This is a genomic window from Nocardia yamanashiensis NBRC 100130 (assembly GCF_001613325.1).
In the GTDB taxonomy this organism is placed as follows: domain Bacteria; phylum Actinomycetota; class Actinomycetes; order Mycobacteriales; family Mycobacteriaceae; genus Nocardia; species Nocardia yamanashiensis.
This window is the reverse complement of sequence record NZ_BDCD01000032.1, coordinates 57,672-115,342: the sequence shown is the minus strand read 5'-3', so window position 1 is coordinate 115,342 and position 57,671 is coordinate 57,672. Positions and strand designations below refer to the sequence as shown.

Here is a 57,671-nt window from a genome sequence, read left to right as displayed (position 1 = left end):
CCGCCACCGCTGAAAGCCCCGCACCGGGAAACCGGTGCGGGGCTTTTTCTTTCGCGTCCGCGCTAGCGGTGGATTCGGGCGCGATCACCACCGCGGGGGTTCGGGGACGAAGCCCCGAGACCTACTTTGCTTGGAAAAGCACCGGCCCCCAACCGGATTCGGTTGGGGGCCGGTGTCGTTCAGGTGGTGCGTCAGCCCACGGAGGCCGGCTCCTTGGCCAGCTCCACCGGCTTCTGCTGCAGCTCACGCAGCTTCGAGCCCTCGACGTCGATATCGGGCAGGATGCGATCCAGCCACTTCGGCATCCACCACGCCCACTTGCCCATCAGGACCAGCAGGGACGGGATGAGCACCATGCGCACGATGAAGGCGTCGAACAGCACGCCCGCGGCGAGCGCGAAACCGAAGGACTTGGCGGTGGCGTCGGTCTCCAGGATGAAGGAACCGAACACCGAGATCATGATGATCGCCGCCGAGACCACGACGCGGGCCCCGTGGTGGTAGCCGCTGATCATGGCTTCCTTGGGGGACTTGCCGTGCACGAACTCCTCGCGCATGCGGGTCACCAGGAAGACCTGGTAGTCCATGGCGAGACCGAACACCAAGCCGATCAACATGATCGGCAGGAAGCTGACCAGCGGATGCGGATCCTCGATCAGGCCGAGCGCGCCGTCCTGGAAGATCAGCACCGTCGCGCCGAAGGTGGCCGCCATGGACAGCAGGAAGCCGAGCGCGGCGGTCAGCGGGACCAGGATCGAGCGGAACACCAGGATCAGCAGGATGAATGCCGCGCCGGCGACCAGCGCCAGGTACGGAACGATCTTGCTGAGCAGCACGTGGTCGACGTCCGCGTAGATGGCCGTCGTACCGGTGATGCCGTAGGCCATGCCCGGGTACTCGGACGCCAGCGAGCTCTCGGCGCTGCGCGCCTCGCTCACCAGGTCCTTGGTCTCCTGGTTGTTCGGGCCCTTCTTCGGCACGGCATTGAGCATCGCGCCGGCCTTGTCCTGGCTGAACTCGGGCGCGGTCACGTAGTCCATGTCGGAGTAGGACTCGAGCTTCTTGCGCAACGCGTCCGCGGCGGCTTCCCGCTTCTCGGGAGCGACGTCGGCCAGATCGGCCACGACCATGAGCACGCCGTTGCTGCCCTCACCGAAGCCCTCGGTGCGGACCTCGTACGCCTTCCGGATGGTGGTCGTCTTCGGCAGGCTGTCATCGCCCGGCAGGCCCAGCTGCAGACCCGCGGCGGGCGCGGCCAGCGCACCCAGCAGGATCACGCTGAGCAGCAGGGTGATGGCGGGGGCCTTGGCGATCACGCGGGCGAAGCGGGTGCCGTTGGTGACGTGGCTGTCGTCCGACGGGTCGTACTGGGCGACCAGCGGCAGCTTCGGCTTGAACAGGAAGCGGCCGACCGCGCCCATCAGCGCCGGCATCAGGGTGATGGCGGTGAGCACCGCGAACGCGGCCGCGATGGCGCCGCCGAGGCCCATGAAGGTCATGAACTCGACGCCGACCACGCTCAGGCCGCCGAGGGCGATGATGACGGTCAGACCCGCGAACACCACCGCGGAGCCAGCGGTGCCGAGCGCGACGCCCGCGGCTTCCTCCGGCGAATCCTGCACGGCCAGTTCGGATTTGTAGCGGGACACGATGAACAGCGCGTAGTCGATGGACAGCGCGATGCCGATCATGGACGCCAGGAAGGTGGTGAAGCTCGGGACCTCGATCACCGAGGTGCCGACGAAGATCAGCGAAGTGGCCGCGCCGAGGCCGATGATCGCGGTGAGGATCGGGACGAAGGAGGCGACGATCGCGCCGAAGGCGACCATCATGACCACCAGCGCCACCGCCATGCCGATCATCTCGGACTTGCCGCCGGGCTGCTGCTGCTCCATCGCGATGGAACCGCTCATCTCCACGGTCAGGCCGTTGTCGCGGGCGGTCTGCGCCACGTCGTAGGCGGCCTTGCGGTCGTCGGCGGTGACATCGCTGAACTTGGCGATATTGAACGGCACATTGAGCACCGCCACCGTGCCCGGTTCGGTCTTGTTCAAGACGTTCAGCGGTGCGCCGGTGCACTTGGAGACGTCCGGGTTCGCGGTGAGGCAGCCCATCTTGTCGGCCGCCTCGACCGGATTCATCAGCGGCTTCTCGTGATTCACGATGCCGAGCTGACCCAGCTTGCCGATCAGCGCGTTGATCTCGTCGACGTTCTTCTTGTCGGTGAGCTTCTCGCCGGCCGGAGCCTGGATGACGTAGGTGCCGGTCACGGCCTCGAACTTGAAAGCCTCGGAGGCACCGGGGAAGTGCTTGTCGAGGATCTCGTTGGCACGGGCGGACGGCAGTTCGGGCATGCTGAAGTCATTGCTCATCGGCTCCTTCAGCTGCGCGCCCACGCCGCCGAGCAGCAGGAACAGCAGAAGCCAGACGGGTAAGACGATCCATTTGCGGCGGAAGGCGAATTTGCCCCACCGGTAGAGGTATACGGACACGAGGGGTTCTCCTGGCGCTGGTTTGGGCTTGCTGGTGCAGGTCGGGCAGCGCATAGGCAGCTCTACCGCGGGAACCGTACGAACCCCCGCCTCCACGAAAATTCTGCCTACCGTGCGGTAGGTAGACTACCGAGTGGCAAAGCGGAGGAACAACCTCGATTTTAGTGGTGTTGCTCGCTGCGGGAAGCGTGGTGAGAGGATGAACGAATGGCCGCCCCAGTTGGTTCCGTGAGCATCGTCGCAGGTCGGAGCACCAAAGACGCGATTCGTGACGCCGCCATCCGATTATTCGCCGCAAAAGGCTTCGATCAGACCAGCTTGCGGGAGGTCGCGGATGCGGTGGGAATCACAAAAGCCTCGCTGTATTACCACTACGCGTCCAAAGTCGACTTGCTCATAGCGATCATCGAACCGATCTTCCAGGACCAGCGCGCGCTGGTGGACAGCCTGGACGGCCTCGAGCATTCCCCCGAGCGGGTCCGCGAGGTGATGACCGCGAATCTCCACTCCACACTGCGGTACCGCGACACCGGCGTGCTGTGCATGCGCGACACGGTGGCCATCGTCAACGCGCTCGGCGACCGCTATCCGGACATCATCGAACTGCATCACCGCATGTGCGACTGGGTGGCCGGACCCGACGCCGACCCCGCGACCCGGCTGCGCGCGGCCGCGGCCATGCAGGTGCTGGGCACCGCCATGCTCTCCCAGGAGATCGCCCCGGAGACCGATATCGAGTTCATCGAGAAGGTACTGCTGGACTCGGCGCTGGGCGTGCTCTATCCGGCGGGATAACCGGGCGAAAAGGGCCGTGGGTGGCGCGATAAGGTTTGCCTTCGCCGTCCAGGAGATCAGGAGTTCCCCGTGCACATCACCGCGAAGGTCGATTACGCGGTGCGCACCCTCGTGGAAATCGCTAAAGCGCAACCGGATTCGGTGAAAGCCGACTCCATCGTCATCGCGCAGGACATCCCGCCGAAGGTGCTCGAAGCGGTGGTCGCGGATCTGCGGCGTGGCGGATTGGTCACCAGCCGCCGCGGCCCGGATGGCGGATACCGGCTCGCCGCGCCCGCCGCGGACATCAGCATCGCCGATGTGATCCGCGCGGTGGAGGGCCCGCTGGCCTCGGTGCGCGGGCAGCGGCCGGAGGATGTCAGCTATGCCGGTGCGGCCGAGCCGTTGCAGCGGGTGTGGATCGGGCTGCGGGTGAACATCCGCTCGGTCCTGGAACGGGTGACCATCGCCGATATCGCGCACGATCTGCTGCCGTCCTTCCTGGACGAGCTGCTGCACGATCCGGACGCGTGGACCCGCCGCCCGCGGCTGGCCGGGGGCGAAGCGGCCACCGAGTGGCGTGATCTCGATCAGCCGGATATTTGAGTAATAGCCCCCTTGGCAGTGATGTGACGTGGGGCACTGGATCCGGCGCCGCCGGAAACCTCGCCGCGCTGCCGAGCGGTCAGGGGTAGCCTGCGAACATCATGTTGATCAGACTTCTCCGCAGCTTCCTCGCGCCCTACCGAAAGCAGCTGGTGGGCGTGGTCGTGCTTCAGCTGATCTCGGTCATGGCCATGCTCTACCTGCCGAGCTTGAACGCCGACATCATCGACGACGGCGTCACCAAGGGCGATATCGGCGCCATCTGGAGCATCGGCGGGCTCATGCTCGCGGTGACCGCCGTGCAGATCGTGGCGCAGGGCGCGTCGGTGTACCTGGGCGCGCAGGCCGCCATGGGCGCCGGGCGCGATATGCGCGCCGCGCTGCTGCACCAGGTCGGCGGCTTCTCCGCCCGCGAAGTGGGCACCTTCGGCGCGCCGTCGCTGATCACCCGCAATTCCAATGACGTGCAACAGGTTCAGCTGCTCACCCTGATGAGCGCGACCATTCTGGTGATGGCCCCCATCATGTGCGTGGGCGGCATCATCATGGCGCTGCGCGAGAGCCTGGAACTGTCCTGGCTGCTGCTCATCGCGGTACCCGCGCTGGGCCTGACCATGGCCTTCATCATCACCCGCATGGTGCCGGGCTTCCGGCGCATGCAGGAACGCATCGACGCGGTGAATCGCGTGCTGCGCGAACAGATCACGGGCATCCGCGTGGTGCGCGCCTTCGTCCGGGAGCGGCAGGAGGCCTGGCGTTTCGGCGGGGCCAACACCGATCTCACCGAGGCCTCGCTCTACGTCGGCCGGTACATGGCGCTGATGTTCCCGTCGGTCATGCTCATCTCGAACGTCACCGCCGTCGGCGTCATCTGGTTCGGCGGGCACGCGGTCGACGAGGGCACCATGCAGATCGGCGCGCTCACCGCCATGCTGGCCTACATCATGCAGATCCTGATGGCGGTCATGATGGCCTCCTTCCTGGCCATGATGGCCCCGCGCGCCGCGGTCTCGGCCGAGCGCATCGGCGCCGTGCTGGACACCGACTCCTCGGTGGAGCCGCCCCGGCTGCCGCAGCCGTTCAAGGGCGATCCGGGCACCGTCGATTTCCAGTTCGCCGAGTTCAAGTTCCCGGGCGCGGAGAAGCCGGTGCTCAGCGCCATCCGCTTCGCGGTGCGGCCGGGCACCACCACCGCCATCGTGGGCGCGACCGGCGCGGGCAAGACCACGCTGGTCAATCTGATCCCGCGGCTCATCGACGTCACCGACGGCGCGGTGTACGTGGGCGGCACCGATGTGCGGCACATCGACCTGGAGCTGCTGCGCAATCAGATCGGCCTGGTGCCGCAGAAGGCGTACCTGTTCTCCGGCACCATCGCCTCCAATCTGCGGTACGGCAAGCCCGACGCCACCGACGAGGAACTGTGGCACGCCCTGGAGGTCGCGCAGGCCGCGGACTTCGTGCGCGAGATGCCGCAGGGCCTGGAAACCCCGGTGGCGCAAGGCGGTACGACGGTCTCCGGCGGTCAGCGCCAGCGCCTGGCCATCGCCCGCGCCCTGGTGCGCAAGCCGCGCATCTACCTGTTCGACGACTGCTTCTCCGCGCTCGACGTGGCCACCGACTTCCGGGTCCGGGACGCGCTGAAGCCGGAGACCCGGAACGCGGCGGTAATCATTGTGGCGCAGCGCATCTCGACCATTCGCGATGCCGACCAGATCGTGGTGCTGGAGGACGGCGTGATGGCCGGCATCGGCACCCACGAGCAATTGATCAGGGACACACCGGAATACCGCGAGATCGTGGAATCCCAGCTCAGCGCGGAGGAGGTTCGATGAGGCCCGGCGCTCCCGCCCCCGGCGCGCCGGACGCGAAGGCCAAATCCTTCGGACCGTCGCTGAAGCGAGTGCTCCGCCGGCTCGCCCCCGAACGCTTCTATCTGGCCATCGTTTTCGTGCTCGCGGTGTCGTCCGTGGTGCTCAACACCCTGGGGCCGCAGATCCTGGGCAAGGCCACCAACCTGATCTTCGACGGCGTGGTCGGCAAGCAGCTGCCGCCGGGCATGACCAAGGACCAGGCGGTCGAGCAGATCCGCCAGGCCGACGGCAATTTCGCCGACATGCTCGCCAGCATGGACGTGATTCCCGGTGTGGGCGTGGACTTCACGGCCGTGGGCCGGGTGCTGGCCATCGTGCTGGCGCTCTACATCGGCTCCTCGGTGTTCGGCTTCCTCGAGGCGTATCTGCTCAATATCGTCATCAACCGGACGGTGCGGCGGCTGCGCAACGAGATCGAGGAGAAGATCCACCGCCTGCCGCTGAGCTACTTCGACTCGCAGGCACGCGGCGACGTGCTCTCCCGCGTCACCAATGACGTCGACAATGTGGCACAGACGTTGTCGCAGACCATGAGTCAGCTCATCATCTCGGCGCTGTCGGTGATCGGCATCCTGATCATGATGTTCTGGATCTCGCCGCTGCTGGCGCTGATCGCACTGCTCACCGTGCCGCTGGCGATCGTCGCCACCGCCCTGATCGCCAAGCGCTCCAAACCGCACTTCGTGGATCAGTGGAAGCTGACCGGCGAGGTCAACTCGCAGGTCGAGGAGGCCTTCACCGGCCACGAGGTGATCAGCGCCTTCGGCCGCGTGCGCGAGGTCGGCGAGAAGTTCGACGACACCAACGCCAAGCTCTACGAGGCGTCGTTCAAATCGCAGTTCATCTCCGGCCTGATCATGCCCGCCATCATGTTCCTCGGGAACCTGAACTACGTGCTGATCGCCGTGGTCGGCGGCCTGCGGGTGGCCTCGGGCAATCTGTCGCTGGGCGAGGTGCAGGCGTTCATCCAGTACTCGCGCGGGTTCACCCAGCCGCTCACCCAGATCGGCTCGATGATCAACCTGCTGCAGTCGGGCGTGGCCTCGGCCGAGCGCATCTTCGAGATCCTCGATGCCGAGGAGCAGATCCCGGATCCCGAGGTCGAGGATTCGCGGCCGGTGGATCGCGGGCGGGTGGCCTTCGAGGGCGTGTCGTTCCGGTACGAGCCGGAGACCCCGGTCATCGAGGACCTGTCGCTGGTCGCCGAACCCGGGCACGTGGTGGCCATCGTCGGGCCGACGGGTGCGGGCAAGACCACGCTGGTGAACCTGCTCATGCGGTTCTACGAGGTGGACGCGGGCGCCATCACCATCGACGGCGTGGACATCACCCGCATCACCCGTGATCACCTGCGCTCGCGCATGGGCATGGTGCTGCAGGACACCTGGCTGTTCGGCGGGACCATCCGGGAGAACATCGCCTACGGCAATCCGAACGCCTCCGAGGACGAGATCCTGGCCGCCGCCCGCGCCGCCTACGTGGACCGGTTCGTGCACGCGCTGCCGCACGGGTACGAGACCGTCATCGACGAGGAGGGCTCGGGCGTCAGCGCCGGCGAGAAGCAGCTCATCACCATCGCGCGCGCGTTCCTGGCCAAGCCGTCCATCCTGATCCTGGACGAGGCGACCAGCTCGGTCGACACCCGCACCGAATTGCTGGTGCAGCAGGCCATGGCGGCGCTGCGCCGGGATCGCACGAGTTTCGTGATCGCGCACCGGCTTTCGACGATTCGCGATGCCGACACCATTGTCGTGATGGAAAAGGGCAAGATCGTCGAGCAGGGCACGCACGAGCGGCTGTTGCAGGCGCGGGGCGCGTACTACCGCCTCTACCAGGCGCAGTTCTCGGCGGCTATCACCAATGGTGAGGGCGAGAATGTGGACGACCCTGATCCGGATGTGGTCTCTTTGGGGAAATGACCGATCTCCGCCCGGCCCGTAATGGGCCGGGCGGAGTTGTGCTGGTGGGGACGATTAGCATCGCGGGGTGTCTGATTCCGCGTTCTCGTTCAAGGTCGGTACCCGGCTGGAAGGCCGCCACGGTCGAACGGGAGTGATCAGCACCCCGCACGGAGATATCGCGACCCCGGCATTCATCCCGGTCGGCACCAAGGCGACCGTGAAGGCGGTGCTGCCGGAGACCATGAAGGAACTGGGCTCGCAGGCGCTGCTCGCGAATGCCTACCACCTGTATCTCCAGCCCGGTCCCGACATCGTGGACGAGGGCGGCGGCCTGGCCGAGTTCATGAACTGGCACGGCCCCACCTTCACCGACAGCGGCGGCTTCCAGGTCATGTCGCTGGGCGTCGGCTTCAAGAAGGTGCTCGCCATGGAGGCCGTCGGCGTGCAGAACGACGACGTGATCGCCAAGGGCAAGGAGCGCCTCGCGCACGTCGACGACGACGGCGTCACCTTCCGCTCGCACCTGGACGGTTCGAAGCATCGCTTCACCCCCGAGGTGTCGATGGGCATCCAGCATCAGCTCGGCGCGGACATCATGTTCGCCTTCGACGAGCTGACGACCCTGATGAATACCCGTGGCTACCAAGAGGAATCGCTGGAACGCACCCGATTGTGGGCCAAGCGCTGCCTGGACGAGCACGAGCGGCTGACCGCGGCCCGCTCGCACCGCCCCTATCAGGCGCTGTTCGGCGTCATCCAGGGCGCGCAGTACGAAGACCTGCGCCGCAAGGCATGTCGCGATCTGGAGGCGTTGCGCGGCGACGGCGGAACGGGTTTCGACGGCTATGGCATCGGCGGCGCGCTGGAGAAGCACAATCTGGGCACCATCGTCGGCTGGTGCTGTGACGAACTGCCGGAGGCCAAGCCGCGGCACATGCTCGGAATCAGCGAGCCCGAGGACATTTTCGTGGCCGTGGAGAACGGCGCGGACACCTTCGACTGCGTGAATCCGTCCCGGGTGGCGCGAAATGCCGCGCTGTACACCGACGAAGGCCGGTTCAATATCAATACAGCCCGTTTCAAGCGGGATTTCACGCCCATCGATTCCACGTGCGACTGCTACACCTGCGCGCATTACACCCGCGCGTATATCCATCACCTGTTCAAGGCGAAGGAGATGCTGGCGTCCACGCTGTGCACGATTCACAACGAGCGCTTCACCGTGCGCCTGGTGGATCGCATTCGCGAGAGCATCGACGGCGGGTATTTCGACGATTACAAGACCGAGTACCTGGCGGGCTGGCAGGGCCGGATCAAGGTGCCCAGCAAGTGAATTGAGTAAGGGGCGGGGCAAACTGCCCCGCCCCCTTTTTTTCGTCCGGGGTCCCCTCAGCTCTCCAGCGCCGGCTTCTCCAGCGGCTGATAGCTGGGTTCGTGCTTCTTGAGGAACGCGATCACCCGGTAGGTGATGGGCAGCACGATCACCTCGGCCAGGGTCTTCCACAGGAAGCCCACGATCACGTAGTTGATGAACGAGCCCCACGAGTCGATGCCGATGGCCGTCGCCGCGATGGAGCAGAAGATCAGCGTGTCGCCGAACTCGCCGACCACGGTGGAGCCGATCAACCGCGCCCAGAGGTGCTTCTCCTTGGTCTTCTCCTTGATGGCGACCAGCGCGGCCGAGTTCAGCATCTCGCCGACGAAGTACCCGGCCAGACCGGCGGCTACCAGCTGCGGCGTGGTGCCGAGCACGCTGCGGAAGGCTTCCTGGTTCTCGTAGAAACTCGCGGCGGGCAGATGCACCGCGATGTAGAACGCCCCGACCATCACCAGCAGGATGGCGAAGCCCATATAGATGGCCCGCCGGGCGGACTTGAACCCGTACACCTCGCTGAGCACGTCGCCGATGATGTAGGCGAGCGGGAAGAGGAACCAGGCGCCGTCGGTGGTGATCGGGAGGATCTCGATCGGCCCCAGCTTCAGCGACTGGTCGGCGAAGAACTGAACGCCCTTGGTGGCGCAGATGTTCGAAATGATCAGAACTGCCGTGAACAGTGCCACGACCGGTGTGTAATAACCCCCCGCTGCCTTCGCGAATGCCGCGTGTTCGGAAGCGGGGCGTCCAGTGCCGGCGGTGTCCGCCGGAAGTAATGCATCACTCACGAAGTGAACAGGATACCGGTCGACCTGCCTGGTGGAATAGGCTGGGCGGATGACGAATCCCGGAGATTCCGACGAGTGGTGGAAGCAGTACGGCGGGGAGGGAGTTTCGCCGGACGCGCAGTCCTCCGGATCGGCTCCGCAGCAATCGGCGCCGCCACCGCCCGGTTACTCCTCGGCGCCCAATCTCTCGAAGCAGCCGGAGACGCCGTCGGCTTCGCCCTACCCGAGTTATCCACCGCCGCAGCAGAATTCGGCGCCCTCCTATCCGCAGCCGACCCCCGGCGCGTATCAGTCGGGAGCGAACCCGTACCCGCAGCCCGCGGCCGGGGCCTATCAGTCGGGCCCGAATCCGTACCCGCAGACGCCGGGGTACGGGCAGCAGCAGCCGTACGGCCAGCAGCCGGGTTATCAGCCGTACGGGTACGCGCAGCCGGCCGGGCTGGGCACCAACGGCCTGGCCATCGCCTCGATGATCCTGTCCATCTGCGGTCTGCTGATGTGCATGTTCGTGGTGCTGTCACTGGCGGGCCTGATCATGGGCGTGGTGGCGCTGAACCAGATCAAGCAGAGCGGGCAGCAGGGCCGGGGCATGGCGCTGGCCGGTATCTGGGTGGGCGCGGGCGGTGTCGCCCTCGCGGCGATCTACTGGATCTTCATCATCGTCGCGGCCATGAGCGGTTCGACGTAGGCCGTCGCGGAACGAAATCGGGCGCGCATCCGGATCCGGATGCGCGCCCGAGGTTTTCGGTGCGTGCGAATTACGCGGTCTTGATGACCTGGGTGCCGCCCGCGAACTTGTCGTGCCAGCCCTGCTTGTTCGGGTCCTGGCTGATGCTGACACCGGCCCAGATCGCCAGGCCGAACTCGACGATACCGCCCAGGTAGGGCACCACGCCGGCGGCGATGAAGATATTGCGCTTGAGCGAGGTGACCGGGTCGAGGGTGCCGCCGCCGGGTGCCAGCACCTTCAGCTTGAGGATCTGCTTGCCGAAGGTCGCGCCCTGGGCCACCTCCATGCCGACGAAGTAGCCGAGCATGATGAGACCGGTCGCGATGGTCCACAACACGCTGAGGCTGTTCGGCAGCACGAAGCCGATGATCGCCGTCGGAATGCCGACGATGAAACCGTCGATGATGCGCGCCGCCAAGCGGATCCACACGTCACCCGGCTGCGCACCGCCGTTGAAACCCTGCTGACCGGGGAACGGCTGGTACGGGTTCTGCTGGCCGTACGGGTCGGGCTGCTGGCCGTAAGGCTGCTGACCGTAGGGCTGCTGCTGCCCGTAGCCCGGCTGCTGGTTGTACGGATCGGACTGCTGCCCGAACCCGCCCTGCTGACCGTAAGGCTGCTGCGGCTGCTGGCCGTAGCCCGGCTGCTGCTGCCCGTACCCCGGCTGCTGACCGTAGGGATCGGACGGCTGCTGACCATAGGGCTGCTGACCGTAAGGCTGCTGCTGACCGAAGCCCGGCTGCTGACCGTACGGATCGGACTGCTGGCCGTAAGGCTGCTGACCGTAGGGCTGGCCACCGCCCTGCGGATACTGGTTGGGGTCATACCCACCGCTTGTCATTGTGTTCGCCGTCCTCGTCGAAAGTCTCGGGGGTCTGGTCGAGTGCGTACGTTACGGACACGCACTGGGTTGCAACAAGCCGTTCGGATCCAGCGTCCATGGTTCTCGCGGCAGCGTTTCCGGCCGGAATTGTTCCAGTATCTGCGGAATCGTGGTTGCGCCGGAATAACCCAGCGATTCGGCGAGCCGGGTCAGCACCTGCGCCGGGGTCTCGCCGAGCGCCAGCCGATCGCGCAGGGTGACCGCGCCGTCGCGTTTGGCGAGTCGCTGACCGGCGGTATTGAGTACCAGCGGGACATGGGCGTACTGCGGAACGGGCAGGTCGAGCAGGGTGGCCAGATACGCCTGCCGGGGTGTGGACGGCAGTAGATCGTCACCGCGAACCACCTGGTCGATGCCCTGATCGGCATCGTCGACCACCACCGCCAGGTTGTATGCCGGGGTGCCGTCGCCGCGCCGCAGCACCAGATCGTCGACCGCTCCACGATGGTCGCCGAGCAGTTCGTCGTGGATCTCGAATTCGGTGACGTCCGTGCGCAGGCGCAGTGCGGCCGGGCGTCCTGCGGCGCGTCGCCGGGTTTGCTCGGCCGCGCTGAGATCGCGGCAGGTGCCCGGGTACGCGCCCATGGGTCCGTGCGGCGCGGTGACGGCCTGCTGGATTTCCTTGCGGGTACAGAAACATTCGTAGGTGCGCCCGGCCGCGGTCAAGCGCTCGATGGCCGCTTCGTAGAGCGGCAGCCGTTCGGTCTGCCGCACCACGGGCGGATCCCAGTCCAGCCCGAGCGTCGCCAGGTCTTCCAGTTGCCGCGCCTCCGCGCCCGCTTTGACCCGATCCAGATCCTCGATCCGCATCAGGAAGCCGCGGCCGGTGGAGCGCGCGAACAGCCACGCCAGCAGCGCGGTGCGCAGATTGCCGAGATGCAGATCTCCGGATGGGCTCGGCGCGAATCGTCCGTATCCCGTCACGCTGGCCATCGTAGGCGCACCTTCGTTCGCATCCTTCGCACCGCGGCTACTCGTTCGCACTCTTGCGGGCGCACACAGCCGGTGCGAATCGGCAGTGGAACTGCGAACTCAGTGAACCCGCAGGCGTGGGCGCAGTTCCGCCTCCGAAATGGGCTTTTGCTCCGCCAGGGCGGTGAGAAGCGTTTCGGCACAGGCGATCAGCCCGGGGGAGTCGATGTCGTAGGGCGCGGGCCCGAACGCCCGCAGCCGTCCGGCGGCGCGCTCCAGCAGCGTTCGAGCACCCTTCGGATTCCCCCGTTGAATGTGGGTGAGGCCAACGGCGAACTGTGCGAGCCCCTGCCACAGCATCCGCTCGGCGAATGGGCCGTTCTTCCAGGCCGCCTCCAGCACCTCATGGGCATTGAAGGCCAGGCCGTCGTCGAGCAGGCGCTGGGCGTAGTCCAGGGTCGCTTCGGGCGGTAACTCCAGATCGTCCGGAATGCGTGGCACCCCCGGGCTGCCGAATGGGAGGGGTCGCCCAAAACGGTCACGAGGTCGGGCATTCCGGGCACGCCCGGTCTCGTCTCGATCCCGTCCGGTCTCCTCCGGCTCGCGCTCGGTCATGGCTTCCATGATCCCGGACGTAACGGTCAGCGGTCGCCCGCCCGGTCCGCTCCGGCCGCCGATCCCGGGCCGGCAACAAAATTGCTACTTCGGACAATTGTTTTGCGCGTGCTGCGGCTATTTCTGTGCAAATAATTTGCTGGCTAACCTTGCCGCTTATTTGCTGATTGAAAACGAAAGAATGCGATCTCCTATTGGAGAACCCTGCTAGTGTTTAGCGCGGGAACGGCCATCGGGGGTGCATTCCCATCGTGAAGTGCAGAGAGCGGGTTGTACGGGGCGTTTGCGCGCAACCCGGGGCGTACGTGGGATTCGCCGATCTCCTCGGATCCCAGTGTCACCAAGATCGATGCCAGCAAGATCCTGAGCTTGACGCAGAAAAGGAGCTAGTACCGTGAAGGTGGATTACACCGGCGCCGTGTGGCGTAAGAGCAAACATAGCGGCCCTAATGGCAACTGCGTAGAGGTCGCATTCCTCGGAGACGGCAACGTGGCGGTTCGCGATACGAAGGACCATGGTCACGGCCCGATCCTGGCGTTCACTCCAGGCGAGTGGGACGCATTCCTGTCGGGTGTCTCCGACGGGGAGTTCAGGCGCGCCTGAACCGGGAAACCTGGGCCCCGAGTCGGTGTGGACTCGGGGCTTTTCGCTGCGCGGTGAAAGTGCCTGTCAGTGCTGCCCGTTGCCCTCTTGGGCGCGGCGCAGCACCGCCAATTGCTTGTGCTCCTCGGCGGTTTCGGTGGCCCGGTGCTGTTCCCGCTCGGCCGGCGGGTCGGCCCGGAAGAAGCTGCCGGTGCCCGGCCGCCCGGCCAGGCCCAGCTCGTTGAGCTTCTTCGGGACCCGGGCGCCCTGATATTCCAGGGGAATCGGATGCCCGTGCGCGTCGACGGGTCCGAGCGGCTGATGGATCTCGATGTACTCGCCGTGCGGCAGCCGCCGGATCACCCCGGTCTCGATGCCGTGTTCGAGCACCGCGCGGTCGCTGCGCTGCAAGCCCAGGCAGATGCGGTACGCGATGAAATAGGCCAGCGGCGGGAGCAGCAGCAATGCGATGCGGAAGGCCCAGGTGGTCGCGTTCAGCGAGATGTCGAAGGTGAAGGCGATGATGTCGTTGACGCAGGCCAGGGTGAGGACCAGGTAGAACGCCAGCGACATGAAGCCGATCGCGGTGCGCACCGGCACATCTCGCGGTCGCTGCAGCAGATTGTGCCGCGCGCGATCCCCGGTCAGCCGCTTCTCGATCCACGGGTAAGCGATGAGCGCCACGAAGATGAGCGGCATGGCCAGCGCCACCGAGAACGCGCCCGGCACGGTGTGCCCGAAGATATAGAGCTCCCAGGCGGGGAACAGCCGCAGGAAACCGTCGGTCCACATCAGGTAGAAGTCGGGCTGGGTGCCGGCCGAGACCTGGGATGGGTTGTAGGGACCCAGATTCCAGATCGGATTGATCTGCAGCAGGCCGCCCATGATGGCCAGCACGCCCAGCGTGAAGGCGAAGAAAGCGCCCTGGTCCAGCGAGAACACCGGCACGATGCGGGTGCCGATGACGTTCTTCTCGGTGCGCCCGGGACCCGGATACTGGGTGTGCTTCTGGTACCAGACCAGCGCGATGTGCGCGGCGATGAGCGCCAGCATGATGCCCGGGAAGAGCAGCACGTGCGCGATATAGAGGCGCGGCACGATGATGGTGCCGGGGAAGTCGCCGCCGAACATGAGCCAGTGCAGCCAGGTCCCGATCACCGGCGAGCCCATGGTGATGCCGGCGAAGGCGGCCCGCAGCCCGGTGCCCGAGAGCAGATCGTCGGGCAGCGAATAGCCGAAGAAGCCCTCGAACATGGCGATGATCAGCAGGATCGAGCCGATCACCCAGTTGGCCTCGCGGGGTTTGCGGAACGCGCCGGTGAAGAAGACACGGCACAGGTGCACGATCATGGAGGCGCTGAAAAGCAGTGCGGCCCAATGATGTACCTGCCGGACGAAGAGCCCGCCGCGGACGTCGAAGGAGATCTGCAGCGCGGTCTCGTAGGCGCGCGACATGGTGACGCCGCGCAACGGCTGATAGGACCCGTTGTAGGTCACTTCGGTCATGGACGGGTCGAAGAACAAGGTCAGATACACGCCGGACAGCAGCAGGATGATGAAGCTGTAGAGCGCGATTTCGCCGAGCAGGAACGACCAGTGCGTCGGAAAGACTTTATTGATGGATCTTTTGAGGAATGCGGCGGCTTGATACCGCTGGTCCGCCTCATCGGCCTGCGCCGCCAGTCGACCAGCGGTGCGATTACGAGTTGCCATAGCGGTCACCCGCCCCCGGTGAAGAGTGGTAAGGCTTCTACTACACACGGTAGCACCCGGACCGGTTGCGTTGTACGGGCTTTCGCTAGGCTCGGCCGGTGAATTCCCTGACGGCCCGCGACGCCACCATGTACTGGCTGTCCGCCCGCACCCGGAACGATTTGTTCCTGCTGTACGGTTTCGCCGACGCCGGGCAGCCGACCGACCGGCTTCGTGTGGCGATTGCAAACCGAGTCACTGGTATTCCGGATTTGCTGACACGCGTGCTGGAAACTCCTGCAAATATTGCGTATCCCATTTGGGTGCATTGCGAATTCATTGCCGAGCAGTTCGCCGAACATGAACTGGCGGAACCGACGTGGGACCAGCTCACCGCCGCGGTGGAGAGATTGCTGGCCACCGGACTCCGCGCCGAGCAACGGGCATGGCGGCTGCACATCTTCCGCAACATCACGGGCGCACCGGGATTCGCTCCGGACGAGCCCGCGTTGATAGCGATCCTTCAGCTCTCGCACGCCCTCGCCGACGGTCGTCGCGCCGCCACGCTCGCCCGCGTGCTCTTCTCCGAAACCCCCGCTCCGTCATCACGCCGGAATGACAGGGGACGCGGGTGGGACAGGTGGAGTGCTGCTGTCCGTGAACTGCCGCGCCTGCCGATTCGTATGGCGCGCACAGTCATTCGCGGTATCGAAGCCGCCCGCGCGCAACGTGAACTGGCCGAACTGACCGCGTCCGGCGCGATTCCACCCCCGCCGCCCGCTGTTCTCCCTAACCTCCTCAACGGCGACGGCACCATCCCAACCGGTCACTCCATACGAATGCTGGTGCGCGAAGCGAACGACCTCCGCCTCCCCGGCCACACCGTGACCGTCGCGGCCCTGACCGCCATCTCACTGGCTCTCGAGCGCTACCTCACCCAGCGCGGCGAACCGAGCGAAGCCCTCCGCGCCCAAGTCCCCATGGCGGTAGCCACCCCCGGCGGCCCCCGTAACAGCTACCACGACCTCTCGGTCGACCTCTGCATCACCGAACCCGACCCGCACGCCCGCGCCGCCGCCATCGCCGCCGATCTCACCCTGCGCGCCGCCCGCGCGAAACACCCCCTGCAGGAAGCACAATCCCGCGTCACCGAGACCCTCCCCGCCCCGATCCTGCATCGTGACGTGACCCATCTCCCGATCGAGGCGCTGCCCGAACGAGTTTCCGCCCACACCGTCGTCTCCAGCGTCCACCGCGGCCCGGCCGATCTGACCTTCGGCGGCGGCCCGGTCCGCTGCACCGCGGGCTTCCCGGCCATCGGCTCGGTCATGCACCTGACCCACGGCATTCACGGACTCGGCGACACCGTCACCCTGTCCCTGCACGCCGATCCCGCGGTCGTCCCCGATCTGGACGCCTACGCGGCCCTGCTGGACGCGGCGCTGACCGAAGTCGTGAACCTGGCGAAGCACCCCTGAAATACCGAAAACCCCGGCCGGACTGAGTCCGGCCGGGGCTTTCGTGAGCGGAGGATAGGGGATTTGAACCCCTGAGGGCTGTTAACCCAACCCGCGTTCCAGGCGAGCGCCATAGGCCACTAGGCGAATCCTCCGTGGAGCAATATACCGGCTGACCCCCTGCGGAACGCAAATCAGGTAGTCGGAGGCTATTTCTTCTTGAGTGCGGTGAGCGCCTTCTGGAGTTGTTCCTTGGCGACCGCGGCCATCTCTTCCTTGCTGATGGATTCGCCGGGCCCGCGATCCAGATCGATCTTGATCTTCACCGAGACATTGCTGTCGGTGGCGGCCGCCGTGTACTCCTGCACGGTGAACGACGAGTAATCGCTGGTCTCGGTGTGCCAGTACCCCTGCGAGCCGATACCGGTGAGATCGCCGGAGGCGCGCCCGGAACCGGTGGTGCCGGTGTCCATCTGCTTCCAGCTGTCGTAGGTCGGCCCGCCGTAGGCGCTGGTGAAGCCGACATCGAGGGTGATTTCGGCCTCATTGTCGTGGTACTTGCTGCTGCCGGACTTGCTGGTGTACGACGCCTTGCAATTCATCGACCCGCCGCTGTAATCGGTCGGCTTGGTCTCGGTGTGGGTCGGGCTGCCCTTGGAGGTGGACGACCACTTGGTGACCGCCGAGGCATCGATCAGGCTGCAGGCATTGGTGATATTGGCCATGGAGTAATTGCCGTCCATGTTCTTCTTGTCGCTGCCCAGCGGCGAGATCGGGCTGGAGTCGTCGGTGGCGACCGCGATCACCCCGATGCCGATGCCGACCAGCACCACCAGGCCGATGACGCCGCCCACGATCCACCCGGTCTTGCTGCCGCCGCCGGACGAGGGCGGGGGCGGCGCGTAGCCGTAACCGCCTGCGGGCTGGGCGAATTGCTGCGGCTGCGGCTGGATCGGCTGCGCGGGCGGGAACGGCTGTCCGCCCAGCGGCTGCCCGGCCGCGTACTGGCCGCCGGTGAAGGCGGGCTGCGGAATGGCTTGCGCGGGTGGGGTGTAACCCGGTCCGCCCGCACCGTAGTTCAGCATGGTCGGGTCGGCGGGCGGCTGGCCGCCGTAGTTGAGCATGGTCGGATCGGGCTGGGCCGGCTGCGCGCCGTAGTTGAGCATGGTCGGATCCACACCGGTCACCGGCTGGCCGGGATCGGTGCCGGCGGGCGGGGTGGCCCACCACTGCGCCGTCTCCTGCGCTTTCGCCGGGTCGTGCGGCTCGCCCGGTCCTGGATTGGAGCTAGTCACGTACGGTTTCCCCTCCGGTACTGAGCGGGTCGCCCCGCATGTCGGACCGATCGTAACGACCCGGGGCGGCGGGAGTCTCGGTGAGCCGCTACACTGGCCGACGGATCCAGCGCGGCGCGCATCCTGTGAACTCCCCCAGGGCCGGAAGGCAGCAAGGGTCAACGGGCTCTGCCGGGTGCGCTGGGTCCCCTTTATTTTCCGGGCAGGGGATGTCCGTATATAGCTCCCGATTCGGTCGAGCCCCCTAGTAACGTGGTCGGTTGGATTCGCGTTCTACTCGCGGACCACACAAAAATTCCCGCCCTTGGAAAGGCTGTGCAGATGCCCCGGCAGACGCAACTCGGTTTGATGAGCCATGCGGAACTCGTGACGGAACACGAGACGCAGACCGCGAACTACGCGAAGCTCAAGACCGAGAAGCTCACCCTGGACATCACGCGCGGAAAACCCGCGCCGGAACAACTCGACCTCTCCAATGCCCTGCTGACCCTGCCGGGCGAGGGCGACTACAAGGATGCGAACGGCACCGACGTGCGCAATTACGGCGGCCTGCACGGGCTCCCGGAACTGCGCGCCATCTTCGGCGAACTGCTCGGCATCCCGGTGTCGAACCTGCTGGCCGGCAACAATGCCAGCCTGGAGCTGATGCACGACGTGATCGTGTACTCCATGCTGCACGGCAATGCCGACTCCGAGCGGCGCTGGGCCGATGAGCCGGTGCTCAAATTCCTGTGTCCCGCCCCGGGTTACGACCGGCATTTCGCGATCACCGAATCGCTGGGCATCGAGATGATCGCCATCCCCATGCTGGGCGACGGCCCCGATGTGCACGCCATCGCCGAATTGGTGGCCGCCGATCCGAGCATCAAGGGCCTGTGGGCGGTGCCGAACTATTCCAACCCGACCGGCGTCACCTTCTCCGAAGCCGTGACCCGCGAATTGGTTTCGATGCCGACCGCCGCGCCCGATTTCCGGCTGTTCTGGGACAACGCCTACGCGGTGCACCCGCTCACCGAGACCGCCGATCCGGTGCTGGATGTGCTGGGCCTGGCCGCCGCGGCCGGAAACCCCAATCGCGCTTACGTTTTCGCCTCCACCTCCAAGATCACTTTCGCGGGCGCGGGCGTCAGCTTCTTCGGTTCCTCCACCGCCAACCTGGAGTGGTACCTGAAGCACGCCGGCAAGAAGAGCATCGGCCCGGACAAACTGAACCAGCTGCGCCACGTGCGTTTCTTCGGCGACGCCGAGGGCGTGCGCACGCACATGCAGAAGCACCGCGCCATCCTGGAGCCGAAATTCCAGCTGGTGCTGCGCATTCTGGAGGATCGCCTGGGCGCGTCGAAGGTTGCGTCCTGGACCGAGCCCAAGGGCGGGTACTTCATCAGCCTGGACGTCCTGGAGGGCACTGCGTCGAAGGTGGTCGCACTGGCCAAGGACGCGGGCATCGCGCTGACCCCCGCGGGTTCGTCCTACCCGTACGGAAAAGACCCGGAGGACAAGAACATTCGCATCGCGCCCAGCTTCCCGTCCGAGGCGGAACTGGAGAAGGCGATGGACGGCCTGGCGACCTGCGTCCTGCTCGCCGCCAGTGAGAAGCTCATGAGCATGTAACAGGCGAAAAGCGAACGGGGCGTGCACCTTTCGGTGCGCGCCCCGTTTCCGTTCGGTCAGTTCGGCTTGTGCGCGAGCACCGCGAAAATGGTCACCGACAGGTGGATGTCACCGCTGGCCGCACCGGCCTCCAGGTCCGCCAGCAGCTGATCGCGCTGCTTCTGGGTGATGGATCCGCGCGCCACCGACATATCCGCGATGCGGGCGACCAGCGCTCCCGCGCCCGCGCTGCCATCCTGGATCAGCGCGTGCGAGCCGATATCGTCCACGACCAGGCCGGCCTTGGTGAGCAGCCCGGACAGCTGCCGTCCCGCGAAGGGATTGGTGGTGCGGGAGATCATGGTCTCCACCACCTCGTGCACCACGTGCCGGTCGCCCGGATGCACGATGGCCGTGCCCCAGTCGGCGTCCATCACGACCACGCGGCCGCCGGGCTTGAGCACCCGGCTGATCTCGCCGATCGCCCGGGCGGGCGAGGTCAGATGCTGCAGCACCCGCTCCACCAGCACGCCGTCGTAACTGTCACTGGCCAGCGGCAGCCCGTAGGCGTCGCCGGACACGAACTTGGCCGTCGATCCGGCTTGCGCCGCACGGCGTTCGGCCGCGTGCAGCAGGTGCTCGTCGGGTTCCACGCCGAGCGCGGTGCCGGTGGGACCGACCGCCTCGGCGAAGACCATCACCTCGGATCCGGTCCCGGAGCCGATATCGAGGGCGCTCTCCCCGGCCCGCAGCGCGAGCGCTTCGTGCGCCCACGTTCGCAATCGGCGGATTCCCGGTAGCGCGGCTTGCAGATCATGCACATCGACCAGTTGATCCTGGCCCTCGCGGTCGAAACGGTCCGGTCGCAGTCCGGACCCGGCGCCGGTTTGCGGCGCGGTTCGTACTGAAGAATTTGCCATGGTGTCGGGCATACCAGCCACCCTAGTCGTGACCCGTGTCACCGCAACGCGGGATGGATGGGATGATCGATCCATGGTGAGCCGCAAACTGTGTATTGCGCAGGAATCCGCCGCTGACGAACTGCTTTCCGCCGACGATTTCGCCCTTTTGGTGGGTATGGCACTGGATCAGCAGTTTCCGATGGAACACGCCTTCCGGGGTCCGCAGAAGATCGCCGATCGGATGGGCGGGTTCGATATCCGCAAGATCGCCGACGCCGATCCGGCGGAATTCGAGGAACTGGCCGCCACGCCCCCGGCCATCCACCGTTACGGCCGTTCGATGGGCCGCCGGGTGCAGGAACTGGCGCGGTTCATTATCGAGAACTACGACGGAAACACCGCGGGACTGTGGACGAACGGTGATCCCGACGGCAAGGAAGTCCTGAAACGGTTGAAGGCGCTGCCGGGATTCGGCGATCAGAAGGCGCGAATCTTTCTGGCGCTCTTGGGTAAACAGGATGGACTAGCGGCGCCGGGCTGGCGGGAAGCGGCGGGTGCGTACGGCGAACCGGATTCCCGGCGTTCGGTCGCGGATGTGACCGATGCCGAATCCCTGACCCAGGTGCGGGAATTCAAGAAGCAGGCGAAGGCCGCCGCCAAGCAGAAGTAGCGCCCGTCCGGACCCGATCGAATCAAGGTGGTTCTAACCCTTCGATAAACGCTTCGATTGCCTGATGCTTGCCGCGTTCGATTTGCAGCAGCACCAGCGGGAAGCAGTACCAAATGAAGATGAGGAAATTCGCCGGGATCGCGGCACTGTTGGTCACGGCGATCGGGGTGACCGCCGGCGCGACCGGCACCGCGGGCGCGGCCCCGGCCGCGACCGACAACGGCGTCGTCAACTACGCCGCCACCCAGTCCGAGAACGGCCAGGTGGTCATTCGGACCGATGCCGGTTCGCTGGTCAACGAGGACGGCGTCTTCAAGATCAAGGCCGCCAATGGCGCGACCATCGCGGGCACCGAGCTGAAGTTCCGGGTGGACGACTTCGAGTTCCCGATCGCCGCCGAGATCTCCGGCCGCACCGCCACCCTGACCCCGTCCTTCGACGAGGCGCACGCCGTGTACAAGCCGGTCGCGCTGCCTTACGAGAACCAGGCGCCGTGGAAGACCGAATACGACCGTGAGGTCGCGGCCTGGACCCGGTTGACCCAGACCATCACCCTGGGCGCCACCATCGGCACCCTGGCCGGTGGCATCGGCGGCGCGGCCCTGGGCTGCATCGCGGGCGCCGCGCTCGGCGTGGCCGCCACCGGTGCGCTGCTGACTCTGTTCGGCCTCGGCCCGATCGGCGGTTGCATCGCCGGTGCGGCGGCCGTCGGCTTCCTCGGTACGGTCGCGGGTCAGATTTTCGTGACCGCGCCGGTCGCGATTGCCGCTGCGGTGCAGTACTTCACGACCATCAACCAGCCGTTCACCGCGCCCGCCAAGTAATTCCGGCACGGTAATCACAGCTGTGCCCGAAGGTGCCGGAGGAAGTGTTAACCCGCACGGCACCTTCGGGTAAGCACTCGTTCGTATCTCCTCGATTTGATCTCCACGTTCCCCCTGCGGACCGCCTGATGAGGAAATACCGACAAATGCTTTCGAAGAAATTCGCTGCCACCGCGGCGCTCGTGATCGCCGCCCTGGGCGTTACCGCGGGCTCCGCCGGCGCCGCTCCTGCCGCGCAGGACAACGGCGTCATCAACTACGCCGCCACCACCAACCCGGAGACCGGCGTCATGGTCATCCGGACCGACGGCGACATGGTCGTCGAGGACGGCACCTTCAAGATCAAGGCTGCCAATGGCACCACCGTGGCCGACACCGATCTGAAGTTCCGCGTCGACGACTTCGAGTTCCCGATCGCGGCCGAGATCGCCGGCAACGCGGCCACCCTGACCCCGCAGCTCGACGAGCAGCACGCGGTCTACAAGCCGGTCAACCTGCCGTTCGAGAACCAGGCCCCGTTCAAGTCGGACTACGACCGTGAGCAGGCCGCCTGGAAGCGCATGGTGGACACCATCTCCATGGGCGCCTCCATCGCCACCCTGACCGGCGGCATCGGCGGCGCGGCCCTCGGCTGTGTCGCGGGCGCCGTGCTCGGCGTCGTCGCCACCGGCGCGCTGGCCACGCTGTTCGGTCTCGGCCCGCTGGGCGGTTGCATCGCCGGCGCCGCCGCGGTCGGCTTCCTGGGCACCCTGGCCGGTCAGATCTTCATCACCGCCCCGGTCGCGATCGGCGCGGCGTACAACTACTTCGTGACCATCAACCAGCCGTCCCTGCAGAAGTAAGTTTCTCCACAGCCTTTTCGGCGGGACACAGCCCCCGTCCGGCATTGCCGGGCGGGGGCGCTCGCGTTTCTTCCGATCCGGGTGAGCCCAAACCTGTTGCCGCCCACCCCATCCTGCTGAACTGGGGTGATGGGCGAGCTGACCTCGATTCACGGCGCCGAAGCCGCACTCACACCGGTCGACGGCGCGGATCTGCGCCGCACCTTCGCGCACTTCCCCAGCGGGGTGGTGGCGGTCTGCGCCCGCATCGGCGGCATACCGCACGGGCTGGTGGTGAGCACCTTCACCCCGGTATCGCTGGATCCGCCGCTGGTTTCCATCTGCATCCAGTACACCTCCGAGACCTGGCCGCGGCTGGAACAGGCCAGCCGGCTCGGGCTCAGCCTGCTCGGCTCCGGGCAGGAAGCGGCGGCGCGGGCGCTGAGCTCGCGGAACGGCGACCGGTTCCGGGATCTCGAACTGCGCACCGGGAACGGCAATGCGGCGTTCCTGTCCGGGGCGACGGCGTGGCTGGAGACCTCGGTGCACGCGCAGGTGCCGGCCGGTGATCACGCCGTGGTGCTGCTGCGGGTGCACCGGCTGACCACGCATCCCGATTCCGAGCCGCTGGTATTTCATCGCAGTGGCTTTCGCGCGCTGGAAAATCCGGAGCCGCGGGAGATCCGGGAAGCGACCGCCTGAGCCGCGTTCAGTGCGCGGCGGTGAGATCGCGGAAGGACGCGAGTTCGCGGCGTGAGGTGATGCCGAGTTTCGGATACGCGTTCGACAGGTGATAACCCACCGTGCGGGGGCTCAGGAACAGGCGTGCGGCAATGTCCTTGTTGGACAGGCCTTCCGCCGCCAATTGCACGCTTTGCAATTCCTGCGGCGTCAATTTGGTGAGCACATCGGCGGCCGGTGCGGCCGTGCGGGTTTCGCCGGTGGCGCGCAGTTCCGCGCGGGCGCGTTCGGCCCACGGGCGGGCATCGAGATGTTCGAATGATTCCATGGCCGCGCGCAAATGCCGGCGGGCGTCGGCACGGCGCTGTTCGCGGCGCAGCCATTCGCCGTAGAGGAGTTCGGTGCGGGCGCGCTCGAAGGTGTATTCCGCTGTTCCGTAATGGAGTTCGAGAGCGGCCCGGAAATGCTGCTCGGCGGGAGCGCCGGTGGTGTCCGGTCCGGTGCCGGACAGCCACCAGCCGGGGGCGTCGCCGTCGGCGAGCAGTGCGTGGCAGCGATGCGCGACGGCCAGCGCCCACGGATGACGGGCCCGCTCGGCCCAGGCCGTGTAACTGTCCAGCGCGGGCCGGGCGTCGGCGGTGCGGCCGATGCGATGCGCGGCCTCGACGAGATCCGGCAGGCTGGCGGTCGCGCCGTGGCGGTTGGCGCTCGCCAGCATGGTCAGATACCGGTCGAACGCCGCTTCGGGACGGCCCAGCCCGAGCTCCAGCAGCCCCAGCGCGGCGTCGGCGTGCACGCTGGCGGGCGCGATGCCGTGCGCCAGCGGTGCGGAAGTCAGTTCACGGCAGGCGGTTTCATCACCCCGCAAGGCTGCCAGGTGGGCCAGGGCGGCGGCATATCTGTCGTGCAGGTTGCGCTGTCCGATGTCGTCGGCCAGTCGCAGCCCCTCCGTCGCGGCGGCCTCGGCTAAGGCGAGATTGCCGAGCAGGATCTCGATGCGCGCCCGCAGCCAGAGCGTCAGGGCCAGCACCCCGAGCGCGCCGTCCCGGCGGCAGTCGTCCTCCAGCGCCGCGGCCAGCTCACGGGCCGCGTGCTGATCACCCAGCAGCAGTTGCCAATGCACGACCTGCGCACGTTCGCGCAGCCGATCCGGGCTGAGCCCCGCGAGCAGTTCACGCACCGCCGCCGCACCGCGATCCTGGCTTCCCGGTTCCAGATTCAGCGCGTCCAGCAAATCCACGAGCGCCGCGATACGTTCCCCACGCGGCAGCCCCAACTGCTCCGTCAATGCCGCCGCCCGCCGCACGGCAACCAGATCACCTGCGGTCCAAGCTGATTCAGCGGCCTGGAACAGCAGCAGGCTCGCCGTCTCCGGCTCCGTTCCGGCCGTGGCCACCGCCGCCGAGGTGAGCGACCGATACGCGGTCCGCGGCCGATCCTGATCCCGCTCGATCGTGGCCCGCAGCGAAACCAGTCGCGCGAACAGCCCGCTCTCGGCCGGCAGCCCGAACGCCGCCGGATCGGATCCGGTCGCGAACGCCGCCGAGGACGCATCCGCCCCACCCGATACCCGCCCGGGAGCCGCCTGCGCGGAATCCGAGTGCGCCTGCTCGTACTCCTGCGGCAACGCCGCGATAGCCGATTCCACCAGTGCCGCAGCGCGATCCAGATCCCCGGCATCGGCGGCCGCCTGCGCCGCCGCCCCCGCCCGCCTGCTTCTATCCGCCGCCGCCGGACTCAACGCCGCCGCCCGCTCATAAGCCGCGGAGGTCTCCCGCAACCCGCCACGTCCTCGCGCGCACACCGCGGCCTGCTCCAGCGCGACCGCAGCTGCCTCGTCCGCCCCGGTGGCCGCCGCGGCCAAATGCCAAGCGCGCCGGTCATCACAAGTATCAGCGAACGCCCCCGCCAGCGCCCGATGCGCCGCCCGCCGCTCCGCCGCACTCGCCCCCTGATAAGCTGCGGCGCGAATCAACGGATGCCGGAACGAAATCCGATCCCCCTCCAACCGCAACAACCCAGCCTGCTCCGCCACCAATTCCGCCGCCCCGGCAGCACCGCTCGTCGAAGACTCCGCCCGGCCACTCGACGCTCCGGCGTCCCCTTCCACCAAGCGCGCGTGCGCTCCCTCAGACGTTTCCGCGTGCTTTTGGCGGGGATCTTCCTGGTGCGGTGCGGTTCCGGCCAAAAGCATGCCGGAATGACGGGTAGTGGTGGCGTCCGTGCTCTCCGGCAGGTCGTGAGTGAGAGAGGCTGCGGCGGTGCGGATTATGGCGGCTTCGCCGCTGCTGTCGGCGGCCGCGACCAGCAGGAGGTCGCGGACCGCCGGGGTGAGGGTGGCGATCTGGTCGGTGAAGGCGCGCTGGATGCGGGTGGGGGTGGGGGAGTGGTGGTGCGGGGATTCGTAGATGTCGCCGGGGCGCTGGAGGGTGGGGAGTACTTGGAGGGCGAGGGGATTGCCGTGGGATTCGTGCACGGTCCAGCGGGCGGTGGCGGGGGAGAGGCCGGGGTGGTGGGCGGTGAGCAAGGCATCGGCGTCCGCGCCGGTCAGGCCGCCGAGGGCGAGCTCGTGGGCGTTCAGCTGCTGAAGTTCGGGCAGGTGGTCGTCACGCACGGCGAAGATCAGTGCTATCGGCTCGGCGTCCAGGCGGCGGGCGGCGAAGAGCAGGGCGTCGAGCGAGGCGCGATCCAGCCATTGGGCGTCGTCGATCAGGCAGAGCAGGGGCCGGGATTCGGCCAGGTCGGCGAGCAGGGTGAGGGTGGCCGCACCCACCAGGAACGGATTGCCCACGCCCGCACCGGAATCCAGCGCCGCCCGCAAGGCGTCGGCTTGGGCGGCGGGCAGCGCGTCGAGCTCGCGCCGCGCCTTGCCGAACAGCAGATGCAGTCCCGCGTACGGCAGCGTGGATTCCGCTTCCGTGCCGGTCGCCCGAAGGACCCGGAACCTCGTCGCGCCTTCTGCAATGTGATCGATGAGGGCGGACTTTCCGATGCCGGCCTCGCCGCGCAGTACGGCGATGCCCGCACGGCCGGTGGTCGCGCGGGTGAGCAGATCGTCGAGGGCGGCGATCTCCGCGGTGCGACCGTAGAACACGTGAATCCACCTTACTGGACGGCTGACCGGGGATTTTAGGGAGACGAAGGCGTCGGCCACCTCCGCACCACGCCCGCTACCGGCCCGGCAAACCAGGTAATTCGACAGAGGCGACCGCACCCCGCCCGTCCATAACGTCAATCCCCATGAACGCCACACTCGCTCCGGCCCGGCCCACCACCGGGTCCACCCCGGCCTTGGCCGCCACCGCGACGGTGGTGATCCTGGCGTCGATCATGACCGTGCTCGACACCACCATCATCAATGTCGCCCTCGAACACCTCACCGGCGCTTTCGACGCCCCGCTCGCCACGATCGCCTGGGTCGCCACCGGTTACACCCTGGCCTTGGCCACCGTCATTCCGGTAACGGCCTGGGCCATGGGCAGATTCGGTACGAAGCGCCTCTACCTGACCGCCATCGCCCTGTTCGCCACCGGTTCCGTGCTGGCGGGGCTGGCCTGGAACGCGGAGTCGCTCATCGCCTTCCGCGTGGTGCAGGGGCTGGGTGGCGGCATGATCATGCCGGTCGGTATGGCCATCATGATGCGGGCCTCGGATCCGTCCCGGCTGGGCCGCACCATGGCCATCATGGGCATCCCGGTTCTGATCGGGCCGCTGGCCGGTCCGGTGCTGGGCGGCTGGCTGGTGGATCACGCCTCGTGGCGCTGGATCTTCTTCATCAACCTTCCGATCGCCGCGGTCGCCCTGTTCGGCGCGTACCGGGTGCTGCGCACCGACGCCCCGCAGCCGAGCCGCGCCCTGGACGTCCCCGGCCTGCTCATGCTCTCGCCCGGCCTGGCCGCCCTCATCTACGGCGTGGCCACCGGCGGTGAGCGCGCCGACTTCACCGCCCCGGCCACCCTGCTGCCCACCCTCGCGGGCCTCGTCCTGATCGCCGGCTTCGTGGTCCGCGCGCTGCGCTCCGACCATCCCCTCATCGACCCGGCCCTGTTCGCGCACCGCCAATTCCGGTCCGGCGTGCTGACTCTCACCCTGTTCAGCGGCGCGTACTTCGGCTCCATGCTGCTGGGCCCGCTCTACTGGCAGGTGGTGCGCGGCGCGTCGGCCACCCAGGCGGGCGTCTACGGCATTCCGCAGGTGCTGGCCACCGGCCTCACCATGCAGATCGCGGGCCGCCTCGCCGACCGGGTTCCGCCGGGCCGCCTGGTGCTCGCCGGAATCGTCACCGCCGCAACCGGATTCCTGGCCATGGCCACCCAGATCCAAGCCGATACGGCGTACTGGCGGATCGCCGCCGCCGGCGTGCTCATGGGTATCGGCGTGGGCGCGACCATCATGCCGACCATCGCCACCGCCTCGCGCGGCCTGCCGCCGGAGCGGATCCCCGCCGCCACCACGGCCATCAATATCGTGCAGCAGGTGGCCGCGTCGATCGGCGCGGCCGCGGTGTCGGTGCTGTTGAGCACGGCCCTGGTCCGCGAGGCCGGTTCGACCCTGGATTCGGTGCGTGCGAGCACCCCACAGCAGCATGCCGCCCTCGCCGACGGCCTGGCGGACGCCTTCCGCGGCACCTACGGCTGGGCGGTGGCGATCATGGCCCTGGCCTTGCTTCCGGCACTGTTGCTCCCGCGCAATGCGATCGGGGTGAGCCGAACCCTGTCCTAGCGCCCCGCCCGGTGCTGGAATTCCAGACGTACTCTCGTCGGTACCCACGAGCTCGCCCGGTTCGCCACGACCGGGCGAGCTCGCCGTGTTTTCCGGAAGAATTCGGGAAATCCCTTGCGCCCCTATTGAATTCATGCTGATCCGGATCGGTGACCGCCGCCACTCACCTTCGTATGGTCGTTCGGGTGAGCATTCTGGCGGCACCTCCCGAGCGTGCGGAAGCGGCCGAGGACGACGACGCCGTCCTCACCGTGGCCCGCAAGCGCCATCCGTGGCGGTGGGTGACGGGCGGGATCGCCCTGCTGCTGGTGGCGCAGTTCGCGCACGGCCTGATCACCAATCCGGGCTGGGACTGGTCCACCTTCGCGCAGTACATCACCGCCGCGTCGGTGCTGAGCGCGCTGAAGGTGACCATCGAGCTGACGGTGTGGGGGACTCTGCTGGGCTTCTTCATCGGGATCTGGCTGGCCATCGGCCGGCTGTCGAAGAACCCGGTGCTGCAGGCCATTTCGTGGACCTACATCTGGGCGTTCCGCTCGATTCCGCTGATCGTGCAGCTGCTGTTCTGGTTCAACCTGGCCTACCTGTACAAGACGTTGTCGCTGGGCATTCCGTTCGGCCCGGAGTTCGTCACCTTCGAAACCAATGGCGTCATAGGCGGTTTCACGGCCGCCGTGATCGGCCTCGCGCTGCATCAGGCCGCGTATTCGGCGGAGATCATCCGCGCGGGCATCATCTCGGTGGATCAGGGGCAGTGGGAGGCCGCGAAATCGCTGGGCCTGCCCTGGCGCCGGCAGTTCTTCACGGTGATCGCCCCGCAGGCCATGCGCGGCATCCTGCCGAACGCCGCCAATGAGGTGATCTCCCTGTTCAAGGGCACCTCCATCGTCTCCACCATGGCCATCGCCGAACTCTTCTACCAGGTGCAGGTGATCTTCGGCCGCAATGGCCGGGTGGTCCCGCTGCTCATGGTCGCCACGGTCTGGTACATCGTGCTCACCACCGCCCTGAGCATCGTGCAGCACTACATCGAACGGCACTTCGCGAAGGGGCACGTGCGATGAGCGAGTACGCGATCCGGCTGCGCGGCGTGCGCAAGTCGTTCGGCGGCACCGAGGTGCTGGCGGGTATCGATCTGGCGGTGCGGCCCGGTGAGGTGACGGTGATCCTCGGCCCGTCCGGTTCCGGCAAATCCACGCTGCTGCGCACCATCAACCATCTGGAGAAGGTGGACGCCGGTTCCATCCGGGTGGCCGGTGAACTGGTCGGCTACCGCCGCAAGGGCGACAAGCTGCACGAACTGTCCGAGCGCGAGATCCTGCGGCAGCGTTCGCGCATCGGCTTCGTCTTCCAGAACTTCAATCTCTTCCCGCATCTCACCGCGCTGGAGAATGTGGCGCTCGCGCCCGTGGCGTCGCAGGGCCGGCCCAAGGCCGAAGCGCGGGCCGAGGCCCGGGAACTGCTGGCGCGAGTCGGTTTGGCGGACAAGGCCGATGAGTATCCCAAGCGCCTGTCCGGCGGTCAGCAGCAGCGCGTCGCCATCGCGCGGGCGCTCGCCCTGAGGCCGGAGGTGGTGCTGTTCGACGAACCCACCTCCGCCCTCGACCCCGAACTGGTCGGCGAGGTCCTCGACGTCATCCGCGATCTGGCGCAGGCCGGTTCCACCCTGGTGATCGTCACCCACGAACTGGGTTTCGCCCGCGAGGTCGCCGACACCGTGGTGCTGCTGGACGCGGGCCGCGTCGTCGAGGCGGGCCCGCCCGCGCAGGTCTTCGACGCCCCGGCGCACGAGCGCACCAAAGCCTTTCTCGCGCACGCGCTCTGAGCCCGTCCGCCCGAACAAGTGAGGAACCGTTTCATGTCCCTGACCAGTCGTCGCAGGCGGGTCACCGCACTGGCCGCGCTCACCGCGCTGAGCCTGCTCACCGGCGCCTGCGGCAATGGCGACGGCGGTGACGAGCAGACCCGGACCGCGAACGGCATCACCTACGACCTGTCGCCGGAGCAGACCGGCCGCGTGCACGCCACCAAGGTCGATGCCATTGCCGCGCAGGTGCCGCAGGCCATTCGCGATCGCGGCTCGCTGCTCGTGACCGGCCCCGCCGGCGCCGCGCCGCCGCTGCGCTTCTACGCCACCGACGATCGCACCGTGGTCGGTTCCGAGATCGATTTCGCCACCGTCATCGCCGACATCCTGGGCTTGAAACTGGATGCGCGCGTGGCGGACTGGGCGCAGAACTTCGTGAAGGTCGATTCCGGCGAGGTGGACGCCTTCATCTCCAATGTGACGGTCACCGAGGAGCGCAAGGAGAAGTACGACTTCGCCACCTACCGGCAGGACACCGTGGCGCTGGAAGTGCCCAAGGACGCCTCCTGGACCTACAGCGACCGGAAGTCGCTGGCGGGCAGGAAGATCGGCGTCGGCTCCGGCACCAATCAGGAACAGCTGCTGGTGGCCTGGAACGACGCCAATGTGGCCGAGGGCCTGCCCAAGATCGACATCGCCTACTACCAGCAGGTGACCGACTACTACCTGGCCTTGTCCTCGGGCCGCCTGGACGGTTACCTCGGCCCGAACCCGTCGGCGCGCTATCACTCCGCCACGGCGGGCCAGACCAAGGTGGTCGCCACCTTCTCCGGTGCGGGTGATGCCCTGCAAGCCGAGATCGGAGTGCTGACCCGCAAGGACAACGGCCTGATCAAGGCGGTCCAGCAGGCCGTGCAGTACGCCATCGACAACGGCATTTACCAGAAGGTCATCGACCGCTGGGGACTGGGCAGCGAGACCGTGAAGGAATCGCGCATCAACCCGCCCGGTCTCCCGAAGAAGAAGGGCTGAGCGTGAAATTCCTACTGCTGACCCTGATCACGCACGTACCGGACCCGATCACCGGAGCCACCGAATCGCCCCGGCAGCGCCTGCGCCGGGTGGTGGAGAGCGCCAGGACCGCCGAAGAACTCGGTTACGACGGCTTCGCGGTGGGCGAGCGGCACGAGGATCCGTTCATCTCGGCCGCGCCGCCGGTGGTGCTCAGCCATATCGCCGCCGTCACCTCGCGCATCGCCCTGTTCACCGGCGTCACCACCTTGAGCCTGCTGGATCCGGTGCGCGCCTTCGAGGACTACTCGACGCTGGACAATCTGTCCGACGGGCGGCTGGAGATCATTATCGGCAAGGGCAACGGCGCGGCGCAGGCCCAGCTGTTCCATGTCACCACCGACGATCAGTGGGACCGCAATCGCGAAGGCTACGAGCTGTTCCGGAAGCTGTGGGACAGCGACAGCGTCACCTGGGAAGGGCGGTTCCGGCCGTCGCTCACCGAGGCCAAAGCGCTGCCCCGGCCGCTGCAGCCGCGGCTGCGCATCTGGCACGGCAGCGCCACCAGCCGGGAATCGGCGGATTACGCGGCGCAGCACGGTGACCCGCTGTTCTCGGCCAATGTCACCAATCCGATCGAGCCGTACGCGGAGCTGATCGACCACTATCGCGAGCGCTGGGCCGAGTACGGGCACGATCCGGCGGAGGCGCTGGTGGGCGCGGGCACCGCCGGGTTCCTGGTGACCCGGGACTCGCAGGAGGCGCTGAACGCCTACCGCCCGATCTTCGAGGCGCGGCAGGCGGTGGCGCGGAAGTTCAACGTGCCCATCGTGTTCGACAGCGTCGAGGATTTCGCCGAGCGCTCCTCCGCGCTCATCGGCAGTCCCCAGCAGGTGCTGGACAAGCTGTCCCGCTACCACGAGCGCTTCGGTCACGAAGTCGTGCATCTGGGCGCCGATGGTGACGGCCGCACCGAGAAACAGCATCGCGAAAGCCTCGAACTCTTCCAGTCAGAAGTCGCCGCCGAACTACGGCAGCGCATTCCGAGCCGTCCGCTCGGAGCCGATCGTTACCCCTCCGGAGTCATTCGATGAAGTTCCCCACGGCGAAGTCCCCCGCGGCGGCCGGCAAGCGTCCGCTCGCGCTCGCCGGCGTCCTGGCCGCCACCCTGTCCGTCGCCGCCTGCGGTGGCGGGGACGGCGGCAGCACCGCCGCCGACGGTCCGCCGCAGTCGGGCGGGACCTTGCGCTACGGCCTGTCGGTCGCCCCGACCTGCTCGGATCCGGTGCAGGGGCAGACCAATCAGACCATCTACGTGACCCGGCAGATCGTGGATTCGCTGCTGGATCAGGACCCCGACTCCGGGGAGCTGCGGCCGTGGCTGGCCGATCAGTGGACGGTCAGCCAGGACGCCAGGACCTTCACCTTCCGGTTGAAGGAAGGCGTCACCTTCAGCGACGGCACGCCGCTGACGCCCGAAGTGGTGAAGAAGAACTTCGACTCCGTGGTGGCCATCGGCGGGGTGAAGGCGCCGCTGGCCTCCGGCTACCTGGCCGGTTACGCCGGCGGGACGGTGCTCGACGCCCGCACCTTGAAGGTGGACTTCTCGGAGCCGAACGCGCAGTTCCTGCAGGCCACTTCGACGCCGCAGCTGGGTATCCAGTCCGAGGCGACGGTGGCCAAGTCCGCCGACGAACGGTGCCTGGGGAGCAATATCGGCACCGGCCCGTTCACCTACGCGGAGTACAAGCAGAACGCCTCGGCCACGCTGGTGAAGCGCGCCGGGTACAACTGGGGATCCGCATTGCAGGATCACCGGGGTGACGCCTACCTCGACAAGATCGTCTTCACGGTGGTGCCGGAGGCGGGCGTGCGCACCGGTTCGCTGTCCTCCGGGCAGCTGGACGCCATCAGTGACGCGCTGCCGCAGGACGTCGCGCAGATCGAGGCATCCGGCGGGCGAGTGCAGTTCACCTCCAACCCGGGTATTCCGTTCGGCTTGCAGCCCAATGTGTCTCGCGGCGCGCTGCGCGATCCGGCGGTGCGGTCGGCGCTGATAACCGCCCTCAACCGCAAGGAACTGGTGGACACCGTGCTGGGTCCGCAGTTCAAGGCCGCCACCAGCGCGCTGGCCTCGCGGACGCCCGGCTACCTGGATCTGTCGGCGCGGGTGAAGTTCGACCAGGCGGCGTCCAAGCAGGTGCTGGATCAGGCGGGCTGGACGCCCGGGTCCGACGGGATTCGGGTCAAGGACGGCCAGCGCCTGTCCTTCGGCGTGGTGTTCGCACCCGTATTCGCCGCCAACCAGGCGATTCTGGAACTCGCCCAGCAGCAGCTGCGCGCCGTCGGCGTGGAATTGAAGCTGGAGCCGGTGTCGGTGGCGGAGTGGACGACACGGCAGAACAACAAGGACTTCGACTCCACCTACGGCAATCTGAGCCGCGCCGACGGCGATATCTTGCGCAACTCCTTCGCCTTCAACCAGCGCAACCTGAATGTCCGTCCCACGGCCGGGCAGATCGATACGCTGCTGGCGCAACAGCTTTCGACCACCGATGCCGCCGCCCGCAGCAAGATCCTCGGCGAGGCGCAGCGCGTGGTGCTCGATGAGGGCCTGCTGATCCCCACCCTGGAACTGTCGCAGGCCATCGGCGTCGCGCCGGCCGCGGCGGGCGTGAAGTTCGACGCCTCCGCCCGCCTGGTCTTCCACGACACCTGGCTGAAGCGGTAAACCCATGCGGCGGTATGTGATCGGACGGGTGGCGCAAGCGGTCGGCGTGCTGTGGGCGGCGTTCACGCTGTCCTTCGTGGTCCTCTACCTGCTGCCCGCCGATCCGGTGGAGATCGCGGCCGGTGACGCCACCACCGGGACGCGGGTCGATGCCGCCGCCATCGCCGAGATGCGGGCGCGGTACGGGCTGGATCAGCCACTGGTGCAGCAGTATTGGACGGCGCTCACGCACGCGGTGCGCGGCGACCTCGGGCATTCCATCGGCACCGGGCAATCGGTCACCGGGGCGCTCGGCGACGCGCTGCCCACCACCCTGGCGCTGGCCTCGCTCGCCATGCTGTTCGCGCTGACCGGCGGCACGGCGCTGGCGGTGGCCGCCGCCTACACCGAACGCGGCTGGCTGCGCGGTCTGCTCACCTCGCTGCCGCCGCTGGGCGCGTCGGCGCCCACGTTCTGGGTGGGATTGCTGCTGCTGCAGGTCTTCTCGTTCCGATTGCGCCTGGTGCCCGCGTTCGGCGGCAGCGGCTTCACCGCCACCCTGCTGCCCGCCGTCACCCTGGCGATCCCGGTCGGCGCGGTCATCGCGCAGGTGCTGTACTCCAGCTTGATCACCACCTGGCGGCAGCCGTTCGTGGAGGTCGCCTTCGCCAAGGGCGCGTCCCGCTGGTGGGTGCAGCTGCGGCACGTCCTGCGCCCGGCTTCCGGTGCGGCGCTGACGGTTTCCGGGCTCTGGGTCGGCACCGTGCTGGCCGGTTCCGTGGTGGTGGAGACGGTGTTCTCCCGCAACGGCATCGGTCGGCTCACCCAGGAAGCCGTGCTGCACCAGGACATTCCGATCGTCCAGGGCGTCGTCACCTTCGCCGCCCTCGCCTTCGTGACCGTGACCCTCTTCGTCGATCTGGTCCTCCCCCTGCTCGATCCCCGTGTCGCCCACAGCGTCTCGACCAAGGAGCGCGCCCATGCCTGACCTCACCCACCGCTTCCTGCGCGGCCTGCGCGCCACCCTGCGCACCTCGGGCCCGCGCTCGCGCACCCTGCTGCTGTCGCACACGCTGGTCGACCCCGGGCTGGCGCTGTGGAATGCCGAGCCGGACGAAACCGCGCGGGTGGCGGCGTCTCCCGCCACGCCTCCTCCGTCGGAGATCTCCCCGTCGGAGATCCCCGGCGCACCGCGGGGAATCCAGCTGAAAGCGTGCTGGAGTGACGAGGACGCCGCGGACGCGGTCGCCGGGGTGAGTCGTGGCTGACGCGGTCGCGCTGCCTGAATCGCCTGCGCTGCCGGTGGTTCCGGTACGGCAGGCGGTGCGCTGGGTGCGCGCGAATCTGGGGTTGGCGGCGGCCGGGCTGGTCGTGCTGCTGGTGCTCGGGTGGGCGCTGGTGCCGTCGGTGTTCGCGGGACGGGATCCGCTGGCCGGGGTGCCCGCGCAGAAGCTGCGGGGGCCGAGCGGTGAACATTGGTTCGGGACGGACAATCTCGGGCGGGATCTGTACACGCGCATCGTGCACGGGGCGGCGCTGTCGCTGACCGCGACGGTGTTCGCGGTGCTGCTGGGGCTCGTGGTGGGCAGTCTGATCGGGCTGGTCGCCGGGATGGCGGGCGGGATCGTCGACACCGCCATCAGCCGGGTGATCGATGTACTGCTGTCGATTCCGGAACTGCTGACCTCACTGGCGCTGATCACGGTGCTGGGGCTCGGGACGCGCAATGTGGCCATCGCCGTGGGCGTTTCGCTGATCGCGCGGTTCGCGCGGGTGATGCGGTCCGAGGTGTTGCGGGTGCGGAGCGCGCCCTACGTGGAGGCCGCTTTCGCCGCGGGCGTGCGCTGGCACACCGTGCTGTTCCGGCACGTGCTCCGCAATGCGTACGGACCGGTCGCCGCACTGGCCACCGTCGACTTCGGCGTCTCGGTGCTGGCCGTCGCCTCGCTGAGCTTCCTCGGCTACGGCGCGGTCCCGCCCACCCCGGAGTGGGGGACGCTCATCTCCGAGGGGCGCAACTATCTCGCCACCGCCTGGTGGCTCACCACCCTGCCGGGCCTCGTGATCGTCGCCCTGGTGCTGTCCACCCAGCGCATCGCCCGCGCTCTGCACAAGGACAACGCGCGATGACCGAACCGCTGCTGAAAGTCGAAGGGCTGCACGTCGAATACCGGGGCAGCACCGGGGTCACCGCCGCGGTGGCCGGCGTCGATCTGCATGTCGAACGCGGCGAGACCGTCGCGCTGGTGGGCGAATCCGGTTCGGGCAAGTCCACGCTCGCGCACGCGGTGATCGGCCTGCTGAACGGCGGCGTGGTCACCGGCGGCGAGATCACCTTCGCGGGTGACCGCATCGACCGCGCCACTCAGCGGACGCTGCAAACCCTGCGCGGTGCCCGCATCGGCTTGGTCCCGCAGGACCCGGGCACCTCCCTCAACCCGGTGCTGCGCATCGGCGACCAGGTGGCCGAGGTGCTGCGTATCCACGGCCGCGCCGGCAAGCGCACCGCCGCCGCCGAAGCCGTCCGCATCCTGGAGGAAGCGGGTCTCGACCGCCCCGAACTGCGCGCCCGCCAATACCCCCAGGACCTCTCCGGCGGCCAGCGCCAGCGCGTCCTCATCGGCATCGCCCTGGCCTGCACACCCGAACTCGTCATCGCCGACGAACCCACCAGCGCCCTCGACGTCACCGTCCAGCGCCGCATTCTCGACCACCTGGCCCGCCGCACCGCCGAATCCGGCACCGCGGTCCTGCTCATCACCCATGACCTCGCGGTGGCCGCCGAACGCGCCGACCGCATCGTGGTGATGAAGCAGGGCCAGATCGTCGAAACCGGCCCCGCCGCAACCCTGCTCGCCGATCCGCAGCACGAGTACACCCGCCGGTTGATCGCGGCCGCTCCCGGGCTGGGAGCGCTGAACGCGGCTGGGAATTCCGCCGAGTCCGCGAGTGGCGGGCGGGTGGCGGAGTTCGGCCGAGAGCACGTCGACCCGATAGCCGGGGCCGCTCAGCCCACAGCCGTACGGGACGAAGCCGCGCGGAAACCGCTGCTGGTCGCCACCGGCCTGCGCAAGTCGTTCCGGATCAGCCGGGACTTCACGCTCACGGCGGTGGATGATGTCGCGCTGGAGGTCGGGCGGGGCGAAACCCTGGCCGTGGTGGGCGAATCCGGGTCCGGGAAGTCGACCACCGCGCGGATCGTCGCGCGGCTGGCGGCGGCCGATGCGGGGACCATCACCTTCGATGGGGTGGATATCACCGCGCTGCGCGGGTTGAAGCTGCGGGAATTGCGGCGGCGGATTCAGGTGGTTTATCAGAACCCGTATGTGTCGCTGAATCCGAAGCTGACCATCGGGCGGATCGTGGCGGAACCGTTGCAGGCTTTCGGGATCGGTAATCGCGCGAGCCGCCGCGACACCGTTGCCGAACTGCTGGAGCAGGTGGCGCTGCCGAAGGAGTACGCCGACCGGCGGCCCGCCGAACTGTCGGGCGGGCAGCGGCAGCGGGTGGCGATCGCGCGGGCGCTGGCGCTGCATCCGGATCTGCTGGTGCTGGACGAACCGGTGTCGGCGCTGGATGTCTCGGTGCAGGCGCAGATTCTGGAGCTGCTGGAACGCCTGCGGGCGGAGCGGAATCTGGCCTACCTGTTCATTTCGCACGATCTCGCCGTGGTGCGCCGCCTGGCCGACCGGGTGGCGGTGATGCGGCAGGGACAGATTGTCGAAACCGCACCCACCGCCGAGCTTTTCGAGAATCCCAAGCACGAATACACCCGCGAGCTGCTGGCGGCGGTCCCGGTGGGACACCGCACGGCCGATCGCCCGGAAGCTCCCGTCGCTCTGGAAAGGACCGCGTGATGTCCGACCGCACCCTGCTGCTGGGGCTGGAATTGTCCGGCACCGGAACGCATCCCGCCTCCTGGCGGCGCGCCGACTCGCGGGCCGAGGAACTGTTCACCGCTGGGTACTGGGCCGATGCCGTGCGCGCCGCCGACGACGCGGGCGTCGACTTCGCATTCCTGCCGGACTCTTTCGCGGTACAAACCGGCACGCCTGGCCGCTTGGACGCCGTCGCCATCGCGGCTCGCGTCGCCGCCGTCACCCGCCGCATCGGACTGATCCCGCAGGCATCGGTCACCCACACCGAGCCCTTCCACCTGTCGAAGGCGATCGCGAGCGTGGACTTCGCGAGCTTCGGCCGGGCGGGCTGGGAAGTCACCGTCTCCACCGGCGAGTCGAAACTGTTCGGGCGCAAGGACGAACAGGACGCGGCGGCGCGCTGGCACGAGGCCGCGGAGGCCGCCGAGGTGGTGGCGCGGCTGTGGGACAGCTGGGAGGACGACGCCGAGATCCGCGATATCCCCACCGGGCGGTTCATCGACCGGGACAAGCTGCACTACATCGATTTCGCGGGCGACAACTTCTCGGTCAAGGGCCCCTCGATCACGCCGCGCTCACCGCAGGGACAGCCGCTGGTGGCGGTGCGCGCCGCCGATTCGCACAGTGCCGCGGTGGCCGCCCGCTATGCCGACCTGATCCGGATCAACTCCCGCGGCCTCGACACCGCCGCGGCCTATCGCCGCGAAATCCGCAAGGCGGTGGCCGACGCCGGACGCGATCCCGACCAGGTGCGCGTCCTGCTGGATATCGACATCCACCTGGCCGGCACTGCGGAGCAGGCCGCCGCCGAGGTGGCGCAACTGGAGGAATGGACGCCGAACCATGCCCCGGACAGCGTGTTCCACATCGGCACCGCCGGTGAACTGCGAGCACTGCTGACCGAGGTGAGCGACGGCTATGCCGCCGACGGCGTGGTGCTGCGCCCGCTCGCCCTGCCCGCGCTGCTGCCGCAACTGCCCGATATCGCCCCGCTGTCCGCGCTCCCGGCCGACCACCCCACCCTGCGCGAACGCCTCGGGCTGCCCCGTCCCGTCAATCGCTACGCCCGTTCCTGAGGAGGGAAACCCATGCCGGACCATCGCATACGCAAGCAGGTGCACCTCGCGGCGCACTTCCCGGGCGTCAACCACCACACGGTGTGGACGGTGCCGGAGTCGGGCAGCCAGATCGACTTCGACTCGTTCGTGCACCTGGCGCGCACCGCCGAACGCGGACTGTTCGACTTCTTCTTCCTGGCCGAAGGTCTGCGGCTGCGTGAGCATCTGGGCCGGATCCACGATCTGGACGTGGTCGGCCGCCCGGACACCTTCACGGTGCTGAACGCGCTCGCCGCGGTCACCACGCGGCTCGGCTTGGCGGGCACCATCAACACCACCTTCAACGAACCGTACGAGCTGGCCAAGCAGTTCGCCTCGCTGGATCACCTGTCCGGCGGCCGGGCGGCCTGGAACGCCGTCACCTCCTCGGACGCGTTCACCGGCGAGAACTTCCGGCGCGGCGGCTATCTGGAGCACGCCAAGCGGTACACCCGCGCCAACGAGGTGGTCGAGGCCACCCGGGCGCTGTGGGACAGCCGGGGCGAGCTGGTGGTGGATCGGGAACGGGGCGTGTTCGGCCTGCCCGCGCCGACCGTGCGATTCGAGAGCGAGCAGTTCACCATCGAAGGCGAGTTCGGGGTGCCGCGCAGCCCGCAGGGGTATCCGGTGCAGATCCAGGCCGGGGACTCCGACGAGGGCCGGGAGTTCGCCGCCGCCAAGGCCGATGTCATCTTCAGCGCGCACGGTGAGCTGGAGGACGGGAAGCGGTTCTACACCGATGTGAAGGACCGGCTCGCCAAGTACGGGCGCAATCGCGACGACCTGAAGATCCTGCCCGCCGCCGGGTTCGTGCTGGGCGATACCGCCGAGGAAGCCGCGGAGAACGCGAGAATCATTCGCCGCCAGCAGGTTTCCCCGCAGACCGCGATCGCGTTCCTCGAACAGGTGTGGGGCCGTGACCTTTCCGGATACGACCCGGACGGACCGCTGCCCGATATCGACCCGGTCGAGAACGTGAACATCACGCGCGGCCGGGTCCGGCACGCCAAGGATCCGCGCGCCATCGCCGACGCCTGGCGGGCCAAGGCCGCAGCCGAGAACCTCTCGATCCGCGACCTGATCATCGCCACCACCGCCCGCCAGCAGTTCGTGGGCACCCCGCGCCAGGTCGCGGCCGAGATCGACCACTACGTGCAGAGCGACGCCGCCGACGGTTTCGTGCTCGTCCCGCACCTCACCCCCACCGGCTTCGACGAATTCGTCGACAAGGTGATCCCCGAACTCCAGGAACTCGGCAGCTTCCGCACCGAGTACACCGGCAGCACCCTGCGCGACCATCTCGGTCTGCGCCACCCCCACCACAGCACCGAAGGAGTACGCGCATCATGACCGCTACCGTCACCGAATTCGATCAGCAGTGGGCGACCTGGCGCACCGAGCGCGAGAACTGGGCGCGGCAACCGCTGGGCTGGCTGAGCTTGACCGGATTGCACTGGTTGAGCGAGGCCGACGAGAGGTTCGACGGCGTGCCCGGGCGCTGGCGGGCCGACGGTGAGAACGTCTATCTGACGGTCGATCCCGATGCCGTCGGCGATGCCGGTGCGGCGCTGCGGCTGGAGGGCGCGGAGCTGATCGGCTCGGTCGTGCTCACGCCCGGCGAGGGGAAGCCCGGACTGGAGATCCGGACGGGTGAGCGCGCGATCGAGGTGATCCGGCGCACCGGGCAGTTCGCGCTGCGCATTCACGATCCCGCCGCGCCGACGCTGGCCGCCTTCACCGAAATCCCGGTGTACGAAGCCAATCCGCAATGGGTGGTGAGCGGTCGGTACGAAGCTTTCGAGGAGGCGCGCACCGTCACCACCGGCGCGGTGGTCGAAGGGCTGGAACACCATCACAGCGCGGCGGGCACCGTCACCTTCGAGATCAACGGCGTGCAGCGGCAGCTGATCGTGTTCGGCAGCCCCAGCTTCGGACTGCACGTGCTGTTCACCGACGGCACCAGCGGCAGTACCACCTATGGCGGCGCGCGCCGTCTGGACCTGCCGACTCCCGATGCCGACGGTGCGGTGACGCTCGATTTCAACCGCGCGCTCAATCTGCCCTGCGCCTTCACCGATTACGCCACCTGCCCGGTCGCGCCGAGTGACAACCGCCTGCCGTTCTCGGTGACGGCGGGCGAGAAGGATCCGCGGAAGGAGCACAGCGCATGACCATCCCACTGTCGGTACTGGATCTGTCGCCGATCAGCGCCGGGTCCACCGCGGCGCAGGCGCTGCGGAACACCATCGATCTGGCGCAGCACGCCGAACGCTGGGGTTACCAGCGGTATTGGGTCGCCGAGCATCATTTCGTGCGGGTGGCGAGTTCGACGCCGACCACGCTGATCGGTTTGATCGCGGCGGCCACCGAATCCATTCGCGTCGGCTCCGCCGCGGTGCAGCTCGGCCATCACACCTCCATTTCGGTGGTGGAAGCGTTCGGCACCATCGACGCGCTGTACCCGGGGCGGCTGGATCTGGGGCTGGGGCGTTCCGGTCATCGCGGTAACCAATTGCGTTCCGCCGGTGTGCCGCCCGTGCCCGCCCCGCCGCGCGCCACCACCGAGGTGCGGGACGGGGTGGTCATTCCGCCGCCGTTCAATCCGGGCCAGCTGCTCGACTACACGCGGATCGCGGCGGGTTTGGAAGCGCTGCACCTGCCGGGCGCGCAGCCGCACGACTACACCGAGCAGGTCCATCAGATCAAAGCCCTGCTGGAAGGCAATTACATCACCGAGGAGGGCGTGGAATTGCGCGCTGTCCCCGGCGAGGGCGCCGACCTGCAATTGTGGCTGTTCGGCAGCAGCGGCGGCGAAAGCGCCCAGCTGGCAGGCGAACTCGGTCTCCCGTTCGCCGCCAACTACCACGTCTCCCCGGGCACCATCGTGGAAACGGTCGAGGCGTACCGCGCCGCCTTCCGCCCCACCGCCGCGCGCCCCCGCCCCTACCTGGTGGTCTCCGCCGACGTGGTGGTCGCCGAGGACGATGCCACCGCCCAGCACCTGGCCTCCAGCTACGGCCACTGGGTCTACAGCATCCGCAGCGGCGCCGGCGCCGCCGAATACCTCGACCCCGCTACCGCCCCACCGCTCTCCGACACCCAGCGCCGCCTGGTAGACGACCGCGTCACCACCCAATTCGTCGGCTCTCCCGCGACGGTCGCCGAACGCCTCCGCGCCCTGCAACAACTGACCGGCGCCGACGAAATCGTGGTCACCAGCGTCACTTTCGACCACGCCGACCGCCTGACCTCGCACCGCCTCCTGGCCCGCGAATGGGGCCTGCACCAGCAAACCCGCGCCGCCTGATACTTCCCGCCGCCCGCCGGGGAAGGGGACTCCACCGGCGAGCGACGGGAACCCCGCATGTCGCGCAGGGCCTCGCGCACATGCGGGAGGGCCGGGCCCGGATAGTGGACCATCCGGACCCGGCCCCCAACCACCCACCGCCGAATCCGGCATCCAACTCTGGCTGGACTTGCACGCGACTCCGCAACCGAAGACGCGAAAACCTTCCCGCCCTCGGGATTCCGCATACTCGGCGTGGGCTGCACCACCGCTGTGATTCGCCCCGAACAACGAATTCCCCGCCGGATCTCCGGCGGGGAATTCGCTATTCCAACCCTGCATGGTTGGACCTAACAGGGCGGATGGGGACCTTGCCCCTTCTCTCGATTCTCTTGGGGGTGTGGGGGCTTGCCCCCACAATCCTCTTACCTCGCGGTACGGGTGGCCCGGCGCATGGCCGAGAGCGGGTCGGCGTAGAAGACGCTCAGCGAGGTGACCGCGGCGGCGAATTCTTGGACGCGGCCGCCGAAGCGGCTGATGCGGAGGTCGGCTGCGGGGAGGGTGGTGGATTCGTTGAAAGCTTTTGCCACGCGCTCCATTCCGGGGCGCCAGCCGGTGAAAGCCTGGCCGCCGAGGACTACTCGGTCGGGGTTGAACATGTCCCGGACGAGAGCGGCTGTGCGGCCTAGGATTTCGGCGCGTTCGATGAGCAGGTCACGGGCCGCGGCGTTGCCGGTGTCGGCGGCGCGGTACAGGTCCGTGACGACCGGACGGCGGGGGGCCTCCGGCTTGGGGAGCACGCCCTTGCGGACGGCGCGCTCCAGCAGGAAACGCTCACCGATGGTGGCTTCCAAGCAGCCGCGCCGGCCGCAGGTGCAATCGACGTCCGAGCCGGTGGGCAGGTGGGCGATCGAGCCGGGGCCGTTGGCGGGGGTGTGCACGCGATCGTGCAAAGTCACTGCCACACCGGCGGTTTCGCGAGCGTAGATGTAGAGGCTGCTGCCGGGGCGGGTCTCCTCGCCGGGTTCGCGGCCGAGCAGTAGTTCGGAGGCCGCCATCGCTTCGACGTGCGCCGACACCGAAACCGGCTGATCGAGCACGCTGCTGAACACGGCGGCCACCGGCGCGGCGGTCCAGCCCAGGCGCGGATGATCGACCACACCGGCCGACGGATCGACGCGGCCGGCGATCGCGACCCCGGTCCACAGCGGCTTGCGGCGCGGCAGCCGATCCAGGAACGCCTTCGCGCTCCGCGCCACTATGGTCAGCGCCGCGTCCTGACCCGTTTGCGGAGTGGCGATTTCGAGCCCGCCGAGAATCCGGCCGGACAGATCGGCGGCCACGATGCGGGTCACGGTGGACCCGATGTGCACGCCGAGCGTGACATAGGAATCGGTATCGACCTCGAACGGCACGCGCGGCCGCCCGACCGCGCCGGACGCGGTCAGATCGGCCCGCTCGCGCAACAGCCCGGCCGAAAGCAGCGCGGACACTTGACGATTCACGGTGGCGATACTCAGCCCGGTGGTCTGGGCGGCGACATCGCGGAAGATCGGGCCGCGGGCGGCGGCGCGCAGCACGGCGGCCGCGGGGTTGTCGGTGATGCGCAGTTCCGGCGGCACGGCGGGCCGGGCCGGAGCCAGGCGCGCGGTGGCGACGGTCGAAGTGGAAGATCGTTCGATCGTGGGACTGGACATGATTCGGAGTCCTTGCTGCGGTCCCGTCGGCTAACGGGACGAATGCCTACATGAAGAAATCAGCGATGCAGCGAAGAGCCCGGATTCGAGCGAATCGGGGTCAGTACTCGGCTGCGCGACGGCAGGGACAACACAGTTCCCGTTGCCGCGGCAGCCGCACACCCAGCGCGACGGTCACATAGGTGACCCGTGCGGCGGTGGGGCGACTGGAAGACATGGGATCAAATTAGCATTCCGCTCAGGGGGAACGGAAGGCGAACGCGAACCTCCCGGCCGCCCGGGCATTTCGAGGGGGTGTGACGGGAAACCCTCCGGGGTGCTGCGCCTCCTACCGAAATCTTTGCGCCAGTTAACTTTTGATGACGCATCGAACCGCGGTCCGCGACGCGCCGGAACGTGACCGACGACACTCCGCGTTCTCACATCTCGAGACAGCGCCGTACCGCACCAGCTCACTCCGGCGCCCGGTCCGGCACACGCATTCCGATCAGTGTGATTCCAAGCCCGGCGCTGGTCAGGCAGGTGGCGCAATACCCGGAATCGGCGCCGTTTCGCCAGGCCGGGACGCTCGCCGAGCGGCGCATAACTTCACACCCCATGATGTACCGCAAGTGAGGGCCCGGCTGGCCCCCAACGGTGCCCTTACAGTTCTGAACTCGCAGGTCAAAGGCGAAAGGAGCTGAGGGTGTCGCCGGAACCGATCCCACTGCGCGGCCCCGTGCGCCGCGCCGACCGCGCCCGTCAGGTGGCGGACGTGCTGCGCCATCAGATCCATGCCGGCGCGTTCGAGGACGCGCTGCCGTCCGAGGCGGAACTCACCGCCGAATTCGCGGTGTCCCGCAATACGGTCCGCGATGCGCTGGCCCTGTTGAAGGACGAGGGCCTCATCGAACGCGCCCCCAAGATCGGCACCCATGTCGCCCGGCGCAAATACGACCACGGCCTCGACGCCCTGCTCGGTCTCAAGGAAACCCTGCGCGGCCACGGCGAGGTCCACAACGAGGTGCGCACCGTGCAGCTCGTCGTCCCGCCGCTCGCCGTCGCCCGCAAACTGCGCCTCGACCCCGGCGCGCAAGCCGTCTACATCGAGCGCCTGCGCTGGTTCGGCGACCTGCCGCTGAGCCTGGACCTCACCTACCTGGTCCCGGACATCGGCGCCGAGGTCATCACCCGCGATCTCGAATCCAATGACGTCTTCGCGCTCATCGAGGAGATCAGCGGCGGCCCGCTCGGCTCCGCGGACCTGGCCCTGGAGGCCATCACCGCCGACGCCCACTCGGCCTCCACCCTGCACATGCCCGAGGGCGGCGCGCTGCTGCTGCTCGAACGGCTCACCAAGCTCGAGGACGGCCGCCCGGTCGATCTCGAATACATCCGGATGCGCGGCGACCGGATCACCATGCGCGGCAGCCTGACCCGGCCGCCGGAACGTACCGATTGGAGGCTGACCTGATGGCTCTGGTCAACCAGCGGGCCGATGTCCCGGTGACCATCGACGAATCCCTGTGTATTCAGGGCTGCACCCTGTGCGTGGAGATCTGCCCGCTCGATTCGCTGGCGATCAACCCCGACAACGGCAAGGCGTACATGCACGTCGACGAGTGCTGGTACTGCGGGCCGTGCGCGGCGCGCTGTCCCACCGGCGCGGTCACCGTCAACATGCCCTATCTGCTCCGCTGAACACCCTTCGCTAGGAATCCCCATGAAGTACCGCCCCGCCCGCCTCGCCACGGTGGCCCTGGCCGCCACCCTCGCCCTCTCCGCCGCCGGCTGCTCCCTGGAGCAGCAGTCCGGCAGCAACGGTGACACCGTCAAGGTCGTCATCGGCTATCAGTCCAAGACGATCAATACCGTCACCGCGGGAACCCTGTTGAAGGCCAAGGGATTCCTGGAAACCCGGCTGAACAAGCTGACCGACGGCGGCGGGGCCAAGTACCAGGTGGAGTGGCAGGACTACGACACCGGCGCGCCCATCACCGCGCAGATGGTGGCGGAGAAGATCGACATCGGTTCGATGGGCGACTACCCGCTGCTCATCAACGGCTCCCGCACCCAGGCCAACGAGCGCGCCAAGACCGAGTTCGTCTCGGTCACCGGGTACAACCCCAAGGGCGCGCTGAACATGGTGGTGGTGTCGCCGGATTCCAAGGCGCAGACGCTGAACGATCTGTCCGGGCAGAAGGTTTCGGCCTCGGTCGGCTCCGCCGGGCACGGCACCCTGGTGCAGGCGCTGACCCGTGCCGGCCTCGACCCGAAGACCGGCGTCGAGGTGCTCAACCAGCAGCCGCAGATCGGCGCGTCCGCACTGGAATCCGGTCAGGTGGCGGCGCTTTCGCAGTTCGTGGCCTGGCCCGGGCTGCTGGTCTTCCAGAACAAGGCCAAGCTGCTCTACGACGGGGCCGAACTGAACGTCCCCACCTTCCACGGCGTGGTGACCCGCCGCGACTACGCGAAACAGCATCCGGAGGTGCTGAATGCGTTCCTGCAAGCTCAGCTGGACGCCACCGACTTCATCCACCAGCAGCCCCTGGAAGCGGCGCGGGTCGTCGCCGAGAACGCCGGTCTCGCTCAAGAGGTGGTGTACCTCTACAACGGGCCGGGCGGAACCTCCTTCGACACCACGCTGAAGCCCAAGCTCATCGACGCCTTCAAAGCCGATGTGGCGTACCTGAAGTCGATCGGCGACTTCGCGGATCTGGATATCGACAAGTTCGTCGATTCGACGGCCCTGCAGGCGGCGTTCAAGGAACGCGGCGCGAACTACGACGCGGAACTGGCCGTCAATGCCAACCCCGCACCGGTCAAGGGCACCGACCCGGTGAGCGGCAAGGCCGCCGACAATCCGGCGCTGGCGGGCGAGATCTGGTTCACCGGCGCCGACAAGACCCAGCCCGCCTCGGATCCGACCAGCCTGCTGCGCGCCGTGAAAGCCGCTCGCGCCCAGGGCAAGTCGATCCGTGCCGCCTATGTGCCCGATGCCGAACTCGGCACCCGCTGGTTCGCCGACAAGGCCCTGTGGGTCCGCGACGGCGACACCTACCTGCCCTTCACCACGGCCGCCGCGCAGCAGCGTTACCTGGGCGCCCACCCGTCCGGCGTGGCCGTGAACTACGAGCAAGCCGTCAACGAGGTCCGGCAATGAGCACTCGGATCGCGCGGCTCCGACCAGACGGGGTGACGAGATGAGCGCCGTGACGGCGGTTCCGCGCGCATCGGTGGACATTCCGGAACCGGCTGTCACGCAGACCCGTTCGCGCCGGGGACCGGCGGTCTGGCGGTCGCGGGCCATCCGCCTGACGTCGGTCGTCGTGGCCATCGGCCTGTGGCAGGTGCTGACCGCCAACAACGTCCGGGCGTGGGTGCGGTTCGACACCCTGCCCACCGTGACCGAGATCGTGCGCGCCTTCCGGCATCAGCTCGGCACCGAGGTGTTCTACCTGGATCTCGGGCAGTCGCTGATCCGGATTCTCACCGGATTCGGGCTGGCCGCGTTGTTCGGCGTGACACTCGGTGTGGCACTGGGCCGTTCGCGGTGGCTGGCCGATACCGTCGGTCCGCTCACCGAACTGGCGCGGCCCATTCCGGCCATCGCCATCGTGCCGGTCGCCATCCTGCTGTTCCCGGACGACGAGGCCGGGATCGTGTTCATCACCTTCCTTGCCGCCTTCTTCCCGGTCCTGGTCTCCACCCGGCACGCCGTGCGGGCGCTGCCGACCATCTGGGAGGACTCGGTGCGCACGCTCGGCGGCGGGCGCTGGGACGTGCTGCTGCGGGTGGTGCTGCCGGGCAGCCTGCCGGGGGTGTTCTCCGGATTGTCGGTGGGCATCGGCGTGGCGTGGATCTGCGTGGTCTCGGCCGAGATGATCTCCGGGCGGCTGGGCGTCGGCTACCGCACCTGGCAGGCGTACACCATCGTCGACTATCCGGGCGTGTTCGTCGGCATCATCACCATCGGCGCGCTCGGGTACGGCACCTCGGCCGCGGTGGAATTCCTCGGCCGCCGGGTCACCCATTGGCTGCCGCGCGTCCCGGAGGTGGCGAAATGAGCATCGAGCAGACCGTCGCCGGCATCGGATTGACCCTCGAGGGAATAGACCTCTCCTACACCGGCGCACCCGTCATCACGGGCCTGAACCTGCAGGTGCGGCCGGGTGAGATCCTGGTGCTCACCGGCCCGTCCGGGTGCGGCAAGTCCACGGTGCTGCGCGCGCTGGCGGGCCTGCTGAAACCCGATGCGGGGCGGGTGCTGGCCGACGGCGTCGAGGTCACCGGCACCGACCGGGATCGCGCCGTCGTCTTCCAGGACAATGCGCTGCTGCCCTGGAAGACCGTGCGCGCCAATATCGAACTGGCGCTGAAGCTGCGCGGCGCACCCAGGGCGGGTCGGCGCGCGCTGGCGGAACGGTGGATCGAGGAGATCGGGCTGACCGGTTTCGCGGACTTCCTGCCCAAGAGCCTGTCCGGCGGCATGCGCCAGCGCGTGCAGCTGGCGCGCGGCCTGGCCGGTGCGCCCCGCTCGGTCATGATGGACGAACCGTTCGGCGCGCTCGACGCGCAGACCCGGAACACCATGCAGCGCTTGCTGATCGACACCTGGCGCAGCCATCCCACCACCGTCCTGTTCGTCACCCACGATGTGGACGAGGCGCTGTTGCTCGGCGACCGCGTCGCCGTCCTCGGCCGTGCCGGCGAACCGCTGCGCGCCCTGCTGGAGGTCCCCCAGCCGCGCGTCCTCGGCGTCGACCGCTCCGCGCTGCGCGCCGAAATCATTACCGCGCTGGATCATTCGGGCGACCTGGCCGCCCTCTGAGCGCCGCGCCGCCGGCGGCCCCGGCGGCCCGCGCGACCTGATATCCGTCCCCGACTTCGAATGCTGGTGTATCCCATGGAGATTCCCGATCTATCCGAAACCCTGCGGCTGGACTGCGACGTCCTGGTGATCGGCGGCGGCACCGCGGGCACCATGGCCGCGCTCACCGCCGCCGAACAGGGCGCGAATGTGCTGCTGCTGGAGAAGGCGCACGTGCGGCATTCGGGGGCGCTGGCCATGGGCATGGACGGGGTGAACAACGCGGTCATTCCGGGCAAGGCCGAACCGGAGGACTACGTCGCCGAGATCACCCGCGCCAACGACGGAATCGTCAACCAGCGCACCATCTATCAGACGGCGACGCGCGGATTCGCGATGGTGCAGCGGCTCGAACGGTACGGGGTGAAGTTCGAGAAGGACGCGTACGGCGAATACGCGGTGCGGCGGGTGCACCGGTCCGGGTCGTACGTGCTGCCCATGCCGGAGGGGAAGGACGTCAAGAAGGCGCTGTACCGGGTGCTGCGGCAGCGCAAGATGCGCGAGCGGATCCGCATCGAGAACCGGCTGATGCCGGTGCGGGTGCTCACCGAGGGCGGGCGTGCGGTCGGCGCGGCCGCATTGAACACGCGCACCGGCGAATTCGTGGCGGTCGGCGCGAAGGCGGTCATTCTCGCCACCGGTCCCGCCGGGCGGCTCGGACTGCCGGCTTCGGGGTACCTGTACGGCACCTACGAGAATCCGACCAATGCCGGTGACGGGTACGCCATGGCCTATCACGCGGGCGCGGAGCTGTCGGGCATCGAATGCTTCCAGATCAATCCGCTGATCAAGGATTACAACGGCCCGGCCTGCGCGTATGTCGCGAATCCGTTCGGCGGGTATCAGGTCAACGCGCTCGGTGAGCGGTTCGTGGATTCCGACTACTGGTCCGGGCAGATGATGTCGGAGGTGAAGCGGGAGATCGAATCCGCGCGCGGGCCCATCTATCTGAAGGTCTCGCACCTGCCGACCGAGACCCTGGACGCGCTCGAAGGCATCCTGCACACCACCGAACGGCCCACGCGCGGCACCTTTCACGCCAATCGCGGGCACGACTACCGCACCCACGATATCGAGATGCACATCTCCGAAATCGGGTTGTGCAGTGGGCATTCCGCGTCCGGAGTGTGGGTGGACGAGCATGCCCGGACCACGGTGCCCGGCCTCTACGCCGCCGGTGACCTAGCCTGCGTCCCGCACAACTACATGATCGGCGCGTTCGTCTACGGCGACCTCGCGGGCTCGCACGCCGCCTCGACACTGGCCGAAGTCGAAGCCCCGCAGGCGCTTCCGGACGATCAGCTGGCGGCCGCCCATGAACTCGTCTACCGGCCGCTGCGCAACCCCGACGGGCCGCCGCAGCAGCAGGTCGAATACAAGCTGCGCCGCTTCGTCAACGACTATGTGGCCCCGCCCAAGACCGCCACCAAGCTCTCGCTCGCCATCGAAACCTTCGATCGCATGCTCGGCGACCTGGAGGCCATGGGCGCGCAGACCCCGCACGAGCTCATGCGCTGCGCCGAAGTCACTTTCATCCGTGACTGCGCGGAAATGGCGGCGCGTTCCTCGCTGACCCGCACCGAGTCCCGGTGGGGGCTCTATCACGAGCGGGCCGACCTGCCCGAGCGCGACGATGTGGAGTGGCGCTACCACCTCAATCTGCGCAAGGGCGCGGACGGCGAGATGGAATTCCACAAGCGGCCCGTCGCACCGTATTTCGTCCCGGTGCCCGGTTTCGACGAGCTGACCTCGGACGATCCGACCGTCATTCCCGTCGCGCAGCCGGAGCTCATCGGCAGTCCACCCAACCTGGGGACGGATGTGCACAACCACGCGACCCCGCCCGCGCCCGCGAAGGAGATCGTCGCGCCTCGCATCGCGCTGCTGCTCACCCTCGATGCCCCCAGCACGGCCGAACTCGAATCCTTCCTGAGCGATCCGGATCCGCGGGTGCGCGCCACGGCCCTGTCGGTGCTCACCGAAGGCACGCCGGACGGTTTCGACGACCACTTGATCGCGGCCCTCGGTGACGCCGACGCCGCAGTACGTGCCGCGGCGGTGGCCGGCCTGCGCGAACTCGTCGAAATCCTCCCCGCCCCGGGCCTGCTCGCCGACCACGCCGACTCGCCGGATCCGCTGGTGCGCGCGGCCGTGATCGATCTGCTGCGCGCCCTGCACGCCGGTTCGGCGGAACTGTTCGCCAAGGCCGCCGTCGATGCCGACCATCGGGTTCGCATCGAGGCGGTGTCCGGCCTGGTCTCCCTCGACGACTGGAACGCGCTCGCCGGCGCGGCGCACGACGAGAACCGCGAAGTCCGCATCGCCGCCGCCAAGGGTCTGGCCACCATCGGCCAGGGCGGGGCCGACACCGTCCGCACCCTCGCCGCCGATCGTGACCCCCTGGTCCGCGCCGCCGCGCTCACCGCGCTGGCCCGGCTCGGCGACCCCACCGACGCCCCGGTACTCGCTGCGGCGCTACGTGATTCGGCCTGGCAGATCCGCGAAGGCGCGGCCCGTGGCCTGCCCGCCGTCGGCGTCGAACTGGCCACCGAGCCCCTCACCACGGCCCTGGCCGACGTCCACCCCGACATTCGCAAAGCGGCGGTGCTCACGCTGAGCAGCTGGCCCGAATCCGAAAGCGCCCGCCTCGCCTTGCGAACGGCGCTCGACGACACCGACGCCGACGTCCGCGCCTATGCCCGCCGCGCCCTGGCTGTGCACGCGGATTCCTAGCGGCGGGCGTCAACGGGCCGGGCGGAACAACCCCTCGACGGCCGTAATGAAATATGGGAAGTGCGCGCCGAAGCGGAGCAGATCGCGGTCGCCTTCGAAACCGCCGAACCAGTAGATGCCGGTCTCGCCGTCGGCGGTGGGATCGAGATTGCGGAAGGTGCGGACCCACTGGTCGGTGCGGCGGCCGGCCACCATGAACGGCAGCGCGCGGGAGAAGACCAGCTCCTGATCCGGCGGCGGGAGCTGTTGCGGGGCAATGGCATCCAGGCCACGCAGCATGGCCTGGATGCGACCGGTCAGCTCGCGGCCCAGCGCGGTGCGGGCCGGGAGATAGCGGGGGAGCAGCAGGGCCGCCACGCCCGCCAGCGCGATGGCGATGCCGATCAGCGCGTGACCGGGGCCGAGCGCGAGGGCGGCGGTGGCGATCGCGCCGGTGACGATCAGCGCCGCGCCGAGCCAGAATTCGAAGCCGCGGCGGGTGCGATCCACGAACGCGCCGCGCGCCACCGCATCGTCGATGAGGGCCCGCCGGACCGCGCGGACCGGCACCTTGCCCTTCAGCTCCGACAGCAGCACGGCATCCACGCCGTCCGGGAGCAGGGCGGAGTAGACCGTGCGCTCGTACCCGGTGAGCTGGTCATCGGCCGGGTTCAGACGCTCGATCCGCCAATCCTGTTCGCCCGCGACCGCGACCCAGAGATAGCTGCGCACCGCGAGATCCACGATGGTGGCCGCCATATCGGCGGGATCCACATAGCCGTCCAGCAGCAGGCCGGCGGTACCGGGCAGCACGCCGTCGGGAGAGGTGAAGCGAGCCCGATTGCCCTCGCGCGCAATCGGATCGATCACCTGCGGGGCGTCGGCGTCCGCGCGACGGGTCCACACCACATAACCGGCCGCGGCGGCCAGGCCGGCCAGCAGCACCGCGAACGCCGCCAGCACCGGACCGGTCAGCGAGAACGGGCCGGGCGCGTTGTCGTCGTGGATATCGGCATTGGCCTTCACCGTGCCCGGCGGCAACTGCAAGGTCACGTCGATGACGTCGCCCTTGCGCAGATCGGTCTTCGTCAGATGCGCGACGCCGTCCGGCTCCACCCGGATGTCCGCGCAGTTCTCCGGAGCCCCGGGCGGGCCGATGGTGCACTTGGTCACGCCCATCCGGAAGTCCGGGCTGATCACACTGGCGCTGATCGACGCCACATCGGTGTTCAGCACGCCGGTCCAGTGGAACACCTGCGCGCCATCGGCATTGCTCACGGTGTTGTGCACGGCGTACTTGAACGTCGCCGAGCCCGGGCGCGCCTCGATGGTGAACAGGTTGTCGTCCACCTTCGCGGTGCCGTCGCCGGTGGCCTGCACCTCGGTCACCTCGAAATTGCGTTCCACGGTGTCGCTGACCTGCACCCGCAGCGGCAGCACCTGCCGGAAGTCGCCGCCCTCGGGCACTTCCACGGTTTCCACCACCCGCAGCAGACCGTCGTCGCCCAGACTCACGTCCGCGGTGATGCGCACACCCTCGGACTGTGCGTGGGCGGCCGGTGCGGCGAGGCCCGCTAGCGCGAGCAGCAGCGCGACGAGAGCGCCCCCCCGAAAAATCTGCATGACAGGCGACTATAGACAGCTTGCTATCCTTCCTCAGCGGCAAGGCACAGGCCTATGGAGCCGGCGGTTATCGCTTACGAACGAGGGGGTGTGGGGGATGACTCGCCCACCGTCCGGCTACGGTCCGACTCCTCCCGGCGGGAACCCGCCCCAGCAGCCGCACCCGGGGCAGGGCGGTAATCCGAATCCCGGTCGGCAGCAGCCCGATCCGGGGCAGTCCGGCCGGCCGCCGGGACAGCCGCAGCGTCCGCCGTATCCGCCGCAGCCCGCACCAGGTCGCCCGCCGTACGGCAATCCGCCGCCGGGACAGCAATTTCCGGGTCAGCCGTATCCGGGTCAGCGGGGACCGGCCCGGCAGCAACCCGGATATCCGCAGCCGGGTCCGCCGCAGCACGGCGGGCAGCCGCGTCCGGGCTATCGTCCGGTGGCGCCGCCGCCCGGATACGCACCACAGCCCAATTACGCTGCGACGGAGATGTTCTCGCGGGGTCCCGGCCGGCAGCAGCCGCCCCCGCCGAGCAGTTCGGCCGTGCAGCCCGGATACCGGCCGCCCATGCCCGCGCCCACCGCGCAGGCTCCCACCGGTGCGCAACGTCCGGCCCCGCCGCGCCGCCGCCGTTTGGGCACCCTGCTGGTGATCCTCATCGTGCTGGTCACCGGCGTGCTGCTGCGCGTCGCCGTGCGCAGCGGCTTCGACAGCATCGGCTCCGGTGATGCCGTAAAGACCACTTACGCACCCGATTCCGGGGGTAGCAGTGCCACCGGCGTCGCCGCCACCGCCGACAATCCACTGGTCACCGGCGCGGATCTGACCCTGATCCCGGCCAAATGCGACTACACCGCGTGGAGCACCGACGTCGACACCGCGCGCACCTTCTTCGAAACCGCGGCCGGCTGCCTGGAGAAGGCCTGGAAGCCCCTGTTCACGGATATCAAGATGAACTTCGAACCGCCGAAGCTCATGGTCTCCGCCGACACCGAGGGCATCACCACGCTCTGCACCGGCAGCAGTTCGAACTTCGCGGCGTTCTACTGCTCCGCGGACAAGACCATCTACCTGCCGATCAGCCAGTTGCAGACCGATATCTTCAAGAACAACTGGGTGGTGTACCTGTCGATCTTCGCGCACGAATACGGCCACCATGTGCAGGCGCAGTCCGGGATTCTCGGCAAGGTGCACCAGCAGCGCCGGGACGCGGGCGTGCGCAGCGACACCGGGCTGGAACTGTCCCGCCGGACCGAATTGCAGGCCAACTGCTTCGACGGGATGTACCTGTCCGCGTCGCACGGCGGCGGATCGCTCGCCAACGCCCAGATCGGCGTGGCGCGCACCGACACCTATCACCGCGGCGACGCCCCCGGTGACATGCGCGATCACGGCACCTCGCAGAACAGCGGAGCCTGGTTCGAAGTCGGCTACGACAAGAACCGCACCGCCCAGTGCAACACCTTCTCCGCCGCGGCGAGCAAGGTGAACTAGCGCTTCGCCTTTCGGCGGGGGGAGGGGAAACCCGGGGGCATGCCCCCGGACCCCCGATAGTGGCGACGCCGACACCCGACGCCGACACCGGGGACGGCGAGCCACTGCTCCGCGGCGGCACCGGCATACGAAAGGGGTCCGGGGACTTGGTCCCCGGACCCCTTCCGGTCCGAAACGTCAGTGCCCGAAGGGCTTTCCGTGCCGCTGCGGCGAATGCCCGTGCACCCCTTCGGCGTACGCGGTCTCCGCGTGCAGCGCGAAGTCGATGCCGCCGACCTCGTCCTCGCGGCTCACCCGGAAGCCGAGGAACTTGTCGATGACCTTGCCGAGCAGGAACGTCGCGCCGAACGCGAACGCCGCCACCGCGAGTACGCCCACCAGCTGCTTGCCCAGCTGGCCCAGCCCGCCGCCGTACAGCAGGCCATCGGCCCCGTCGGTCATCACGTGCGTGGCCAGCAGGCCGATCAGCAGCGTGCCCACCACGCCGCCGACGAAGTGCACGCCCACCACATCGAGCGAATCGTCGTAGTTGCCCTTGAACTTCCAGCCCACCGCGAACGAACACACCACGCCGGCCACCAGGCCCACGATCAGCGCGCCCACGGTGTTCACCGTCCCGCACGACGGCGTGATGGCCACCAGGCCCGCCACCGCGCCCGAGGCCGCGCCGAAGGTGGTCGGCCGGCCGTCGCGCACCTGCTCCACCACCAGCCAGCCCAGCATGCCCAGGCAGCCCGCGACGAGGGTGTTCAGGAACACCGCGGCCGCGATGCCATTGGCCTGCAACGCCGAACCGGCATTGAAACCGAACCAGCCGAACCACAGCAGGCCCGCGCCGAGCAGCACGAACGGCAGATTGTGCGGGCGCATGGCGTCGACCTTGAAACCGATGCGCGGCCCCAGCACGATCGCCATCGCCAGTGCCGAAGCGCCCGAGGCGATCTCGACCACCAGGCCGCCCGCGTAGTCCAGCGCGCCCAGCTTGGCCAGCCAGCCGTCCGAGGTCCACACCCAGTGCGCGATCGGCGCGTAGACGACGAGCGCCCATACCGGCACGAAGATCATCCAGGCGGAGAACTTGGCGCGGTCGGCGATCGCGCCCGACACCAGCGCCACGGTCAGAATCGCGAAGGTCAGCTGGAAGGTGACGAACAGCAGTTCCGGTACGGCCCGGCCGTCGGTGCCCGGAATCTCGTGCAGGGTGCCGGGATCGATCCCGGCGAGCCCGATATGCCCGAGGTTTCCGATCAGCCCGCCGCCCGCGTCGTCGCCGAAGGCCAGGCTGTAGCCGAACAGCAGCCACACCACCGCCACCAGCGGAATCGCGATGAAGCTCATCATCAGCATGTTGAGCACGCCGGTGGAGCGCACCATGCCGCCGTAGAAGATCGCCAGCCCGGGCGTCATGAGCAGCACCATGGCGGTGGCCGCGAGCAGCCAGGCCGTGGCGGCCGGATCGAGGGTCAGGGTCGTCAAGGGGGTAACTCCTTCCGCGCGTAATCGCGTTGCGTGGAAGTTACCGAAAACTCACGTTTCGGCGCTGTTACGAAAATGAGGACTTGGATACCTGTCTGTAACGCGACTAGCTGCGGCGATCCCGAGTCTTGCGCGCCAAAGCACGCAATCCGCGCGGTCCGGGCACGGGCTGGCCGTCGTCGAGGGACATCCACTCGGCGGTCACCAGCCACTGCTGCTGGGCGCGGGCGTCGGCTGTGTCGTTGAACACGCGGCGGCCGCGATCGTCGCGGAGTTCGTAGGCCAGGACGGACCAGCGGGGCGGGCGGCCGTGTTCGGCGACCTGATCGCGCAGATAGGTGGCGACCAGGGTGCCGAGGGCGTTCACCGGGCGCAGGGAGACGCGATTGCCGTAGCGCGCGGCGTGGAAGCGGCGGCCGGCGCACAGGGATCGGGGGGTGGCGTTGTAGGCGATCCAGCCCGCGCGCTGCGCGCGTTCGATCAACCACAAATGTTTGACGGCGGTCGGGGGGATATCGCCGACCCGGTCGCGAATCAAACTCACCACCGGTTCGGAAAGCAGAATGTCGCGACGCGTGGGACCGGTGCCGTGCACTGTCCAATATTCGTCGGTGAGTTTCGCGATGACGCGCCCGAAATCGTCGATGCTGCGTTGTGCGCGGCGGCCCAATCGTTCGATGCGATCGGCTTCGGCGCGCATATCGTTCTGCACGATAAGGGTCTCGATGGCCGCGAGGGTCGGCACCTGACCGCGCTGCAGCAGTTCCAGGATGGCGCCCGCGGTGGCCGGATCGGCGGCGGCCGACACCGGCAGCGAGGCGCGCTTGATGTCGTAGTCCTGGGGCGCGATGGCTCGGCTGAGCAAACCGACCGCGGCGATGTCACCTGCGAATTCGGTGCTGGAGAGCCAGGCTTGGGCGATGTCGTCGTGCGACGGCACTTGGGCGTTCCTCCGGGAGATTTGGTTGTGCCCCGGTCGGGATGAGGGACCGGCCGGGGCCACCAACCTGATGAAGGTTTGGCTACCGAAGTTGCCGATGTCCACGGTAGCCAAACGATTGCGATCTTGCCGCATCGGTTGATGGGATCGTTATGTCCGCTCTGCGGAGTTGAAACCGAACGCGCGACTGTATCTGGTGATCTTGCAGCCCAGACGCGTCCGGCTATTTGTTCTTAAAAACGCGCTGAGAATTTGCTGAGCCAGCTCACAGGATTTGCGTTCGGTCCGGTCGGTTTAGAGCGGTCTCCCGGAATGCATGTGATGTGCGCCACATTCGCGGCTGTGACGGGGCGCGAAACGGACGACTCGGCGACCGGCCCCACAGCGGATAACTCGATGTCGGACCGTCCCGGTAACCTTCCTGCGTGGCTCTGTACCGGAAGTACCGACCGGCAACGTTCGCTGAAGTGGTGGGTCAGGAGCACGTCACCGATCCCCTGAGTACCGCGCTCGACACCGGGCGGATCAGTCATGCCTACCTGTTCTCGGGTCCGCGCGGATGCGGCAAGACCTCCTCCGCGCGCATCCTCGCGCGCTCGCTCAACTGCGTGCAGGGCCCGACCTCCAAACCCTGCGGCGTCTGCGCCTCCTGTGTGGCGCTCGGTCCCGGCGGGCCGGGCAACCTCGACGTCATCGAGCTCGACGCGGCCAGTCACGGTGGTGTGGACGACACCCGTGAGCTCCGCGACAAGGCGTTCTACGCCCCCGCCGAATCCCGGTACCGCGTCTTCATCGTCGACGAGGCGCACATGGTCACCACCGCGGGCTTCAACGCGCTGCTCAAGATCGTCGAGGAGCCGCCCGCCCACCTCATCTTCGTGTTCGCCACCACCGAGCCGGACAAGGTCCTGCCGACCA

48 protein-coding genes, 2 tRNA genes and 1 other RNA gene (2 of these 51 cut by a window edge) are annotated in these 57,671 nt (G+C 68.1%); 37 read left to right on the top strand and 14 right to left on the bottom strand.

From position 1 onward, the window contains the following. Positions 1–9, top strand: a tRNA-Ser gene (locus NY1_RS33175); it begins 79 nt to the left of the window's first position. A gap of 182 nt (positions 10–191) precedes the next feature. On the opposite strand, the gene NY1_RS33170 is transcribed toward NY1_RS33175, so the two are convergent. After that, the gene (locus NY1_RS33170) at positions 192–2,492 is read right to left on the bottom strand and encodes an MMPL family transporter (protein WP_067721095.1); all 2,301 of its coding nucleotides are present in this window, start codon (positions 2,490–2,492) and stop codon (positions 192–194) included. 207 nt (positions 2,493–2,699) lie between these two features. On the opposite strand from NY1_RS33170, the gene NY1_RS33165 reads away from it, so the two are divergent. The 5 genes from NY1_RS33165 to tgt all read left to right on the top strand — a co-directional run bounded on the left by NY1_RS33165 (position 2,700) and on the right by tgt (position 8,980). After that, the gene (locus NY1_RS33165) at positions 2,700–3,287 is read left to right on the top strand and encodes a TetR/AcrR family transcriptional regulator (protein WP_067721094.1); all 588 of its coding nucleotides are present in this window, start codon (positions 2,700–2,702) and stop codon (positions 3,285–3,287) included. Between the two features lie 69 nt (positions 3,288–3,356). Beyond that, complete coding sequence (locus tag NY1_RS33160) at positions 3,357–3,872, top strand: RrF2 family transcriptional regulator (RefSeq protein WP_067721093.1); 516 nt, start codon at positions 3,357–3,359, stop codon at positions 3,870–3,872. 101 nt (positions 3,873–3,973) lie between these two features. After that, on the top strand, positions 3,974–5,707 hold the full coding sequence (locus NY1_RS33155; RefSeq protein ID WP_067721092.1) for an ABC transporter ATP-binding protein: 1,734 nt from the start codon (positions 3,974–3,976) through the stop codon (positions 5,705–5,707). Beyond that, positions 5,704–7,665 carry an ABC transporter ATP-binding protein gene (locus NY1_RS33150; protein ID WP_084535806.1) on the top strand — a complete coding sequence of 654 codons (1,962 nt, stop codon included), beginning with the start codon at positions 5,704–5,706 and terminating at the stop codon, positions 7,663–7,665. Before NY1_RS33155 ends, NY1_RS33150 begins: the two co-directional genes overlap by 4 nt. A 67-nt stretch (positions 7,666–7,732) precedes the next feature. Continuing rightward, the gene (gene tgt / locus NY1_RS33145; protein WP_067721091.1) at positions 7,733–8,980 is read left to right on the top strand and encodes a tRNA guanosine(34) transglycosylase Tgt; all 1,248 of its coding nucleotides are present in this window, start codon (positions 7,733–7,735) and stop codon (positions 8,978–8,980) included. 56 nt (positions 8,981–9,036) lie between these two features. Here tgt and NY1_RS33140 read toward each other — a convergent pair whose 3' ends face one another. Beyond that, on the bottom strand, positions 9,037–9,810 hold the full coding sequence (locus tag NY1_RS33140; protein ID WP_067721090.1) for a queuosine precursor transporter: 774 nt from the start codon (positions 9,808–9,810) through the stop codon (positions 9,037–9,039). A 49-nt stretch (positions 9,811–9,859) separates the two neighbouring features. On the opposite strand from NY1_RS33140, the gene NY1_RS33135 reads away from it, so the two are divergent. Further along, positions 9,860–10,498 (top strand): DUF4190 domain-containing protein, encoded by a 639-nt coding sequence (locus NY1_RS33135; protein WP_067721089.1) that lies wholly within the window; start codon positions 9,860–9,862, stop codon positions 10,496–10,498. Between the two features lie 70 nt (positions 10,499–10,568). On the opposite strand, the gene NY1_RS33130 is transcribed toward NY1_RS33135, so the two are convergent. From NY1_RS33130 to NY1_RS33120, 3 genes are all read right to left on the bottom strand, one after another. After that, complete coding sequence (locus tag NY1_RS33130) at positions 10,569–11,381, bottom strand: RDD family protein (protein WP_067721088.1); 813 nt, start codon at positions 11,379–11,381, stop codon at positions 10,569–10,571. Positions 11,382–11,432: 51 nt separating this feature from the next. Further along, entirely contained in the window at positions 11,433–12,356 is a 924-nt protein-coding gene (gluQRS, locus tag NY1_RS33125; RefSeq protein WP_067721087.1) for a tRNA glutamyl-Q(34) synthetase GluQRS, read from the bottom strand. 99 nt (positions 12,357–12,455) lie between these two features. After that, positions 12,456–12,950: a DUF309 domain-containing protein gene (locus NY1_RS33120; protein ID WP_067721086.1), complete on the bottom strand. Its 495-nt coding sequence runs from the start codon at positions 12,948–12,950 to the stop codon at positions 12,456–12,458. 394 nt (positions 12,951–13,344) lie between these two features. On the opposite strand from NY1_RS33120, the gene NY1_RS33115 reads away from it, so the two are divergent. Continuing rightward, the gene (locus NY1_RS33115; RefSeq protein WP_067721085.1) at positions 13,345–13,554 is read left to right on the top strand and encodes a DUF397 domain-containing protein; all 210 of its coding nucleotides are present in this window, start codon (positions 13,345–13,347) and stop codon (positions 13,552–13,554) included. Between the two features lie 66 nt (positions 13,555–13,620). On the opposite strand, the gene qcrB is transcribed toward NY1_RS33115, so the two are convergent. After that, complete coding sequence (gene qcrB, locus NY1_RS33110) at positions 13,621–15,246, bottom strand: cytochrome bc1 complex cytochrome b subunit (RefSeq protein WP_067721084.1); 1,626 nt, start codon at positions 15,244–15,246, stop codon at positions 13,621–13,623. 98 nt (positions 15,247–15,344) lie between these two features. Between qcrB and NY1_RS33105 the strand changes: the two genes are divergently transcribed. Next, positions 15,345–16,703, top strand: coding sequence for a wax ester/triacylglycerol synthase domain-containing protein (locus tag NY1_RS33105; protein WP_084535802.1), 1,359 nt, complete (start codon positions 15,345–15,347; stop codon positions 16,701–16,703). Positions 16,704–16,751: 48 nt separating this feature from the next. On the opposite strand, the gene NY1_RS33100 is transcribed toward NY1_RS33105, so the two are convergent. Together NY1_RS33100 and NY1_RS33095 are read right to left on the bottom strand one after the other, a co-directional pair. After that, a tRNA-Ser gene (locus NY1_RS33100) sits at positions 16,752–16,837 on the bottom strand. A 54-nt stretch (positions 16,838–16,891) separates the two neighbouring features. Beyond that, positions 16,892–17,977 (bottom strand): hypothetical protein, encoded by a 1,086-nt coding sequence (locus tag NY1_RS33095; protein ID WP_067721083.1) that lies wholly within the window; start codon positions 17,975–17,977, stop codon positions 16,892–16,894. Between the two features lie 99 nt (positions 17,978–18,076). On the opposite strand from NY1_RS33095, the gene ffs reads away from it, so the two are divergent. Together ffs and NY1_RS33085 are read left to right on the top strand one after the other, a co-directional pair. Then, positions 18,077–18,171: signal recognition particle sRNA small type (gene ffs / locus NY1_RS33090), an RNA gene on the top strand. A gap of 127 nt (positions 18,172–18,298) precedes the next feature. After that, a complete protein-coding gene (locus NY1_RS33085) occupies positions 18,299–19,588 on the top strand; it encodes an aspartate aminotransferase type Ic (protein ID WP_067721082.1) in 1,290 nt (429 codons plus the stop codon). Positions 19,589–19,644: 56 nt separating this feature from the next. On the opposite strand, the gene NY1_RS33080 is transcribed toward NY1_RS33085, so the two are convergent. After that, positions 19,645–20,487 (bottom strand): methyltransferase domain-containing protein, encoded by an 843-nt coding sequence (locus NY1_RS33080; protein WP_067721110.1) that lies wholly within the window; start codon positions 20,485–20,487, stop codon positions 19,645–19,647. Between the two features lie 73 nt (positions 20,488–20,560). Between NY1_RS33080 and NY1_RS33075 the strand changes: the two genes are divergently transcribed. The 4 genes from NY1_RS33075 (at position 20,561) to NY1_RS33060 (ending at position 23,486) form a co-directional block, all read left to right on the top strand. Beyond that, positions 20,561–21,139 carry an HhH-GPD-type base excision DNA repair protein gene (locus NY1_RS33075; protein ID WP_084535800.1) on the top strand — a complete coding sequence of 193 codons (579 nt, stop codon included), beginning with the start codon at positions 20,561–20,563 and terminating at the stop codon, positions 21,137–21,139. 113 nt (positions 21,140–21,252) lie between these two features. After that, entirely contained in the window at positions 21,253–21,963 is a 711-nt protein-coding gene (locus NY1_RS33070; protein ID WP_067721081.1) for a DUF8020 domain-containing protein, read from the top strand. 146 nt (positions 21,964–22,109) lie between these two features. Beyond that, positions 22,110–22,805, top strand: a complete 696-nt coding sequence (locus NY1_RS33065; RefSeq protein ID WP_067721080.1) for a DUF8020 domain-containing protein — start codon at positions 22,110–22,112, stop codon at positions 22,803–22,805. A gap of 129 nt (positions 22,806–22,934) precedes the next feature. Further along, positions 22,935–23,486, top strand: coding sequence for a flavin reductase family protein (locus tag NY1_RS33060; RefSeq protein WP_067721079.1), 552 nt, complete (start codon positions 22,935–22,937; stop codon positions 23,484–23,486). A 7-nt stretch (positions 23,487–23,493) separates the two neighbouring features. Here the strand turns inward: NY1_RS33060 and NY1_RS43220 are convergent, their stop codons facing one another. After that, a complete protein-coding gene (locus NY1_RS43220; RefSeq protein ID WP_067721078.1) occupies positions 23,494–26,559 on the bottom strand; it encodes a helix-turn-helix transcriptional regulator in 3,066 nt (1,021 codons plus the stop codon). 146 nt (positions 26,560–26,705) lie between these two features. Here NY1_RS43220 and NY1_RS33050 point away from each other — a divergent pair, with 146 nt between their 5' ends. The 14 genes from NY1_RS33050 to NY1_RS32985 all read left to right on the top strand — a co-directional run bounded on the left by NY1_RS33050 (position 26,706) and on the right by NY1_RS32985 (position 41,997). Beyond that, a complete protein-coding gene (locus NY1_RS33050) occupies positions 26,706–28,187 on the top strand; it encodes a DHA2 family efflux MFS transporter permease subunit (RefSeq protein ID WP_067721077.1) in 1,482 nt (493 codons plus the stop codon). A gap of 173 nt (positions 28,188–28,360) precedes the next feature. Further along, the gene (locus NY1_RS33045; RefSeq protein WP_084535794.1) at positions 28,361–29,251 is read left to right on the top strand and encodes an amino acid ABC transporter permease; all 891 of its coding nucleotides are present in this window, start codon (positions 28,361–28,363) and stop codon (positions 29,249–29,251) included. Then, positions 29,248–30,012 (top strand): amino acid ABC transporter ATP-binding protein, encoded by a 765-nt coding sequence (locus NY1_RS33040; protein ID WP_067721076.1) that lies wholly within the window; start codon positions 29,248–29,250, stop codon positions 30,010–30,012. The genes NY1_RS33045 and NY1_RS33040 overlap by 4 nt, the downstream gene beginning before the upstream one ends. 33 nt (positions 30,013–30,045) lie before the next feature. Beyond that, positions 30,046–31,026, top strand: coding sequence for an ABC transporter substrate-binding protein (locus tag NY1_RS33035; RefSeq protein WP_067721075.1), 981 nt, complete (start codon positions 30,046–30,048; stop codon positions 31,024–31,026). Between the two features lie 2 nt (positions 31,027–31,028). Then, on the top strand, positions 31,029–32,099 hold the full coding sequence (locus NY1_RS33030) for an LLM class flavin-dependent oxidoreductase (RefSeq protein ID WP_067721074.1): 1,071 nt from the start codon (positions 31,029–31,031) through the stop codon (positions 32,097–32,099). Beyond that, positions 32,096–33,736, top strand: a complete 1,641-nt coding sequence (locus NY1_RS33025; protein WP_067721073.1) for an ABC transporter substrate-binding protein — start codon at positions 32,096–32,098, stop codon at positions 33,734–33,736. Before NY1_RS33030 ends, NY1_RS33025 begins: the two co-directional genes overlap by 4 nt. Before the next feature lie 4 nt (positions 33,737–33,740). After that, positions 33,741–34,703, top strand: coding sequence for an ABC transporter permease (locus NY1_RS33020; RefSeq protein ID WP_067721072.1), 963 nt, complete (start codon positions 33,741–33,743; stop codon positions 34,701–34,703). Continuing rightward, positions 34,696–34,983 carry a hypothetical protein gene (locus NY1_RS33015; RefSeq protein WP_067721071.1) on the top strand — a complete coding sequence of 96 codons (288 nt, stop codon included), beginning with the start codon at positions 34,696–34,698 and terminating at the stop codon, positions 34,981–34,983. The genes NY1_RS33020 and NY1_RS33015 overlap by 8 nt, the downstream gene beginning before the upstream one ends. After that, positions 34,976–35,845, top strand: coding sequence for an ABC transporter permease (locus NY1_RS33010; protein WP_067721070.1), 870 nt, complete (start codon positions 34,976–34,978; stop codon positions 35,843–35,845). The genes NY1_RS33015 and NY1_RS33010 overlap by 8 nt, the downstream gene beginning before the upstream one ends. Next, positions 35,842–37,572, top strand: coding sequence for a dipeptide ABC transporter ATP-binding protein (locus NY1_RS33005; RefSeq protein WP_067721069.1), 1,731 nt, complete (start codon positions 35,842–35,844; stop codon positions 37,570–37,572). The genes NY1_RS33010 and NY1_RS33005 overlap by 4 nt, the downstream gene beginning before the upstream one ends. Next, a complete protein-coding gene (locus tag NY1_RS33000; RefSeq protein WP_067721068.1) occupies positions 37,572–38,669 on the top strand; it encodes an LLM class flavin-dependent oxidoreductase in 1,098 nt (365 codons plus the stop codon). The genes NY1_RS33005 and NY1_RS33000 overlap by 1 nt, the downstream gene beginning before the upstream one ends. Positions 38,670–38,681: 12 nt before the next feature. Then, a complete protein-coding gene (locus tag NY1_RS32995) occupies positions 38,682–40,040 on the top strand; it encodes an NtaA/DmoA family FMN-dependent monooxygenase (RefSeq protein ID WP_067721067.1) in 1,359 nt (452 codons plus the stop codon). Next, the gene (locus tag NY1_RS32990) at positions 40,037–40,861 is read left to right on the top strand and encodes a DUF1684 domain-containing protein (RefSeq protein WP_067721066.1); all 825 of its coding nucleotides are present in this window, start codon (positions 40,037–40,039) and stop codon (positions 40,859–40,861) included. Before NY1_RS32995 ends, NY1_RS32990 begins: the two co-directional genes overlap by 4 nt. Beyond that, positions 40,858–41,997, top strand: a complete 1,140-nt coding sequence (locus tag NY1_RS32985) for an LLM class flavin-dependent oxidoreductase (protein WP_067721065.1) — start codon at positions 40,858–40,860, stop codon at positions 41,995–41,997. Before NY1_RS32990 ends, NY1_RS32985 begins: the two co-directional genes overlap by 4 nt. Before the next feature lie 404 nt (positions 41,998–42,401). Here NY1_RS32985 and NY1_RS32980 read toward each other — a convergent pair whose 3' ends face one another. After that, positions 42,402–43,673 (bottom strand): ROK family protein, encoded by a 1,272-nt coding sequence (locus tag NY1_RS32980; protein WP_067721064.1) that lies wholly within the window; start codon positions 43,671–43,673, stop codon positions 42,402–42,404. A gap of 679 nt (positions 43,674–44,352) precedes the next feature. On the opposite strand from NY1_RS32980, the gene NY1_RS32975 reads away from it, so the two are divergent. From NY1_RS32975 to NY1_RS32950, 6 genes are all read left to right on the top strand, one after another. After that, entirely contained in the window at positions 44,353–45,126 is a 774-nt protein-coding gene (locus NY1_RS32975) for a GntR family transcriptional regulator (protein ID WP_067721063.1), read from the top strand. Beyond that, positions 45,126–45,353, top strand: a complete 228-nt coding sequence (locus NY1_RS32970; protein ID WP_040744775.1) for a 4Fe-4S dicluster domain-containing protein — start codon at positions 45,126–45,128, stop codon at positions 45,351–45,353. Before NY1_RS32975 ends, NY1_RS32970 begins: the two co-directional genes overlap by 1 nt. Before the next feature lie 22 nt (positions 45,354–45,375). Then, the gene (locus NY1_RS32965) at positions 45,376–46,815 is read left to right on the top strand and encodes an ABC transporter substrate-binding protein (RefSeq protein WP_067721062.1); all 1,440 of its coding nucleotides are present in this window, start codon (positions 45,376–45,378) and stop codon (positions 46,813–46,815) included. A 49-nt stretch (positions 46,816–46,864) separates the two neighbouring features. Next, positions 46,865–47,719: an ABC transporter permease gene (locus tag NY1_RS32960; RefSeq protein ID WP_067721108.1), complete on the top strand. Its 855-nt coding sequence runs from the start codon at positions 46,865–46,867 to the stop codon at positions 47,717–47,719. Then, positions 47,716–48,483, top strand: coding sequence for an ABC transporter ATP-binding protein (locus NY1_RS32955; RefSeq protein ID WP_067721061.1), 768 nt, complete (start codon positions 47,716–47,718; stop codon positions 48,481–48,483). The genes NY1_RS32960 and NY1_RS32955 overlap by 4 nt, the downstream gene beginning before the upstream one ends. Positions 48,484–48,558: 75 nt before the next feature. After that, positions 48,559–51,255, top strand: coding sequence for a fumarate reductase/succinate dehydrogenase flavoprotein subunit (locus tag NY1_RS32950; protein ID WP_067721107.1), 2,697 nt, complete (start codon positions 48,559–48,561; stop codon positions 51,253–51,255). A gap of 9 nt (positions 51,256–51,264) precedes the next feature. On the opposite strand, the gene NY1_RS32945 is transcribed toward NY1_RS32950, so the two are convergent. Next, positions 51,265–52,857, bottom strand: a complete 1,593-nt coding sequence (locus NY1_RS32945; protein WP_067721060.1) for a DUF2207 family protein — start codon at positions 52,855–52,857, stop codon at positions 51,265–51,267. Positions 52,858–52,954: 97 nt separating this feature from the next. Here NY1_RS32945 and NY1_RS32940 point away from each other — a divergent pair, with 97 nt between their 5' ends. After that, positions 52,955–54,337, top strand: coding sequence for a neutral zinc metallopeptidase (locus NY1_RS32940; RefSeq protein ID WP_267888476.1), 1,383 nt, complete (start codon positions 52,955–52,957; stop codon positions 54,335–54,337). Positions 54,338–54,514: 177 nt separating this feature from the next. On the opposite strand, the gene NY1_RS32935 is transcribed toward NY1_RS32940, so the two are convergent. Then, on the bottom strand, positions 54,515–55,813 hold the full coding sequence (locus tag NY1_RS32935) for an ammonium transporter (RefSeq protein WP_267888475.1): 1,299 nt from the start codon (positions 55,811–55,813) through the stop codon (positions 54,515–54,517). Positions 55,814–55,919: 106 nt separating this feature from the next. Then, positions 55,920–56,753 carry a hypothetical protein gene (locus NY1_RS32930; RefSeq protein WP_067721058.1) on the bottom strand — a complete coding sequence of 278 codons (834 nt, stop codon included), beginning with the start codon at positions 56,751–56,753 and terminating at the stop codon, positions 55,920–55,922. A 425-nt stretch (positions 56,754–57,178) separates the two neighbouring features. On the opposite strand from NY1_RS32930, the gene NY1_RS32925 reads away from it, so the two are divergent. Then, positions 57,179–57,671: the 5' end (the start) of a DNA polymerase III subunit gamma and tau gene (locus NY1_RS32925; protein ID WP_084535792.1), read on the top strand. It continues 2,372 nt past the right edge of the window; the window shows 493 of its 2,865 coding nt (coding positions 1–493); it begins with the start codon at positions 57,179–57,181; its stop codon lies beyond the right edge, outside the window.

What these genes read in the sequence shown, in the direction of transcription:
- NY1_RS33165 (WP_067721094.1), top strand. Translation starts at nt 2,700, where the DNA reads ATGGCCGCCCCAGTTGGTTCCGTGAGCATCGTCGCAGGTCGGAGCACC.
- NY1_RS33155 (WP_067721092.1), top strand. Translation starts at nt 3,974, where the DNA reads ATGTTGATCAGACTTCTCCGCAGCTTCCTCGCGCCCTACCGAAAGCAG.
- NY1_RS33150 (WP_084535806.1), top strand. Translation starts at nt 5,704, where the DNA reads ATGAGGCCCGGCGCTCCCGCCCCCGGCGCGCCGGACGCGAAGGCCAAA.
- NY1_RS33135 (WP_067721089.1), top strand. Translation starts at nt 9,860, where the DNA reads ATGACGAATCCCGGAGATTCCGACGAGTGGTGGAAGCAGTACGGCGGG.
- NY1_RS33130 (WP_067721088.1), bottom strand. Translation starts at nt 11,381, where the DNA reads ATGACAAGCGGTGGGTATGACCCCAACCAGTATCCGCAGGGCGGTGGC.
- gluQRS (WP_067721087.1), bottom strand. Translation starts at nt 12,356, where the DNA reads ATGGCCAGCGTGACGGGATACGGACGATTCGCGCCGAGCCCATCCGGA.
- NY1_RS33120 (WP_067721086.1), bottom strand. Translation starts at nt 12,950, where the DNA reads ATGACCGAGCGCGAGCCGGAGGAGACCGGACGGGATCGAGACGAGACC.
- qcrB (WP_067721084.1), bottom strand. Translation starts at nt 15,246, where the DNA reads ATGGCAACTCGTAATCGCACCGCTGGTCGACTGGCGGCGCAGGCCGAT.
- NY1_RS33085 (WP_067721082.1), top strand. Translation starts at nt 18,299, where the DNA reads ATGCCCCGGCAGACGCAACTCGGTTTGATGAGCCATGCGGAACTCGTG.
- NY1_RS33080 (WP_067721110.1), bottom strand. Translation starts at nt 20,487, where the DNA reads ATGGCAAATTCTTCAGTACGAACCGCGCCGCAAACCGGCGCCGGGTCC.
- NY1_RS33075 (WP_084535800.1), top strand. Translation starts at nt 20,561, where the DNA reads ATGGTGAGCCGCAAACTGTGTATTGCGCAGGAATCCGCCGCTGACGAA.
- NY1_RS33070 (WP_067721081.1), top strand. Translation starts at nt 21,253, where the DNA reads ATGAAGATGAGGAAATTCGCCGGGATCGCGGCACTGTTGGTCACGGCG.
- NY1_RS33065 (WP_067721080.1), top strand. Translation starts at nt 22,110, where the DNA reads ATGCTTTCGAAGAAATTCGCTGCCACCGCGGCGCTCGTGATCGCCGCC.
- NY1_RS33060 (WP_067721079.1), top strand. Translation starts at nt 22,935, where the DNA reads ATGGGCGAGCTGACCTCGATTCACGGCGCCGAAGCCGCACTCACACCG.
- NY1_RS33050 (WP_067721077.1), top strand. Translation starts at nt 26,706, where the DNA reads ATGAACGCCACACTCGCTCCGGCCCGGCCCACCACCGGGTCCACCCCG.
- NY1_RS33045 (WP_084535794.1), top strand. Translation starts at nt 28,361, where the DNA reads ATGGTCGTTCGGGTGAGCATTCTGGCGGCACCTCCCGAGCGTGCGGAA.
- NY1_RS33040 (WP_067721076.1), top strand. Translation starts at nt 29,248, where the DNA reads ATGAGCGAGTACGCGATCCGGCTGCGCGGCGTGCGCAAGTCGTTCGGC.
- NY1_RS33035 (WP_067721075.1), top strand. Translation starts at nt 30,046, where the DNA reads ATGTCCCTGACCAGTCGTCGCAGGCGGGTCACCGCACTGGCCGCGCTC.
- NY1_RS33025 (WP_067721073.1), top strand. Translation starts at nt 32,096, where the DNA reads ATGAAGTTCCCCACGGCGAAGTCCCCCGCGGCGGCCGGCAAGCGTCCG.
- NY1_RS33020 (WP_067721072.1), top strand. Translation starts at nt 33,741, where the DNA reads ATGCGGCGGTATGTGATCGGACGGGTGGCGCAAGCGGTCGGCGTGCTG.
- NY1_RS33015 (WP_067721071.1), top strand. Translation starts at nt 34,696, where the DNA reads ATGCCTGACCTCACCCACCGCTTCCTGCGCGGCCTGCGCGCCACCCTG.
- NY1_RS33005 (WP_067721069.1), top strand. Translation starts at nt 35,842, where the DNA reads ATGACCGAACCGCTGCTGAAAGTCGAAGGGCTGCACGTCGAATACCGG.
- NY1_RS33000 (WP_067721068.1), top strand. Translation starts at nt 37,572, where the DNA reads ATGTCCGACCGCACCCTGCTGCTGGGGCTGGAATTGTCCGGCACCGGA.
- NY1_RS32995 (WP_067721067.1), top strand. Translation starts at nt 38,682, where the DNA reads ATGCCGGACCATCGCATACGCAAGCAGGTGCACCTCGCGGCGCACTTC.
- NY1_RS32990 (WP_067721066.1), top strand. Translation starts at nt 40,037, where the DNA reads ATGACCGCTACCGTCACCGAATTCGATCAGCAGTGGGCGACCTGGCGC.
- NY1_RS32985 (WP_067721065.1), top strand. Translation starts at nt 40,858, where the DNA reads ATGACCATCCCACTGTCGGTACTGGATCTGTCGCCGATCAGCGCCGGG.
- NY1_RS32980 (WP_067721064.1), bottom strand. Translation starts at nt 43,673, where the DNA reads ATGTCCAGTCCCACGATCGAACGATCTTCCACTTCGACCGTCGCCACC.
- NY1_RS32970 (WP_040744775.1), top strand. Translation starts at nt 45,126, where the DNA reads ATGGCTCTGGTCAACCAGCGGGCCGATGTCCCGGTGACCATCGACGAA.
- NY1_RS32965 (WP_067721062.1), top strand. Translation starts at nt 45,376, where the DNA reads ATGAAGTACCGCCCCGCCCGCCTCGCCACGGTGGCCCTGGCCGCCACC.
- NY1_RS32955 (WP_067721061.1), top strand. Translation starts at nt 47,716, where the DNA reads ATGAGCATCGAGCAGACCGTCGCCGGCATCGGATTGACCCTCGAGGGA.
- NY1_RS32950 (WP_067721107.1), top strand. Translation starts at nt 48,559, where the DNA reads ATGGAGATTCCCGATCTATCCGAAACCCTGCGGCTGGACTGCGACGTC.
- NY1_RS32945 (WP_067721060.1), bottom strand. Translation starts at nt 52,857, where the DNA reads ATGCAGATTTTTCGGGGGGGCGCTCTCGTCGCGCTGCTGCTCGCGCTA.
- NY1_RS32940 (WP_267888476.1), top strand. Translation starts at nt 52,955, where the DNA reads ATGACTCGCCCACCGTCCGGCTACGGTCCGACTCCTCCCGGCGGGAAC.